54 protein-coding genes and 1 rRNA gene (1 of these 55 running past the window's edge) are annotated in these 57671 nt (G+C 50.8%); 12 read left to right on the forward strand and 43 right to left on the reverse strand.

The window, feature by feature from the left end; all coding sequences use genetic code 11:
* Positions 1-101 (reverse strand): 16S ribosomal RNA (locus tag I8J30_RS28155); the annotation flags it as partial.
* A 425-nt stretch (positions 102-526) separates the two neighbouring features.
* The gene (locus I8J30_RS28160) at positions 527-1123 is read right to left on the reverse strand and encodes a TetR/AcrR family transcriptional regulator (RefSeq protein ID WP_210663824.1); all 597 of its coding nucleotides are present in this window, start codon (positions 1121-1123) and stop codon (positions 527-529) included.
* A 572-nt stretch (positions 1124-1695) separates the two neighbouring features.
* Here I8J30_RS28160 and I8J30_RS28165 point away from each other — a divergent pair.
* Together I8J30_RS28165 and I8J30_RS28170 are read left to right on the forward strand one after the other, a co-directional pair.
* Positions 1696-3276 carry a response regulator transcription factor gene (locus I8J30_RS28165; protein WP_210663825.1) on the forward strand — a complete coding sequence of 527 codons (1581 nt, stop codon included), beginning with the start codon at positions 1696-1698 and terminating at the stop codon, positions 3274-3276.
* Positions 3273-5087, forward strand: a complete 1815-nt coding sequence (locus tag I8J30_RS28170; RefSeq protein ID WP_210663826.1) for a sensor histidine kinase — start codon at positions 3273-3275, stop codon at positions 5085-5087. The genes I8J30_RS28165 and I8J30_RS28170 overlap by 4 nt, the downstream gene beginning before the upstream one ends.
* 62 nt (positions 5088-5149) lie before the next feature.
* On the opposite strand, the gene I8J30_RS34130 is transcribed toward I8J30_RS28170, so the two are convergent.
* The 7 genes from I8J30_RS34130 to I8J30_RS28205 form a co-directional block, all read right to left on the reverse strand.
* Positions 5150-6679, reverse strand: a complete 1530-nt coding sequence (locus I8J30_RS34130) for an ABC transporter substrate-binding protein (protein ID WP_210663827.1) — start codon at positions 6677-6679, stop codon at positions 5150-5152.
* A gap of 52 nt (positions 6680-6731) precedes the next feature.
* Positions 6732-7655 carry a carbohydrate ABC transporter permease gene (locus I8J30_RS28180; RefSeq protein ID WP_091225320.1) on the reverse strand — a complete coding sequence of 308 codons (924 nt, stop codon included), beginning with the start codon at positions 7653-7655 and terminating at the stop codon, positions 6732-6734.
* A gap of 18 nt (positions 7656-7673) precedes the next feature.
* Positions 7674-8594 (reverse strand): ABC transporter permease, encoded by a 921-nt coding sequence (locus tag I8J30_RS28185; RefSeq protein WP_240548444.1) that lies wholly within the window; start codon positions 8592-8594, stop codon positions 7674-7676.
* A 37-nt stretch (positions 8595-8631) separates the two neighbouring features.
* A complete protein-coding gene (locus tag I8J30_RS28190; RefSeq protein WP_210663828.1) occupies positions 8632-9528 on the reverse strand; it encodes a nucleoside hydrolase in 897 nt (298 codons plus the stop codon).
* 192 nt (positions 9529-9720) lie between these two features.
* On the reverse strand, positions 9721-11664 hold the full coding sequence (locus I8J30_RS28195; RefSeq protein WP_210663829.1) for a glucosidase family protein: 1944 nt from the start codon (positions 11662-11664) through the stop codon (positions 9721-9723).
* A gap of 254 nt (positions 11665-11918) precedes the next feature.
* On the reverse strand, positions 11919-12380 hold the full coding sequence (locus I8J30_RS28200) for a carboxymuconolactone decarboxylase family protein (protein ID WP_210663830.1): 462 nt from the start codon (positions 12378-12380) through the stop codon (positions 11919-11921).
* Positions 12371-13321 carry an EamA family transporter gene (locus I8J30_RS28205; RefSeq protein ID WP_210663831.1) on the reverse strand — a complete coding sequence of 317 codons (951 nt, stop codon included), beginning with the start codon at positions 13319-13321 and terminating at the stop codon, positions 12371-12373. Before I8J30_RS28205 ends, I8J30_RS28200 begins: the two co-directional genes overlap by 10 nt.
* 553 nt (positions 13322-13874) lie before the next feature.
* On the opposite strand from I8J30_RS28205, the gene I8J30_RS28210 reads away from it, so the two are divergent.
* Both I8J30_RS28210 and I8J30_RS28215 read left to right on the forward strand, forming a co-directional pair.
* A complete protein-coding gene (locus tag I8J30_RS28210) occupies positions 13875-14489 on the forward strand; it encodes a TetR/AcrR family transcriptional regulator (RefSeq protein WP_210663832.1) in 615 nt (204 codons plus the stop codon).
* 50 nt (positions 14490-14539) lie between these two features.
* Positions 14540-16909, forward strand: a complete 2370-nt coding sequence (locus I8J30_RS28215) for an MMPL family transporter (protein ID WP_210663833.1) — start codon at positions 14540-14542, stop codon at positions 16907-16909.
* A 178-nt stretch (positions 16910-17087) separates the two neighbouring features.
* Here I8J30_RS28215 and I8J30_RS28220 read toward each other — a convergent pair whose 3' ends face one another.
* The 8 genes from I8J30_RS28220 to I8J30_RS28255 form a co-directional block, all read right to left on the reverse strand.
* Positions 17088-18419 (reverse strand): ABC transporter permease, encoded by a 1332-nt coding sequence (locus tag I8J30_RS28220; RefSeq protein WP_210663834.1) that lies wholly within the window; start codon positions 18417-18419, stop codon positions 17088-17090.
* Positions 18412-19314, reverse strand: a complete 903-nt coding sequence (locus tag I8J30_RS28225) for an ABC transporter ATP-binding protein (RefSeq protein WP_210663835.1) — start codon at positions 19312-19314, stop codon at positions 18412-18414. The genes I8J30_RS28220 and I8J30_RS28225 overlap by 8 nt, the downstream gene beginning before the upstream one ends.
* Positions 19315-19317: 3 nt before the next feature.
* Entirely contained in the window at positions 19318-20220 is a 903-nt protein-coding gene (locus tag I8J30_RS28230) for an ABC transporter ATP-binding protein (RefSeq protein WP_210663836.1), read from the reverse strand.
* Entirely contained in the window at positions 20213-20644 is a 432-nt protein-coding gene (locus I8J30_RS28235; protein WP_210663837.1) for a GntR family transcriptional regulator, read from the reverse strand. The genes I8J30_RS28230 and I8J30_RS28235 overlap by 8 nt, the downstream gene beginning before the upstream one ends.
* Before the next feature lie 29 nt (positions 20645-20673).
* Entirely contained in the window at positions 20674-21393 is a 720-nt protein-coding gene (locus I8J30_RS28240) for a hypothetical protein (RefSeq protein WP_210663838.1), read from the reverse strand.
* A 352-nt stretch (positions 21394-21745) separates the two neighbouring features.
* The gene (locus I8J30_RS28245; RefSeq protein WP_276316194.1) at positions 21746-22450 is read right to left on the reverse strand and encodes a M24 family metallopeptidase; all 705 of its coding nucleotides are present in this window, start codon (positions 22448-22450) and stop codon (positions 21746-21748) included.
* 21 nt (positions 22451-22471) lie between these two features.
* A complete protein-coding gene (locus I8J30_RS28250; protein ID WP_210663840.1) occupies positions 22472-22690 on the reverse strand; it encodes a hypothetical protein in 219 nt (72 codons plus the stop codon).
* Between the two features lie 82 nt (positions 22691-22772).
* Positions 22773-23135: a hypothetical protein gene (locus I8J30_RS28255; RefSeq protein WP_210663841.1), complete on the reverse strand. Its 363-nt coding sequence runs from the start codon at positions 23133-23135 to the stop codon at positions 22773-22775.
* A gap of 109 nt (positions 23136-23244) precedes the next feature.
* Between I8J30_RS28255 and I8J30_RS28260 the strand changes: the two genes are divergently transcribed.
* Both I8J30_RS28260 and I8J30_RS28265 read left to right on the forward strand, forming a co-directional pair.
* Positions 23245-24855 (forward strand): alpha-amylase family protein, encoded by a 1611-nt coding sequence (locus tag I8J30_RS28260; protein WP_210663842.1) that lies wholly within the window; start codon positions 23245-23247, stop codon positions 24853-24855.
* 136 nt (positions 24856-24991) lie between these two features.
* Positions 24992-25354 carry a hypothetical protein gene (locus I8J30_RS28265; RefSeq protein WP_210663843.1) on the forward strand — a complete coding sequence of 121 codons (363 nt, stop codon included), beginning with the start codon at positions 24992-24994 and terminating at the stop codon, positions 25352-25354.
* Positions 25355-25409: 55 nt separating this feature from the next.
* On the opposite strand, the gene I8J30_RS28270 is transcribed toward I8J30_RS28265, so the two are convergent.
* Both I8J30_RS28270 and I8J30_RS28275 read right to left on the reverse strand, forming a co-directional pair.
* Complete coding sequence (locus I8J30_RS28270) at positions 25410-26939, reverse strand: (Fe-S)-binding protein (protein ID WP_210663844.1); 1530 nt, start codon at positions 26937-26939, stop codon at positions 25410-25412.
* On the reverse strand, positions 26932-28347 hold the full coding sequence (locus tag I8J30_RS28275; RefSeq protein WP_210663845.1) for an FAD-linked oxidase C-terminal domain-containing protein: 1416 nt from the start codon (positions 28345-28347) through the stop codon (positions 26932-26934). The genes I8J30_RS28270 and I8J30_RS28275 overlap by 8 nt, the downstream gene beginning before the upstream one ends.
* A gap of 147 nt (positions 28348-28494) precedes the next feature.
* Here I8J30_RS28275 and I8J30_RS28280 point away from each other — a divergent pair, with 147 nt between their 5' ends.
* On the forward strand, positions 28495-29211 hold the full coding sequence (locus tag I8J30_RS28280; protein WP_210663846.1) for a FadR/GntR family transcriptional regulator: 717 nt from the start codon (positions 28495-28497) through the stop codon (positions 29209-29211).
* 59 nt (positions 29212-29270) lie between these two features.
* Here I8J30_RS28280 and I8J30_RS28285 read toward each other — a convergent pair whose 3' ends face one another.
* The 12 genes from I8J30_RS28285 to coxB all read right to left on the reverse strand — a co-directional run bounded on the left by I8J30_RS28285 (position 29271) and on the right by coxB (position 40588).
* The gene (locus tag I8J30_RS28285; protein WP_210663847.1) at positions 29271-29825 is read right to left on the reverse strand and encodes a D-lyxose/D-mannose family sugar isomerase; all 555 of its coding nucleotides are present in this window, start codon (positions 29823-29825) and stop codon (positions 29271-29273) included.
* Positions 29826-29833: 8 nt separating this feature from the next.
* On the reverse strand, positions 29834-31102 hold the full coding sequence (locus tag I8J30_RS28290; protein ID WP_240548445.1) for a carbohydrate kinase family protein: 1269 nt from the start codon (positions 31100-31102) through the stop codon (positions 29834-29836).
* A 2-nt stretch (positions 31103-31104) separates the two neighbouring features.
* Positions 31105-32265 (reverse strand): Gfo/Idh/MocA family protein, encoded by a 1161-nt coding sequence (locus I8J30_RS28295; protein WP_210663848.1) that lies wholly within the window; start codon positions 32263-32265, stop codon positions 31105-31107.
* Position 32266: 1 nt separating this feature from the next.
* Positions 32267-33115: a class I fructose-bisphosphate aldolase gene (locus I8J30_RS28300; RefSeq protein WP_240548446.1), complete on the reverse strand. Its 849-nt coding sequence runs from the start codon at positions 33113-33115 to the stop codon at positions 32267-32269.
* Between the two features lie 122 nt (positions 33116-33237).
* A complete protein-coding gene (locus tag I8J30_RS28305) occupies positions 33238-33993 on the reverse strand; it encodes a DeoR/GlpR family DNA-binding transcription regulator (protein ID WP_210663849.1) in 756 nt (251 codons plus the stop codon).
* Between the two features lie 28 nt (positions 33994-34021).
* Complete coding sequence (locus I8J30_RS28310; RefSeq protein ID WP_210663850.1) at positions 34022-35062, reverse strand: aldose 1-epimerase family protein; 1041 nt, start codon at positions 35060-35062, stop codon at positions 34022-34024.
* Positions 35063-35198: 136 nt separating this feature from the next.
* Positions 35199-35663 carry a DUF420 domain-containing protein gene (locus I8J30_RS28315; protein ID WP_210663851.1) on the reverse strand — a complete coding sequence of 155 codons (465 nt, stop codon included), beginning with the start codon at positions 35661-35663 and terminating at the stop codon, positions 35199-35201.
* A gap of 39 nt (positions 35664-35702) precedes the next feature.
* Positions 35703-36602: a cytochrome c oxidase assembly factor CtaG gene (gene ctaG / locus I8J30_RS28320; protein WP_210663852.1), complete on the reverse strand. Its 900-nt coding sequence runs from the start codon at positions 36600-36602 to the stop codon at positions 35703-35705.
* Between the two features lie 85 nt (positions 36603-36687).
* On the reverse strand, positions 36688-37002 hold the full coding sequence (locus I8J30_RS28325; RefSeq protein ID WP_210663853.1) for a cytochrome C oxidase subunit IV family protein: 315 nt from the start codon (positions 37000-37002) through the stop codon (positions 36688-36690).
* Between the two features lie 3 nt (positions 37003-37005).
* Complete coding sequence (locus tag I8J30_RS28330; RefSeq protein WP_091225347.1) at positions 37006-37626, reverse strand: cytochrome (ubi)quinol oxidase subunit III; 621 nt, start codon at positions 37624-37626, stop codon at positions 37006-37008.
* A complete protein-coding gene (gene ctaD, locus I8J30_RS28335) occupies positions 37623-39476 on the reverse strand; it encodes a cytochrome c oxidase subunit I (RefSeq protein ID WP_177246164.1) in 1854 nt (617 codons plus the stop codon). Before ctaD ends, I8J30_RS28330 begins: the two co-directional genes overlap by 4 nt.
* Before the next feature lie 68 nt (positions 39477-39544).
* On the reverse strand, positions 39545-40588 hold the full coding sequence (gene coxB, locus I8J30_RS28340; protein ID WP_210663854.1) for a cytochrome c oxidase subunit II: 1044 nt from the start codon (positions 40586-40588) through the stop codon (positions 39545-39547).
* 350 nt (positions 40589-40938) lie between these two features.
* Between coxB and I8J30_RS28345 the strand changes: the two genes are divergently transcribed.
* From I8J30_RS28345 to I8J30_RS28360, 4 genes are all read left to right on the forward strand, one after another.
* A complete protein-coding gene (locus I8J30_RS28345) occupies positions 40939-41679 on the forward strand; it encodes a hypothetical protein (RefSeq protein WP_240548447.1) in 741 nt (246 codons plus the stop codon).
* A 239-nt stretch (positions 41680-41918) separates the two neighbouring features.
* Positions 41919-42362, forward strand: coding sequence for a MarR family winged helix-turn-helix transcriptional regulator (locus I8J30_RS28350; protein ID WP_210663882.1), 444 nt, complete (start codon positions 41919-41921; stop codon positions 42360-42362).
* Positions 42363-42444: 82 nt separating this feature from the next.
* Entirely contained in the window at positions 42445-42837 is a 393-nt protein-coding gene (locus tag I8J30_RS28355) for a DoxX family protein (protein ID WP_210663855.1), read from the forward strand.
* Positions 42838-42897: 60 nt separating this feature from the next.
* Entirely contained in the window at positions 42898-43674 is a 777-nt protein-coding gene (locus I8J30_RS28360; protein ID WP_210663883.1) for a pirin family protein, read from the forward strand.
* Between the two features lie 58 nt (positions 43675-43732).
* Here I8J30_RS28360 and melA read toward each other — a convergent pair whose 3' ends face one another.
* The 5 genes from melA to I8J30_RS28385 form a co-directional block, all read right to left on the reverse strand.
* Complete coding sequence (gene melA, locus I8J30_RS28365) at positions 43733-45241, reverse strand: alpha-glucosidase/alpha-galactosidase (RefSeq protein ID WP_210663856.1); 1509 nt, start codon at positions 45239-45241, stop codon at positions 43733-43735.
* A 113-nt stretch (positions 45242-45354) separates the two neighbouring features.
* On the reverse strand, positions 45355-46254 hold the full coding sequence (locus I8J30_RS28370) for an AraC family transcriptional regulator (RefSeq protein WP_210663857.1): 900 nt from the start codon (positions 46252-46254) through the stop codon (positions 45355-45357).
* Positions 46255-46320: 66 nt separating this feature from the next.
* Complete coding sequence (locus I8J30_RS28375; protein WP_338044969.1) at positions 46321-47502, reverse strand: SulP family inorganic anion transporter; 1182 nt, start codon at positions 47500-47502, stop codon at positions 46321-46323.
* Between the two features lie 173 nt (positions 47503-47675).
* Complete coding sequence (locus I8J30_RS28380) at positions 47676-48773, reverse strand: mandelate racemase/muconate lactonizing enzyme family protein (protein ID WP_210663858.1); 1098 nt, start codon at positions 48771-48773, stop codon at positions 47676-47678.
* 44 nt (positions 48774-48817) lie between these two features.
* Positions 48818-50377 (reverse strand): HEAT repeat domain-containing protein, encoded by a 1560-nt coding sequence (locus I8J30_RS28385; RefSeq protein WP_338044970.1) that lies wholly within the window; start codon positions 50375-50377, stop codon positions 48818-48820.
* Positions 50378-50533: 156 nt separating this feature from the next.
* Between I8J30_RS28385 and I8J30_RS28390 the strand changes: the two genes are divergently transcribed.
* Positions 50534-51421 carry an AraC family transcriptional regulator gene (locus tag I8J30_RS28390; RefSeq protein WP_210663859.1) on the forward strand — a complete coding sequence of 296 codons (888 nt, stop codon included), beginning with the start codon at positions 50534-50536 and terminating at the stop codon, positions 51419-51421.
* Between the two features lie 54 nt (positions 51422-51475).
* Here the strand turns inward: I8J30_RS28390 and I8J30_RS28395 are convergent, their stop codons facing one another.
* The 7 genes from I8J30_RS28395 to I8J30_RS28425 form a co-directional block, all read right to left on the reverse strand.
* On the reverse strand, positions 51476-52201 hold the full coding sequence (locus I8J30_RS28395) for an ABC transporter permease (protein WP_210663860.1): 726 nt from the start codon (positions 52199-52201) through the stop codon (positions 51476-51478).
* Entirely contained in the window at positions 52194-53120 is a 927-nt protein-coding gene (locus I8J30_RS28400; RefSeq protein ID WP_210663861.1) for an ABC transporter ATP-binding protein, read from the reverse strand. The genes I8J30_RS28395 and I8J30_RS28400 overlap by 8 nt, the downstream gene beginning before the upstream one ends.
* 24 nt (positions 53121-53144) lie before the next feature.
* Positions 53145-53999 (reverse strand): ABC transporter permease, encoded by an 855-nt coding sequence (locus tag I8J30_RS28405; RefSeq protein WP_210663862.1) that lies wholly within the window; start codon positions 53997-53999, stop codon positions 53145-53147.
* The gene (locus I8J30_RS28410; protein ID WP_210663863.1) at positions 53996-54988 is read right to left on the reverse strand and encodes an ABC transporter ATP-binding protein; all 993 of its coding nucleotides are present in this window, start codon (positions 54986-54988) and stop codon (positions 53996-53998) included. The genes I8J30_RS28405 and I8J30_RS28410 overlap by 4 nt, the downstream gene beginning before the upstream one ends.
* Positions 54985-56118 carry a hypothetical protein gene (locus I8J30_RS28415; RefSeq protein WP_210663864.1) on the reverse strand — a complete coding sequence of 378 codons (1134 nt, stop codon included), beginning with the start codon at positions 56116-56118 and terminating at the stop codon, positions 54985-54987. The genes I8J30_RS28410 and I8J30_RS28415 overlap by 4 nt, the downstream gene beginning before the upstream one ends.
* Positions 56115-56639: a sigma-70 family RNA polymerase sigma factor gene (locus I8J30_RS28420; protein WP_091225362.1), complete on the reverse strand. Its 525-nt coding sequence runs from the start codon at positions 56637-56639 to the stop codon at positions 56115-56117. The genes I8J30_RS28415 and I8J30_RS28420 overlap by 4 nt, the downstream gene beginning before the upstream one ends.
* A 157-nt stretch (positions 56640-56796) precedes the next feature.
* A protein-coding gene (locus I8J30_RS28425) for an ABC transporter substrate-binding protein (protein ID WP_210663865.1) crosses the window boundary here: on the reverse strand, positions 56797-57671 show its 3' portion. The gene runs 748 nt beyond the window's last position; the window shows 875 of its 1623 coding nt (coding positions 749-1623); its start codon lies off the right edge, out of view; its stop codon occupies positions 56797-56799.

Here is a 57671-nt window from a genome sequence, read left to right on the forward strand (position 1 = left end):
TCCGCCGCTAAGCTATCCCCGAAGGAATAACTCCGCTCGACTTGCATGTATTAGGCACGCCGCCAGCGTTCGTCCTGAGCCAGGATCAAACTCTCCATAAAAGTGGTCCGAAGACCGTTTATGAATTTGCTTGTTAGCTCATTCAAAATACTAGCTTGCAGAACGTTAATTCTGCGATTTATGACCATTTGACTGGTCGCTCATTGTTCAGTTTTCAAAGAACAAATACTTGGTTTGTTTCTTCCCGGCTCGTGACCGGAATTAGATCATACCATTTTTCGAAACATGATTGCAAGCTTTATTTTTCAACCTGTTTTCGTTTCGATCACCGCATCCAAGTTAATGTCTCGGAGGCAGAAATAGAATATACCATGGCTAATCATCATATGGCAAGTCTTTTTTTGAAATTGTTTTCTAGTTGCTTGAGTACTTATACCCTCTCTACTAATACATCAAACGTCCGGCATCGAATTAATTACAAGGAATGGCTGATTATGTACGATGCCGGAGTAGATAATTGCCAGCACTACGGCTTTGACTGCCGATACTGATGCAGCAAGGACAGTTGCTTCGTAAGAAAAACAGGCGTATACGGCATGTCGTTACACAGCCATGAGATGATCGTACCGATCATGGCCGAGGAACTGTACCAAATCGCAATATCTTTGTGAATCCCCGAGTTGGCGAAATCTCGCTCACATCCCGGACGTTCGACGCTTTCCGTGATCAACTTCGTCAACAGTTTCAGCAGCCGTTCCGTAAAGACCGTCGTTCGTTTCGCGGCAAGAATGACTTTATAGAACTTGAAATTCTCCGCGATGTGCTCCAGTAAATTGACCATCAACGGCCAATCCGCTTCTTCCGCGGAGCTCCGATTCGGCCTTGGCGCATGGATAATTGAAGTAATATCCTCAATCATATCGTCGGCCATCTTATCCAACATATCAGGCATATCGCGGTAATGCAGGTAGAATGTGACGCGATTAAGCGTGGCACGTTCCGCGAGCCGATTGACCGAAATTTTCTCGAGCTCCATCTCTTGCAGCAATTCAATGAACGCATCTCGAAGCAATCGCCTCGTACGTACGATGCGGGGATCGACCTGATCCTTGGCATGCCCCATCTCAGCTTTATCCTTTCCTGCTCCGCTATATACTGTAAACTATACAACACCTTGTAAATCAGGTCCAGAATACAAAATAACCGCACCGACATACGCGCGAGTGCGGTTCATCGTCGTTACTAAGAGCTCCCGTTCAGCTAGCCTTTCACAGCTCCCGCCGTTATCCCAGCCACAATTTTCTTATTGAAGAAGATGAACAGTACAATCATGAACAAAACTTTAACGGTTGTCATCGTGGCTATTTGATGAAAATAAGCCTTTCTAAAAGTCTAACGGTTGTGACAGACCTTATTTACACCAAATTGATCGATTCCTAGAGGAGAACGATCAAATAAACCCTCTGGCAACCGTTAGAATTTAAAAAGGGGAAATTTATGCTATATAGCCACTTTCACAACCGTTAGAGTCGAAATACGACAAAGCATGCTCTCATGCTCTCATGCTCTCGTGCCATCCCGGAATGCCTCTCTCCGCTTGAAACCGTTGATTCTACGCGGTTTAATATCCTTTCCCGACACAGGATTGTAGTGTAACATGGAGGTATGTCATAACTCTATCGGGAGTGAAATCGCATGATTAAGCTTCTAGTCGTTGAAGATGAGACCGTTACCAGAAAAGGTCTGATGAAGCACATCAAGTGGAACGAACTCGGTGTTGACGTTGTTGAAGAAGCCAAGGACGGAGTAGAAGGCCTCGAAGTAGCTCGCCGCATGCATCCCGATATCGTTGTATCTGATATAAGAATGCCTGGGATGAACGGCATAGAATTTACCGCCTCTCTCCGAGAAGAGTTTCCTGCATGCAAAATTATCTATATGAGCGGATATTCCGACAAGGAATACCTGAAAGCTGCCATTCGCATTCATGCTGTCAGCTATGTCGAGAAGCCTATTGTTATAGAAGAGTTGCAAGAGGTGATACGAAAAGCCGTACATCTGTGCATGGAGAATAACAAAGTCAATCATATTAATATGGCCCTTTCGAGCAGCCTTCCGTTCATTAGACAGAATATCGTGAACGATCTGATTAATAACCATACCGATTGCGATGAACTGCGGAGAAACTTAAACCTTGCCGGCATATCCTTCAACCAAGGCGACTCATATACGGTTTCAATTATAGTCCCTTCCTATGACGACGACGAGACAGGTGTCCTCAAACAAAGCTGCTGCAATCGTATTATTGAATTTCTTCATCATACGTCGCACGGCTTTACCCATTTAGCGGTAATGAAGGATTCCACCCATATGATCGTCATCTCCGCACATAAACCGGAAAGTAAGCAAGAGTTTGCCGCGGTCTATCATCTTCTTTCCGAGCATTTGAAAGAGCAAGGAATGGCATGCTCAAGATTATCCTGGGTAGTCGGAGGCACCTCGGCAGAAGTGTCGAGAATACGTGATTCCTATGAGACAGCAGCCGGCTTTCTCAAACATCTTTTTTATTACGACTTTGGCAATATTTTTTACGCCGCCAACAGAGAAGTCTCCGTATTCCCGATCCACGCAGAAATTCTAAAGTCCTATGCCGAGCTCTTACAGGAGCTTCATAAAGATAAAATCATACAGTTTACAGAGCAGTTATATACCGTTATTAGGACAAAGACCGGAACACCCGTAGACGAAGTCAAGAATCTATTCTATCAAATGATGCACATGCTGATTGAACAAGCAGCAAAGAGAGGACTAGATCTAAGCATATCCGATCACCGGAAAGAGGAATATGATTGGGCGATGATGTCGCGAATCGATACGCTCAAGCATCTGAAAGGTTACTTCCTGAAGAAGGCAGCCGATCTCCTGGATCGTATCGAGAATATCGAATCCAGCAGCAGAGCCGTTCTCGATGTGATCAAATACATACGAAGCAACTATAGCGACAAGGAAATATCCGTAAATATGCTTGCCGATCACGTTCACCTGACGCCAACGTATCTCTCCTCGCTGTTTAGGAAAGAAACAGGCAAGACCATAAGTGAGTTTATTACGGAGGTCCGCATTGAGAAATCCGCAAATTTGCTGATGAAGCCGCAAGCCAAGCTGTATGAGATCGCCGATCGATCCGGCTATAATGACGCCAATTATTTCACAAAGGCCTTTAAGAAAATAACGGGAATGACACCTACGCAATTTAGGAGAAAACACAAATCGTGAAAAAATCACTCCTGGCTCCGGTCGGATTTTTTACCCATATGAATATTCGGGGAAAGCTGCTCATCTCCTATTTTATTCTCATCTTCTTCCCACTGGCGCTGCTAACCACGATATCCTACAAAAACGTATCCAGTGATTACGAGAAACAAATTCTCCACTCCGCGGATCAGTCATTCGACCAAGCCTATACGTTCTTAAACTATAAGGTGAACACGCTGATAAAGGCATCGGATGTCATCTATTTCAATGCCGACGTTCAAACGATTCTGGCAAGAAAGAAAGAAGAGTTCGAGAATGATTATGTGCAGCAGAACATCGATCGGCTGAAATTGGAAAATTTTCTGAGCAGCTTCCAGAACTCCGAAGATGTCTATCGGGCGAGCCTGTACGTTCCCGGCTGGTTTATGTATGCAGCGCAAAACTTCAACTTTTACGACAAGGACAGCTTCTCGCACACGCAAAGCTATCAAAGGCTGATGGCTTCCAAAGATAAGGTCAACTGGCTTCCACCCCATACCATTACAAACAACAGCAGCAGCCTCGACCCCGTACAGGTGATTTCCCTGCTAAGAAAAATCAGAAATACGGAGCAGACAACCGAATATATCGGCATGATCGAGCTAAGCATTTTAAAAGAAAATATCGAGGCTATGATTCAAAAAGCAAATATCACGTATGACGGCGTCGTCTATATTCAAAACTCGCATGGCGATATCGTAAGCTGCTCCAACCTGCAAAATTTGAATCGTATCGACCCCAACACGGAGCTTATAAAGGGACTTCAAAACAACGACACCACATGGAATAACGCGGCATTCGGCAACAGCGATTACGTTATTAAAGCAAGAGCCATCGAAAATACGGATTGGACGATGGTTACGGCGATTCCTTATACGGAAATTTACTCGCAAAGCATCCGAATCAGAGACCTCATGCTTGTATTGATGCTGGTATGCGGACTGATCTCGTATGGACTTGCCTATTTCATTACAGGCGCCACCGTCAAAAGAATCCAGCTGCTAAGGAAAAAAATGCGGCTGGTACAGGAAGGTTTTCTGAACGTGGAAGTGAATTCCAAAATCCACGATGAGATCGGGGACTTGACCGACAGCTTCAATCATATGGTCAAACGAATCAAGCTTCTCGTCGATGAACAATATCAGAACGGCAAGGAGATCAAGAATCTGGAGCTCAAAGCGCTCCAGGCGCAAATCAATCCGCATTTTCTGTACAATACGCTTGAAATGATCAACTGGAAAGCCATTGACAATGACGTACCCGAAATTGCCGTCATCTCGCAATCGCTGGCCAAATTTTACAAGCTTAGTCTGAATAAAGGCAAAGATATCGTAAGTCTTGAGGATGAGCTCGATCATATCCGCATCTATGTCAAAATACAGAATCTAAGATTTGACGATAAAATCAAACTGGCTATCGATATTGACCCTGATTTATACAGCTGCGCTATCCTGAAATTAATTCTCCAGCCGATTGTTGAAAATGCCATTATTCACGGTATACGTGAATACAGAGATAAAGAGAAAGGCTCCATTACGATAACCGGATATCCGGACAAGCATGATCTGGTCTTGATCGTCAAGGATGACGGCGTGGGAATGCCGCAGGACAAGGCCGAAGAAATACTTGCAAACGGAAATCCGGCCGATGAGGTCCATGGATACGGCGTTCGAAACATCAACCACCGAATCAAGCTCTGCTATGGCCAGGAATACGGCCTGACCTACCGTTCCTCGCCGGGCAACGGAACAAGGGTCGAAATCAGAATACCGGCGATACATCCCTCCAAATAACAAAGGTCCAGGAAGGGTGACTTGATCCCTCCTGAACCTTTTGTTATTCTTCTTCCCGTTAGCTATTTGTTGGCTGCAAGAAAAGCGTCCAGCTGTTTCTGCATTTCGGCCATGATCTTATCCGAGCCTGCATTCTTGATTTTATCAACCAGCGTCTTGAGACCTTCTTCCGGATCCTTGATATAACCATAGTTGAGCGGAAGAGCGTACTGCTGCACGACGTTATTAACGGCGGCCATTTCGTTTTTGACGGGCTCGAAATCAGGCGTAAAGAGCGCATACGGATTATCAAGTGCCCTGTCTGCCAGCTGCTTTCTCACTTCATCGATATTTGGCGGAGAATCGACCGGCTCTTTATAGAACTCAGGCGACTTAAAGCCCCAGGAGCAATACCCTTCAGGTGCGAAGCCGTCCAAATCAAGCGCTTTCAGCTTGTTGTCCGCGGTAATCTCGTAATGCTTGCCCTCGATACCGTAAGTAAGAAGATTATAATAGCTTTGATCCGTTCTTAGCAATTCCAGGAACATCAGCGCCCGCTCAGGGTTTGCGGCCGATGCGGGAATCGCCATTCCGTCCTGCATGGCTGACGTTTTATACGTGTATTTGCTGTTCGGGAAGAATCTGACATCCCAATCCGGATGCTTCATGTAAGCACCTTTCCAGGAATCCTGGTTATGCAAATTGCTGGCCGCTTTTCCGTTCTCGAACATCTTGTCGTCTTTATTAGACAAGATGGATTTCGACCAGTAGTTCTTATCGCCCCATTCCTTCATTTTCTTGTAGTAATCCGATATGCCGTCGGCTTCATACAAGTTGAAGATTTTAGCGGAAGCATCATCCATGCTGACCATGAATGGGGAGTACTGCGTTGCCAGGATATTGTAGAAGCCATTTGCGTTTGCGTAATAGCTTTCAAGACCGCCCGATGAGCTGATCTGGCCGCTTGGATCCAGCGCGGAATCGTTCTTCACGACGGCATCCAAATATTTTCCGTAATCATCCAAGTTTTCGATCGTTTTCAGGCCGTATTTGTCCATGAGGTCGCCGCGTACGATATACCCCATATCGCCGTACTGGTAGAATTGAGCGGGCATCGCGTAGAGATGGCCGTCAACTTCTGTCTGTTTATACGCATCAGGGGTAATTTGAGCCAAGCTTTTCGGCGCATATTGCTTGGCCAGATCCTCAATCGCCAGGAAAGCGCCTTTTCGAGCATTGGAATAGAAATTCGTCCATGTGGATGCATAAATAAGATCGATCGGTTCGCCTGATGCCAGCAGCAGCGGGTATTGGGTTCCGAAATCGGCCCAGCCTACCCAGTTTACTTTGACCGTAGCATTTAAATCTTTCTCCAGCTTTTTGTTAACTTCGGCCAGCACCATATCGTAATCCTTGGCAGGCGAGCCGATCAGGTACATGTTTAATTCAACCTTTTTGGAAATATCCGCAGCTACGGCATTGCCTGTATTTTCATTCGTGCTGTTCGTATTGCCGGTTGATTCATTGGATTCCGCGCCCCCGCAGCCTGTAAGCACAAGCCCCATAATGAGTGCCATACTTAACAGCAGCGTTAGTACTTTTGCCTTCCTCACATGTACTCCCCCTTATAAATATTGTGTATGTGATAAACCGGCTTGACCGAGATTATCCTTTGATGGCACCGACAGTAAGGCCTTTTACGAAATACTTCTGTACATAGGGATAGACAAGGATAATGGGACCCGTAGCAATGACCGCCATTGCCAGCTTTAGCGATAAGGTGGGGACATCGATCATGGATACGCTTGCGACGCTTGATAGTCTGGCTATGGCTTCGGACGATTGCAGCGTCGAGAATAACAAATATTGAAGCGGATACAGCTTAATATCCGTTATAAAGAGCATCGCGTTATACCAGTCATTCCAGTATTCCAGGGCATAAAACAGTCCGATTGTCGCAAGTCCGGGTTTCGTTAGCGGTAAAATCAGCTTTAAGAAAATGGTGAAGTCTCCCGCTCCGTCGATCTTGGCGGACTCGCTTATGGAATCGGGTATCGAGCTTATAAAGGTTCTCATCACGATCAAATAAAACACATTGATGATCAGCGGGATGATTAAGGAAAGCAGGCTGTTTTTCAAATGCAGGTATTTGACGAAGAAGATATACAACGATAGAATCCCGCCATTGAATAACGTGGTGAAGTAAAAGAAGAACGCAAGCTTGTTTCGATATAAGAAGTCCTTTCTGTTCAGAACGTAAGCCGTCATCGAAGTAACAAACAGTCCTACGGCGGTTCCAACCACCGTTATGAAGATGGATACCCCATATGCCCTCAAAATGTCCTGGGGGTATTTGAACAGAACTCTGTAAGCCTCTAGTGAAAATTCGGCTGGGATGATTCCGTAACCATGCTGCGTAATGGCGCTTTCCGAAGTGAACGACCCGGACACCAGCATTTCAAACGGCAGCAGGCATAGGATGACGGCCACGATAACCACCGAATAACTGATTATGTTGAATATCAGATAGGTTCCTTCAATCTTCTTGTGCGTCTTTTCATTCGTGCCGGAAGCATAAGTTTGCTGCATTGTTCTTCTCTCCTGTTCCTAAAACAGAGCGTTGTCCGGTTTTGTCTTTCTGATGATGCCATTCACCACCATGATCGTGACGAAGCACAGCACGGATTGATAGAAGGTTGCCGCAGCCGGCATCGCGATATCGCCGCTTGTAATCAGCGACCTGAAAACGAACGTGTCGATCACGTCGGTGGCGTCGAAGAGCTGGCCGTTATTCCCGACAATCTGGTAAAACATCTGGAAGTCGCCGCGTAATATCCTGCCCAGATTCAATAGGAAAATGATGAAGATGGTCGGCATGATCGATGGGATGGTGATATAAAATATTTTCTGAAAAATATTGGCCCCATCAATTTCCGCCGCTTCAAAGCACTCGGAGTCGATGCTGACAATAGAAGCAATATAGATAACCGACGTATAGCCAACCCATTTCCACGAGTTGAAGAAGCAAATGATGAATACCCATACATAAGGCATGCTGTACAGATTGACCGGATCCAGGTTGAATGCCTTAAGCACCGTGTTCAACGTTCCGGTCTCATAGTTGAAGATGTTGAAAACAAAGACGCCAACAATCGTCCACGAAATAAAGAAGGGCAAGAAAATAATCGATTGCGATATTTTTTTGAAATATCGGCCTCTCATCTCATTGATAAAAATCGCGATCATAATGGCAAACAATTGCGAGGTTACCAGATTCAGCATGTTGTAAAGGATCGTATTTCTCGTAACCAATAAACCTGTTCCGGAAGTAAAGAAGTATTTGAAGTTCTCGAACCCGTTCCATGGACTGCCAAACACGCCAAGGTTAAACCTGTAATCCTTGAATGCCAGTATGATTCCGGCCATAGGGATATAAGCGATTAATAGAATCAAGGCGATTGCAGGTAAAGCCATTAGAAATAAGGTTCTGTTTTTTCGAAGTTCATATAGAAAGCCGTGCTTGTTCAAACCTTTTCACTTCCTTCGTCTGCAAGTCATAAGGGAACTAGAAGCAAACCCTATCCATATACAGCTTGATAAAAGCTTCCGAATCCACGTTTTTGGCAGCCTGAATGACGGACTGCTCCGCATTGCCGCGCCAGTAGAGCGCGGTTTTGTTATAAGTCGCCCCGCGAGTAAACTCGCCCTGCGTCTCCACAACAATTTCATCCCGTTGGAATTCCAGAATTTCATTGTCGAATACCGCGCAGATCGCCAGAGGATCATGCATCATCGGATAATGATCCGTTACCTGCTGCCACCGTCCGACCAATTCTCGAATATAAGCGGCCGATCGTTTAGGCTTGGTGAACAACCGGTCGACCTCTTCTTTGGTCAGCACGCATTGAACCGTAACATCCAGTCCGACAGCCTTTATCGGTATGCCTGATTCAAACACGATTCTTGCGGCTTCCGGGTCGCATCTGATATTCCATTCACTGAGGTGGCTGTAGAAACAGCCTCCCATCATGACAATCTCTTTCACCTTGTTTCTGAGCTCCGGCTCTTTGAGAATAGCTACAGCTATATTGGTCAAAGGACCGATCGGCACCAAGGTAATATCCCCATCCGATTTCATGACCGTATTGATAATGAAATCGATCGCATCCGTACCGTATCCCTCCGCATGTCCATCCTTTTCTTCAGAGAACTGGTTCGGGATTTCGTTTAAGTCAACCTGATTCAGGATCGGTTTGCCGATTCCGGCGTATACGGGAATATCCGAACGTCCGGCCATTTCGAGCATGTTAACCGCTAATTTGGCCCGGGCCGTCACATTTTTAAACACCGTAGTAATGCCTATAACGTCCAGTTCAGGCGACTCCAGAGCAAAGGCGATCGCCAGTGCATCATCGATGTCATCACCAATATCCGTGTCTATGATGATCTTTGTTCTGTCCATATTCATCCTCCTTGAAAGGGCTTACATTCGCTTGCAAGTAATATTGTAGTCCTAATTCAGAAACGGATATATATACAAAAATATGATTATAAGTAAAAATATACGATGTTCTGAGTTTCCCCTCGTTCGATCCTAAAACGCTCAGACAACAAAAAAACCTTGATAGACGATCGTCTATCAAGGTCTCTGAGCTCAATCTCCCGCCGGGAGAACAAATTCCACTTTGTCTCCTGCCAAACATTCGTACGATAATTGTACCCCATTCACTTCAACTTGAATGCGGAGTCCGTTGTGCACTCTGGTCACGTGAAGATCAAAGCTTCTTCCGAAAGCTTGAATGGAACGTAGAGTCATGTTGTTCCATTCCGCCGGCAGCTGCGGGGCGCATGTGAAGGAATTTAATCCGGTCGGCTTTATGCCAAATACCCCTTCCGTAAAGATACGACAATATAATGCGCTCTCTGCGGATAAATGTCTCTGGTTTCCTTCAGGGAACGCTTCGACCGCATAAGGTACGTGGTCACCAAGAAGCCTTCTTCTGGAGTAGGCTTTCAGATATTGATGCGATTGCTCCGCTTCTCCCGCCATGAATGTCGCTTGAAATCCGTATAACGTCGAGCGATCCCAGAACGTCTTGTCTCCCGACTGCGTGGCAAGACCATCGATCGTCCACAGATTCGGCGAATATAACGCTCTGACTGTGCCCTCTTTGCGATCCATGATCCCCATCGTCAGCGGCAAGCAAATCCAAGAGCGCAACGTAACATTTCCTTCGTAATAACGATAGGTTTCGTATCCATCGACGGTTGCGCCGAAATAACGTTCTATCGCTTCTCTTAATTGCTTTGCTTCCGTACTATATTTAACTTCCATCGCTTCTTCACTCAGAGATCGAGCTAATTTAGAGGCTGCACATAAAGCCCCGTAATAGAGGGAAGAAGTAGAGAGATTAGCATGCCCTGTGGGAAATCTGCCCTCAAGCTCATCCGAGTCCGAGGCAACCACGCCTTCACTCGTAAGCATTCGTTTGCAGTATTCCAAACACCATTGAATCGCCGGCCATAATTCTTTGGCAATGACCAGATCCCCTTGGGCAAGCGTAAATAACGAAGCGCCGTATGCATACATGGCGGCATCTCCCCGGTCCCCGGCACCTTCCCAAATATCAACGCCTTCCGCAATGATAGAGGAAGGAATACGCGAGTAATCAGGACCCATGAAAGTGCGATATAACCGGTAGCAGTTCAAGGACGCCTCAATTCCTGCAGGGTCTCCCAAGTACGGAAAGAACGGACCCACGTACTCCGCTTGATCATTGGCCCAAATAGCTGCATAATAGGAACCTCCTCCGGGTCCATGCATTAAGCCGCCTTTTGTAGCGAATATGCTCTCCGACGCCCGTAACTTCGCAAAATCGAACATTCGGTTTAGAACTGGATCCGGCGTTTCAAGCTGCAATGCGGAACGAATCCGACTAACGAAACCTTCCCGCTTCTCCTCTTCCTCTTGCCCGCTATAGACTTGCACCGCTTCAAGCAGCTTTCTTCCGCTAATCGTCAAATAGAAGGAAAGTGCCTCATTCGGCAGCAATGTCGCTTGGGAAGGCGCATCGTGCACAGCTTCAAGCAAATAGATCCCATAGATTCCTCTCCTGGTTAGCGTATGGGCTAGAGGAGAGATTTCAACCGTCATGGGCTGCTGCGAATCGTTAACAAGCGTGTATTTCTCCATAGCTGCGCCGTATTCCGTGCTTGGGAAGAGCAAATGTTCGATTCGAAGGTTGTTTGCTGTACGGCTCTTTATGGCAAGCATGCCATTAAACGTTACTTCGTATGGTTTCTCCGCCGGAACTCGCTCGCCATTGATGGCGAAAGCCGGCATGATCTCCGCGCCATATTCTTGAATCAAGCTGGCATGCGTATCATTCGGAATCGTCCTGAGCATAGGCCAGATCACGCCGCGCTTCAGTACCAGCTCTCCTTGCCGATCCACGCCATAATGAACGATCATGGATACTCTCTTTCCGCTCATTTCAATATGATCCTCATGCGGAAGGCTTGGATCCTTCTGGATATCCCAACTAATACGATGCTGATTGTTTAGTGTCCAACGGTCGACTGTTTGGATCGCGTTCATACCCCATCACCTCTCTACTATTCGTTCGCTTCCTGCTACCCCTCTCTTATACTAGGAGACTTTAACAAAATTGAGGATGTACATACCTTCGCCGCAATGTCTTTTTCATCACTCAATGACAACGTTTACATCAATATATCAAATGCGGTTAGGCGTTACTACACTCGAACATAAATAAGCCTCCATCCTCTTCATGAGAGAACGGAGGCTTCCGGCCAATCCCCGTATCACGAGGATTAGCCTGCGCAGGCTTATTATTTACGTACGGCCGGCTGATAGTCGCCAGGTACCATAGCCGTAGAGATCGCCATGCGATTCCAGCAATTGATGGCATTAATCGCCATGATCAAATCGACGTATTCGGCTTCGTCGTAATATTCTCGGACTTGCTCGTATAACGCCTGCGAAACGCCGCCCTCCGAAATCTTCGTCACGGCTTCCGTTAATGCAAGCGCAGCCCGTTCCGCTTCCGTGTAGAACGGAGCTTCCCGCCATGCGTTAAGCAAATACAAGCGTTGTTCCGTCTCGCCCATTGCGCGCGCGTCTTTGGTATGCATGTCCAAGCAGTAAGCACATCCATTGAGCTGGGAAGCACGGAGTTTAATCAACTCGAGCAACTTCTCTTCGAGGCCGCTCTTCTTCACATACCCTTCCAATTTCAATAGCGTCTGCAGCGATTCCGGTTGTACCTTCATATAATTTAATCTCATTTCCATCGATAAACACTCCTTTGATATTGTTTCTTAAGTGAAGAAGATTTTTTCACCAAGCTTCGTTTCATCAACTCCGGCAGCGCGATGCCGCATAACGTAATGATCACGCCCAGCCACTGCTGCCAGCCGACCATCTCATTCAGTACGATGTACGACATCATAACAGCCATCGGCAGCTCAGCTGCACTCAGGATGGAGGCTAGTCCGCCGCCTATGCGCGGCACGCCAATCGCATAGAATAACGGCGGAATGACGACACCGAAGAGAGCCAGCAGCAGTCCCCAAGGCAACAGCCCTTCGTGCAATGATCCATCTATGATAAAATGCGGCGGAAACACCAGCATGGCCAGAATAAACGAGCCGGACAGCATGATCGCGCTTCGCGCAATCGGGGCAACCTGTTTGGCTGTTCTCCCGCTAAACCAAATGAAGAGCGTATAAGTAACGGCGGACGATAGGCCAAGCGCGACGCCTAGGAAGGAAATTCCCTTATGACTCCCGCCCAGAAAGCCGCTTGCCATTATTATTCCGACGAATAGAGCGATAAGCGACAGTACTTTATCTTTGCCGGGACGTTTACGATCAACCACGGATTCTAATAATATGCCCATCCAGGTAAATTGAAATAGCAATACGATTGCAAAAGATGCCGGAATATATTGCAGTGCCGTATAGTAAAGCATTCCGGTTAAGCCTGTAGTCGTGCCTACGGTCATAAGCAAGAGCACCTGACGAAAGGTGATGCGAAAGGCTTGCGAATCGTAGGATCGTTTCGCGAATTTCTTGGACATGAGAACCAACAGCCATAACATAGTCACGCCGAACAGATTCTGGCTGCCGACAACGTCGCCAACGCTAAAGCCGATTTCATAAGCTTTCTTGACGAAAGTAGCTAATAAACCGAAGCTGCACGCCCCTGCCAAAATAACAATCACGTATTTCATGATAGACCGGCTTTAAAAGCTGCAAGCAAGTTCATGCGCCTGTCGAATGTCGTGAATAATCTCGTGTCCGACGGACAAGCTATGAGATGCGCTCCTATCAAGCGGGTGTGCGTTTACGTATAAGGCCACGGCCATAGATGATACCTCCCTTGAATTCGCGCATTTCGATTCCGTCCTTATAGCAAGCCAAAACTAGCCTTCATCATCACTTCCTTCAATAACATTGATTATTCATTCAATTATCGATAATATATATCGTCGATTAACCTTGTCTTTAATATAAACATTCCCTTTGACTCTGTCAACCACAAATCTCATTTAGCCGGTTCAGAAATGGAATAAGCGACAAGAACCATCATGGTTCTTGTCGCTTTTATTTGTGTCGCGTATATAACGGCTTTCATTATTGCCACATAACCGTCAAATGCTTCCCATTGTGCATCATTGCCCATTGTGCAATAATAATCCCATGTTCATTATTGATTGCCCATTGGGCAATCAAATTCCAAAGGATAGAAATTCGAAGTGAGGTGAAGGCCTGCGGCCGATACACATGAACAAGCAAAGCTTGCGTGACGTCAAAAGAGAGGCGACCGCAAATCTACTTGCCGAAGCCGCATTTGATCTCGCACTCGAGCACGGGATGGACGGCTTTGTTGTCGAGGATGTTGTACAGCGTGCGGGATATTCGAGGAGAACGTTCGCAAATCACTTTTCCTGTAAAGAAGAAGCTGTAGTCATGGGGGCATCCGCCTTCAATAACGTCGATGAAGTGAACGAGTTGCTCGAGAATCTGGTTGATACTTCTACCCCGCTTGAGGTTTTGGAGCATCTGGTCAGGATGGAGCTTACGGCAGGCTTATTCCAGAAGACACGTGAGCTCGTCAAGCTTTCCAAGACTTATCCGTCGTTAGAGCCTTATATCCTTAGCTCTCTCCACCGTCATCAAGGCGATGCTCAGGAATTGCTGCTGGATTTATTCCAAGCCCAATATGCGATTGGCTACATCCAGCTTCTCGTAGGCGCCGTATACGGCGCTGCATTGCCAATGCTGTACGGGAACAGCAACATCCTGTTTCCCGGTCAGGCAAAGGATGAGTCATCCGAGTCGATCCTGTTAGATCAGTATCTGAACGAAATGTTCGGCTATTTAAAAAAAGGGTTCTAAAAGACTGTACCAACATCGCATTCCCTATATAAAAAGGAGAACCAAACTGAATGTCTACTTTCCTGTACAAAATAGGTAAAACAGCTTACAACAAGCCTTGGCATTTCATAATTGCTTGGATCGCCATTCTTGGTGTCGTTGGCGCCTTCATTGGCATTAACGGCATCCATACCAGCTCCGAGATGAAGATTAAAGGCACGGAAGCGCAACGGGTACTCGATCAGTTGGTCGAAGAATTGCCGCAAGCATCCGGCGGGCAAGCAAGTGTTGTCTTCACCGCCCCCAAGGGCGAACGTCTGGATACGCCGGAGAGAATACAGGCCGTTACCAAAGCAATTCAAGACGTATATGGAATTGAGTATGTCATTAATCCAATTGAAGCGGCCGCAGCAGCAGGCGCAACGGCTGCCGATGCTAACCAAGCAGGGGCAGCGGCTGCGGGCAGCCAGCAGGCAAGCGATACGAACCAAACCGCTTCAGCCGCACAGCCTCAGTATGGCCCGCTGATCGTGGATGGAAATCCCGTACCCGGCGTGATGATTTCCGGAGACGGCAACGTAGCTTTGTTCCAGTTCCAGTTTACCGTTCAGCAAATGTCGCTGCCCCAAGAGGTTATCGATAAGGTCGTGAAGTCGGTTACTGCGGTTGAGCAAGTTAACTTAGGCATTAAAGCCTTGCCAAGCGACACGCTTGTAGGCAAACCGGCTATTGGTGCCACGGAAGGGATCGGGATTGTTGTTGCAGCGGTCGTTCTGTTCATTACGCTTGGCTCTGTTGTTGCAGCCGGGCTTCCGCTCGTAACGGCACTCCTTGGTGTCGGTATTAGTATTGGAGGCGCTTATTCCCTCTCCAAATTTATTCCGATGACGGATATCACGCCCGCACTTGCCATGATGGTTGGTTTGGCCGTTGGCATCGACTATTCCTTATTCATCGTGAATCGCCAGCGCCGCATGATCCTGGATCAAGGTTTAAGTGCACGCGAAGCTGCGAGCAGAGCGGTTGGCACCGCGGGCAGCGCCGTATTTTTCGCAGGATTGACCGTTATTATCGCGTTATGCGGCATGGTTGTCATGAATATTGATTTCCTAACTGCCATGGCGCTTGTGGCGGCAGCCAGCGTCTTCATCAATGTATTGGTAGCCTTGACATTGCTGCCGGCATTGCTTGGTCTCGTCGGCGAACGCATCTGCTCGGACAAAGCTCGGAAGAACAATAAGGAACAGGTGAAAGCAGCCCGTCAAGGAATGGCGCATCGCTGGGCGAACGGGGTTGTGAACCGCCGCTGGCTCCTCATCATCGGTGTCATCGTTATTCTCGGGGTTGCTGCCATTCCGGCTGCCAAAATGAAATTAGGCATGCCTTCCGGCGATACGGCGAACCTGGATACGGCAGCAAGACAAAGCTACGACGCCATCTCTGCCGGCTTTGGCGAAGGCTATAATTCTCCGCTGCTGCTGGTTGCCGAACCTTCGAGCTCTTCCGATAAAATTACGCCTGAAGTGCTGGGCAAGCTTGTTCAAGCCATTCAGAAGCATGATGATGTCTCCATCGTAACTCCGATGGGGATCAACCAGACCGGAGACATCGGCATCATTAGCGTCATTCCTAAATCCGGACCGACAGACGAAGCAACAAGCAATCTGGTTCAAGACCTTCGCGCTAAAGACTCCGGCATCTCGCAAAGTAACAACGTGACCATTGGCGTGACCGGCTTTACGGCCATTAACATCGATATGTCGGCCAAATTAGCTGAGGTGTTCCCGCTCTATATCGGCATCATTCTTATCCTATCGCTTATCATTTTACTTCTCGTATTCCGGTCGATTATCGTACCGGTTAAAGCAACAATCGGGTTCCTGCTGAGTATCGTGGCTACCTTCGGCATTACAACGGCTGTCTTCCAATGGGGCTGGCTGCATGCTTGGTTTGGCTTTGACACCGGCGGCCCGCTTCTCAGCTTTATGCCAATCATGGTATCCGGTATTCTGTATGGCCTGGCGATGGATTATCAAGTTTTCCTCGTCAGCTCTATGCGTGAAGCCTATGTCCATGGCCATAAAGGAACTTCAAGTGTCGTTGAAGGCTACCAGCAGGCAAGCCGTGTCGTTGTGGCGGCAGCCATCATCATGGTGTCCGTCTTCGCCGGTTTCATTCTGACCGAAGACATCATGCTGAAGCAGATCGGTTTCGCCCTCACCATCGGCATTCTGATCGACGCCTTCTTCGTTCGTATGGCGCTTGTTCCGGCGATTATGGCCGTCTTCGGCGATAAAGCATGGTCATTCCCGAAATGGCTTGACCGTATTGTTCCGAACCTGGATGTCGAAGGCGACAAACTGATCGCGGAGCTCAAAGCTGCGGCGAATTTTAAAGATACAAAGGATTTGAAGAAAGCTGCACCAAGCCGTGCGCATTAAGTTGGACCGTTAGACATAGAAAAGGACCGCTGCTTCTGCAGTGGTCCTTTTCTATGTCTATGCTTCAAAACTTTAACGGTTGTGACAGACGTTTTTCGCAGTAAATCAGAAAGAGGACCACTGAACTATCAGCGGTCCTCTCTGTGTGTGTGTGTGTGTGTGAGTTAGTTTAACGAACTTACTTATAAGCACGCATCGCTTTGAACAGCTCTTTCATCGACGGCTTCTTGCCATACATCAGCACGCCTGCGCGATAAATCTTCGCGGACAACCAGCCTGCTACCAGAATGGAAGCCAGCAGCGTCGCGATCGACAGCCATACTTGCCATAGCGGCGGATCGGACAGTCCGAGCCGGGTGACCATGGCATAAGGGGAGACGAACGGAATGAACGAGCACACCTTCATGAGCATCGAGCCCGGACTGTTCATGCCTCCGAAGATGCAGATGTAGAACCCGGCGAGCGACAGCATCGTAATCGGCAGCACGGCCTGGCCCAGATCCTCCGTACGGCTGACTATGGAGCCGACTGCCGCGAAGAGTGTAGCAAACAAGAAGTAACCGGTAAAGAAGAACACCAGCGCGTAGGTAACCAGAACCGGATCGATTTCGCTCAGCGAAATACCGAGATCACCGAGTTTATCGATATTTTGCGGCAGCGTCATGTTGATCACTATGACTGCGATATACAGCGCCAACTGCAGCAGAACGATGAGAAACATCCCGAAAATTTTGCCGAACATCGCTTTCAGCGGCGAGACGCTCGTGATGAGAATCTCCATGACGCGCGAGCTCTTCTCCGCGGTAATCTCGCTTGCAATCATTTGGCCGCTGATCATAATCGCCATGAACAGCATGATAATGATCACGTACACCGTCAAGAAGTCTATTCCCTGCTGTTCCTTCGTTTTCCCCGAACCGATCGAACCGGCGCCTTCCACCGTGGAAATTTGCACCGTATCGAGCTCAATCGGCTTCGTCAGGAGCGCCTTCACTTCGTCGCTCAGCCCGCCTCCGCCAATGACCGCTTCCATCTTAACCACTTGAAGCGCGGCGGTCAGCGAATCCGATACCTTCGATTCCATCAAGCTCTCGGACTTATACGTAATGGCAGGAAAGTCGCTTTCCTTGCCCGGCGAAAATTCGATATAACCATGTATGACATCATCGGCAACCGCCTGCTTCAATGCCTTCTCGTTCGCTTCCGCAGAACCCGCATCAGCAATGGGCACCAGCTTCAGCTCAGGCTTCTCCTGTTTCCCGTAATACGTATTCAGCATATCGGCAATCCGCGTGGAGGTGAACAGCTCCGACTTGGCTTTCTCACTCGAGCTGTCCAAGTAGCCCACCGCAGTCGGCTTCCCTTCGCCGCTGAATTGCGAGATCAAATACGGTAGATTGATGACAATACTGATGATGACTGCAATGATAAGTGTCGTGACGAGAAAGGCTTTCCCTCTCAGCTTATTCTTTGCCGTAAAACCGACAACTGTCCAGAAACCGTTATTCATGGCTCTCACCTACCGTCTTAATAAAGATTTCATTGAGCGTGGGTTCCAAGATTTCAAAACGATGCACGCCGGTTTGCGCCATAGCCAGCTCCAACACCGGGCGACCTGCCGCTTCATCATGGATCAGCAGCTCATACCCATACTCATGACGCTTCACCTTCATGACGCCGCCAACCGCTTCAAGGCCGGAAACGTCGCCGTCCGTTGACAGAATGATGCGCTCCCGCGGAAACTTCTTCTTAATCGCTTTCAAATTGCCTTGCAGAACCGTGTTTGATTTATGCAGGATCGTAATGTTGCGGCACAGCTCCTCGACATGCTCCATCCGATGCGTCGAGAACAAGATACATGAACCGGCATCGCGCAATTCCTTCACCGTCGACTTGAGCAGCTCCACATTGACCGGATCCAATCCGCTGAACGCTTCATCCATAATGACGATGCGCGGCTGATGGATGACAGCAGCGATGAATTGGATCTTCTGCTGATTTCCTTTGGACAGCTCCTCTACCTTCTTGTTGTAGTACTCCGGCACGCAGAACCGATCCAGCCAGCGCTTCAGGTTCTGGTCGGCATCCCGCTTGGACATCCCGCGCAGCTGGGCCAGATAGAGGATCTGATCGCTCACTTTCACTTTCGGATACAAGCCGCGCTCCTCCGGCAGGTAGCCAAGTCCCTTCAGCTGCTCTTTCCCGTAAGCTTTGCCATCATATCGAATGCTGCCGGAATCCGGGTAGATTAGGCCGAGCACCATGCGCATCGTCGTTGTTTTGCCTGCACCGTTGGCGCCAAGCAGTCCGTAAATCTCCCCCGGCGCAACCTCGAGGCTAATGCCATTCACAGCCGTCTTATCTCCATACTGCTTATAAACCTGTTCAATCGACAACGCATTCATCTTCTACAAAACTCCTCTCGCATGTTCGATATGATGCAGCAAAATCTCATCGAGCTCCAGCTTCTGCTTGCTGATTAATGCCAGCTTCTGTTCGGCCAGCCATCGTTCTGCCTGCAGCGCATCCTCAGTTACCACCTTGTAGGTCGTTCCCCCCGAGATGCTCGCCGCATGGCGGTAACCGGGCATCTGCTTCCAATTGATACCGACTCCGGCAGCTTCGATGTACATCACCTGCCATGAATTAAGCAAGGTATCTTTCTCATAAAACCCGAGTACCTTACCCTGCACCACAAATACGATATAGTCGGCAAGCCGCCTGACTTCATCGACGATATGGGATGCCATGACAATGGTCCGATTCCCTTGCTCCATATAACGATGCAGCACGTCGATCATCGTTTTCCAAGCGATCGGATCCAGACCCGAGGAAGGTTCATCGAGCAGCAGCAGGTCCGGATGATGCGCCATCATGAGCGATAGATCGAATTTCCGGCGCATCCCCTTAGACATCTTGCCGAGCTTAATCGCCGGGTCTACCTCGAACCTCCTCAGCAGCTCCTGATACAGATGAACATCCCACTTCGGGTACCACTGCCGAACGAAATCCGTTTTCTGATTCCCGCGCAGCCCATCCTCCAGATCGACCGGTTGCTCCGGCATATAACCGATTCGCGCCTTCAGCTTCGTATCGTTGCTCGATCCGACGGGCTCGCCCAGCAGCTCCATCCCCCCGGAATTCGGCTTGGCCAGATCCAGCAGCAGTCGGAAGAGCGAGCTCTTCCCCGAACCGTTGGGACCCACGATTGCCGTCACGTATCCGCTCGGAATGACCAGATCGATGGGACCAAGCTCGAAATTCGGTCTGCGCTGCGTCATTCCGGTAATCCTAACAGCAGCATCACTCATCCTTGTCCGCCTCCCCGCCCTGAAGTAATGCCGTGCTTCCTTCTCGCTTTCGGCGCAGCACGTCTTGCAGCATGCCAATCAACTCTTCATCGCTGAAATGTACCCGAAGCCCCGCTTCCGCCGCCTGCTCCATCGCTTCCATAACCGCGGTTCGCCGCTGGCGATCCCTTGAATCCGTATCTACCTTCGCGACAAAAGTACCCGTTCCCTGCCGCGTGCGAAGCAGTCCTTCATTCTCTAAATCCTGATACACCCGCCGAACGGTTATAACGCTGCACTTGGTCAGCTGCGCCAACTCTCGTATGGATGGAAGCAGCGTACCTTCCGGCAATTGACCGCTGACAATGAATGCACGAAGCTGCACCTCAATCTGATGGTATAACGGCTCCGCGCTATGTTCATTCAGCTGAATGGGAATCCACACCGTCCACACCTTCTCTCGCATTCATTACGCTATTCCAGCAAATTGCGTTTCGTATTTCGCTTCCGAATCAGCACGCCCATCAATGTGGATACGGCGAATCCCATGAGCACCGACAGAATCGGCCAAAGGATGGCATGATCGCGGGACGCCTCGATGGTTCTGTACATCAGATGCGTATCCGCCAGCCACAGCACAAGGCCGATTGCAGCGTATAACAGCAAGTAACCGCAGCAAATCAGAAAATAAATTTTCCCTCTGAAGGTCTGTTCAAAGAAGATATAAGTTGAACCCGCCGTCATGGCATAGCCATACCAGATGAATGCGAAGAAGACATACTCTCCGGGCGACATCAGCTCGCGAAGCTCATTTAAGGCGACATATTGTAAAGTGAAGAAATACAGCTCAACAATGGTCAATACAATAACAAACTGCAGCAGCCTTGCCATAATGATCGTATTCCAGCTGATCGGCATCGCGCGCAGGTAAGCATTATTTCGCGTAAACGGATCTCTTCCCCAGTAATGCAGCACACTTCGGTTCATCAGAAACCCCATCGTAGGCAGAATGGACAAATAGACGAAATCACTTCCCCACCCAGTGCCCGCGCCTCCATCTTCAAGCAAATCGTTAAACAAAGGCATCATCATAACGACCATATAGCTAGCGATTATTATCGTAAGCAGCAGTCCCAACCAAGAACGGCTTCCTTCAAAACGTAGCAATCTCCATGCGCCTTGCCAGCTCGTCATTCCAGCTCGCCTCCTGCTCTATATACTGTGTATATTCATATATACAGTATACTCAGTCGAGTGCACAGCTGTCAATGACATCCAGCTTTAAGATATTATAAAGTTGTGGCGCCACCGCGGCGTTGGCATGGCTTGGCCCGCTCAAGCTTGCAAAGAATGCAATGATGCCTCCCGGACGTCAATTCTAATCCCCGACACGACACGACACGACACGACCCTACTCCTACTCCCACTCCGGCCCAGAATTCATTCGGGCATACCAAATGTTGCCGTTTCTGCAACATTACCGAGGAATAGTGTTCTAATCTCAGTTCCATATAATAGCAAAGGCGGCTTTAACAGCCGCCTCTTCTCATAGGCAAGCAAGCTTGCCATTGTCAAAATAGTAGATATCCTCCCGCTTGAATCCATATTCGCCATGTTTCCGGCTGATATGAGGTTCGAAGGTAAACAGCCTCGCTTCGCCGAGCTTCATCGTGTTTCCTTGCTCGAAGTATTTTCGATCGTCTCTATGAAACGCAATCGTATGGCCCACATTGCCGGCAAAATCCAGATTCTCGTAGCCATGCCGACGCAGCATCTCATTGCTATATTGATAGGCCTGCTCAAACGTCTTGTCCGGCTTCGCATAGTCGATAAACGCCTCATGCAGTGCGATTCCCATTCGGACCCCGCCGGCAAAATCGCTGTCGCAAACCCGCAGCTCCCGCTCCTCCATCACCCTGCCGTCACGGACTACAAAAGTTCGAGCATGATCGCCCCAATAGGTGCGATATTCCGGGCTGAGGTCGACAGTCACAATGTCATCGCGGCCAACAGCAGAATCGGACGGCTCATAACTTCTCCCGGACTCGGAGATAAGCGTACGCTTACCGACGTGGACGAAGGCGCCGATCCCATAATACCAGATGGTTTCAATGCCTCTGTTCCGCATGAAGTCCTCGGCTCTGCCCGCGATGTCGCGCTCCGTTATGCCTTCACGGATAAAAGTCTGTAAGTCATTCATTGTTGCTCTTGCGATCGATTGAACGTGAAGGTAATCGGACAAGTGCTCCATGCGCAGACTAACCTACTTTCTTTACGATCTCTTCTTCTTGTACCTCCATAAGCCGATAATGCCAACAACCAGTAAGCCCGCGGGATAAATTAACCGAAGAATCAGCACTCTTAGAACGGCGGCATCGTCCGGCCCGTTGCCCACCGGACCAACCCGTGGCCTGTACACATCCCAATACGCGAGTATCGCTAAACAAATCATGATACACGCTGCAGCAATTGCGAACACGTAACGCTTCAACCACCTTCACTCCCTATCGCTAATCAGGTTACTCCATTATAAGAAACCATCCTCTCGCTTGTAAACAATTGGAAGGCGAAGTTTATTTTTGGCCCGGCTTCTCGTTCAACTGATTTACGATTCGAATAATCTCCTCCTGCTCTTTCAACTTCGCGGCAATGTCATAGTAAATATCGCTGAGCTGCGGCGGAGATTCCCCGTCATTATAAACACCCGAGAAGCTTCCCAGCTGCTCTTCCTTTACGCTGCGAATGGGAGGAAGCTTCGCGACTTCTCGTTTCAAAATAAAACGAAGCAGCAATGCCGACACGAGCATTACCGTTCCTGATTTCCATGAATCCGTAAACCCCAGTACCAACATGGCGAACAGAATCGCAGGGTAGATGAAAAGCAGCGTAAAGAGGAGGATCAGAAGTTTGGTCAGGAGAGACTTGAACGCTTCCATACTTTCCACCTCTGCCTCGGTTGTTAGTTATGTGTATGCCTCGAGGGGTTATCCATATTAGAATAGATCTATAAAACGATTCCTATAAGGAGGCATTATTCTGACTACTATGATTTTGTCAGGCGAACCAAGCGCAATCGTCATCCGAACGGAAGAAAAGTGGCACACGCTATCACGCTCTGGAGCGGATCGCTGGGAAACGGCCGGACTGGCACTGACGATGGAGCGCAAAGGGAATGTAATCTCGCTTGAGCTGGAAGCACCCGTACTGCCCGTACGCACAATCAAACTGCGCTGGAACGAAGCACCGGCAGGTAATCTGCTTATTCTCGGCGATCACTGGGAGCGCGGCTATGGAGATTTGGAATGGCGGGGTATTGTTCCGGAGCGCGTCATGCCTTGGTATTTTCTCACTCACGACGGGCTGCGCACGGCCGGATATGGCGTAAAAACAGGCGCTAACTCGCTCTGCTACTGGCAGCTTGATTCGGATGGAATCACGTTCACTGCCGATGTCACGAGCGGCAGCGGGGGCGTATGTTTGGGTGAGCGCACACTTGCCGTGGCTCATATCATTTACGATCCGGGCACGCTGAGCGAGACGCCTTTCGCTGCTGCAAGACGTTTCTGCGCGATGATGTGCGACAATCCGCTAATGCCGAAGCAGCCTGTATATGGCGGGAATAACTGGTACTACGCTTACGGGGAAAGCTCGCATAGGGAGATTTTGGAGGATTCGCGCTTTATTTCTTCCTTGTCTTCGAACAAGCTCAATCGTCCGTATATGGTTATTGACGATGGCTGGCAGTCAGCCAAAGATCATGGGGGCACCTGTAATGGCGGACCTTGGATCGGCAACAGTAAGTTCCCTGATATGGAACGGCTCGCCGGTGAAATGAAAGAGATCGGCGTGAAGCCCGGCCTCTGGTTCCGCCCCCTCCTGACGACGGAGAACGTGCCCGCGCAATGGATTCGCTATAAGGAATCATCAACAGGAAGCAGCGTGCTCGACCCTAGTATGCCGGACGTACTGGCCCATATACGCGAATCGGTAGAACGAATGGTAGGCTATGGTTTTGATATGCTGAAGCATGATTTCACGACATACGATATGCTCGGGCAATGGGGTTTCACGATGAAATCCAAGCCGCATGCATTGCCTTATGCTTTTCATGACCGTTCCAAGACTACCGCCGAGATTACGCTCGCGCTGTATCGGACAATTGCCGAAGCCTCCGGGCAGGCGGACGTTATCGGCTGCAACACCTTCAGCCACCTCTCCGCGGGACTGTTCGAAATTCAGCGAACCGGCGACGATACCAGCGGCCGCTGGTGGGAGAGAACTCGTTACATGGGCGTGAACACGATGGCTTTTCGCATGGCGCAGCATGGCACCTTCTACAGCCACGACGCGGATTGCCTCGGCTTAACGAAGGATGTGCCTTGGGCGTACAATCGGGAATGGCTGCGCCTGCTTGCCGGCAGCGGCACGCCGCTGTTCGTCTCGGCCGATCCGGCCATCGTCACGAAGGAGCAGGAGCTCGCGCTGCGCGCCGCTTTCGAGCTGGCGGCCGAGCCGCTGCCGGTTGGCGAGCCGCTGGATTGGCTGCGCACGACATGCCCGAGCCGTTGGAAGCTCGCCGGTGAAGAAACTTCGTTCCAATGGAACGAGGTTTCCGCGGAGCTGCTGGATGAGAAGGATAACGGTTGGTGGGTATAGCCGCAATTATAAACGCAAGCCCCTGATCCTGATCAGGGGCTTGTTTTCTATTAGTTAGCCAGCTATCTATAACCAAACTTGTCTCACTGCCATATAGTAACTAGTAATAGTCGCATCATATAAAGGAGGACGAGTTATGCCCATCTATGATTCCGGTCCAATCTGGAACGGCCAAGTTCCACAAATCACAAGCCTTGAGATTTGTGTGTTCAGCACCGACCGGCTGCCTGCCGCTGCGGCGATTGAAGTCTATCAAATCGTGCCGTCCGGCACCGGATCCGGTGAGAAAATCCCCTATGTCATGAAGCTGGTATCGCTAAATCCGATCGGAGAGCCTAACTCCAGCTATACGCTGGACAATGTATATGCAGGTGTCAATGTCTTCGGCGTTCGTATTGAGACAAGCGGAATCGGAGGCAGTAACGTTGCTTTTACCGTTGGAGTCACTTGGGACCATGTTCACGTCGAGGATTACTTCCTAATAGGCAGATGTGTGTGAGGTGAAAAACAGTCCGGGAGGTCAAACCCCCGGACTGTTTCTATATCTGGCTATTTCACTTACATATCCGCTCATGCAGAAAATCAACCAGATGCACGGCTTCCATCTTGCCGCCCATGCCATGCTTCTCGATACCGAGCTTCATCTGCAGCAGGCAGCCGGGATTGCTCGTGAGCAAGTAATGGGCATCCGTTCGTTGCACATGCTCCATTTTATGATCGAGAATTTGACCGGCCATGTCCGGCTGGGTCAAGTTATAGATTCCCGCCGAGCCGCAGCAGCGGTCCGCTTCGCGGAGCTCGATGAACTCCGCGTTCGCCACGCTGCGCATCAGCTTGCGCGGCGCTTCGGAGGAGCGCATCGCGTTGCGCAGATGGCAGGAATCCTGGTAGGTGATGCGGACCTTGTCCGCGGAGGCGAAGCTTACGCCGCCTCCTCCACAGGAGCCGCCACACCCGTCGGCTGCGGCTGTTTCGGCCGCCGCCTCGCTGACCGGGCCCGGCTTCGCGCCGCCGCTGCCGCAGCCCGGCTTCGCGCCGCCGCTGCCGCAGCTCGGCGCTGCGGCAGCCTTGCTCGTTGCCATAGCCTGCGTCGCCGCAGCCTGTAAGCGGCCGTGCTCCACGAGCAGCTTGCTCACATCAAGCGTGCGCTTCGCAAACCAAGCTGCGCCTTCCGCCCACTGCGGATCATCGTGCAGCAGGTGATCGTATTCCACCAGCAGCGCGCCGCATCCGCCGGCATTGGAAGCAATCCAATCGACCCCTGCGGATTGGAATGCCTTGATGTTGCGCTTGGCCAGCTCCTTCGCTCCTGCTTGCTCGCCGCTGTGCGCATGCAGAGCACCGCAGCAATTTTGCGTCTCCGGAATGACGACGTCGAAGCCCGCTTCATTCAGCAGTTCGACCGTATGCTTATTCGTTTCCGTGAACAAGACATCCATAATACAGCCGCGGAACAAGCCGACCGTGCCCACTCGCTCCCCTTTCGCCGGATGGCGGGAGCCGATTTGCTCGACTACGCCGCGATACGAGGCCTCCGGCAAGATGCGCTCCATCTGCCCCATATGAGCCGGGAACAGCTTCATGAGGCCGACGCCGCGAACGAGCTTGCGCAAGCCGGACTGCTGATAGATTTGCAGCGCGCCGCCGAGCAGCCGCATCCGTTTCTGATGGGGGAACATCCCCTCGAAGGCGGTTTTGCGTGCCAGCTTCACCCACCAGCGGTGGCTCGTCGTATGCTGCTCGATGGAATCGCGCGCCTGCTCCAGCAGCTGTCCGTATTTCACGTCCGCAGGACAAGCCGGCTCGCAAGCACGGCAGCCCAAACAGTGATTCATCTGCGTCTCGAATGCATAATCCGGATCCATAATGCCGTCCGCCACTGCCTTCATCAACGCAATCCGTCCACGCGGCGATTCCGCTTCAATGCCCGTTTCGCGGAAGGTTGGGCACGCCGGCAAACAGAAGCCGCAGCGCATGCAATTGGTAAGTTGATCATAGTCGAGCGTGCTCTTCAGCGTTGTCGCGAGCTCGCTGCACTTGCCGCCTTCCTTGGATTCAAGCAGGGAGACAAGGGAGTTAGCCATGGCCGAGCACCACCCTTTTGCGCGTTGATTTGGCGAACATTTTGCCCGGATTCAAGATGTTGTTCGGGTCGAAAGCCGTCTTGATCGCCCGCATAACTTCCATGCCGGCCGCGCCTACCTTCCACTCCAAGTAAGGTGCTTTCACAAGGCCAACGCCATGCTCACCCGTTATCGTGCCGCCAAGCGCGATTGCGGCCTCGAAGATTTCCTCGAAAGCCAGCTCCACGCGGTGAATTTCATCCTGATCGCGCGCGTCCGTCGTAGCTGTCGGATGCAGATTGCCGTCCCCGGCATGGCCGAACGTACAGATCGTCACGTTATGCCGCTCCGCAATCTCGTTGATCGCGAGCACCATCTCGGCGATCTTCGAGCGCGGCACCGTCGCATCCTCCAGAATCGTCGTCGGCCGCAGTCTCGCCAGCGCAGTGAACGCGCTTCGCCGCGCGGTCAGCAGCTTCAGCGCCTCCGCCTCGTTCTCCGCAATGGAGACGCGCTCCGCATTTTCGCTGCGGCAAATATCCGCGATCCGCGCGATGTCCCGCTCCACCATCTCCGGATCGCCATCCTGCTCGATGAGCAGGATCGCATCCATATCCAGCGGAAGCCCCAGCTTCGCGAAATCATCCACGACGCGAATCGTCGGATTATCCAGAAACTCCAGCGTCGCCGGAATAATGCGGTTCTCGATAATCTTCGAAACGGTCCGAGCCGCGCCATACAAATCCTTATACATCGCCAGCATCGTCTTCTTCGTCTTCGGCGGAGGAATCAGCTTCAGCGTAGCTTCCGTAATCACGGCAAGCGTTCCTTCCGAGCCGACCAGCAGCTTCGTCAGATCGTAACCGGCAACGTCTTTCATCAGCTTGCCGCCGGTGCGCAGGATCTCTCCGTTTGCCAGCACAGCTTCAAGGCCGATGACGTAATCCTTCGTCGTTCCGTATTTCAGGCCGCGAAGCCCGCCCGAGCACTCGGCAATATTGCCGCCGATCGTCGAAATCGCCATGCTGCTCGGGTCCGGCGGGTAGAACAGGCCAAGCTGCTCCACATGCGTAATAAACTGCTTCGTATTTAAGCCGGGCTGCACGGTAGCTGTGAGATTTTCGAGATCGACCTCCAGAATGCGATTCATCCGGTGCATCACCATGACGATTCCGCCTTGAACCGGCACGGTTCCGCCGCATAGATTCGTACCGGAGCCGCGGCTGACAACCGGGATGCGCTGCTCCTGCAGCAGCTTCAATATAGCCGACACCTGTGCCGTATTCTCGGGATAAATCACGCCATCCGGCAGCGATTGCAGCATCGGCGTCCCATCATAGGAATGAGTAATTAACGATTCCGGATCATCTTTGAACCACTGCTCGCCAACGATGGCGCGCAGCTTGATTGTGACCGTGTCTTGAAGCATGAAAGAGTTCCCCCTCGGCGATAAATAGATCAGGTCGTCTGATGACTTTGCTTTGAAAGAAGTATATCATAAGATGGAGAAATGTGACATCGATAAATAGCCGTCTTCCGTCATCATGAACATCAGCCGCTCAGGAGGTTTCTCCCTATGAATAGAATTGAACGCCCGCTTAAGAGCAATGAATGGGTTTCACGCGAGCTCTACGGCCGCATTACCTCCGGTGCCTTGCTCCCCGGTGACAAGCTTCCATCCGTTGTTGACCTCGCCGCCGAATACGGAGTCGGCCGCTCAACGATCCGCGAAGCGCTGAGCGCGCTCAAAGCAAAAGGCCTCCTTGACATTCGCCAAGGCGGCGGCACCTTTGTCAGAGCGCCCGAACCGGAGGCGCTTGAAGACGCCAACACCGCGCTCAAGGAAGACTGGCTCGATCGCGCAGACTCCTTGCTTCAACTGCTGGAAGTGCGCAAAGTGCTCGAAACCGGCTGCGCCTCGCTCGCCGCTAAGCATCGCAGCGCAGATGACCTTGCCGCCCTGCACGAGACGCTAAGGCAAATGGAGCAGCAGCTCGCGGACGAAGCATTCAGCGAGCAAGCAGACGTCCGCCTGCATGAGCAAATCGCAGCCGCGACCCATAACCCGATGCTCATCGAGCTCATGAAGTCACTTTCGCTGCGGCTCCATGAGAGTATGCGCGACACGCGTTCCCTCTGGTTCTATGCCGAACGCCAGTCAGCGCGCAGGCTGCTCGAAGAGCATATCGCCCTCGTTGAAGCGATCGAACAGCAGGATGGAGTACTTGCCTCCTCCCGCATGGAGATTCATCTAACCAAGGTCGAGCAGGTGCTGCGCGACAAAACCGGATAGCAGCGGCTACAACAAAACCGGTATCCCATCGCGGAGATACCGGCTTCCACTCTGCACGTCTATTGATCTTCTTCAATAACAGGAATACGGAGTACGTTCGGATCGGTGAAAATATCAAATTCATCGCGGCTTGTGCTGGAGAACTCCGACACGATCGCGCCTTCGCTGCCCGCTTGGAACCAATGCTTCGTGCCGGGGGAGATCGTATATTGCTCGCCCGGGTACAGCTCAATCTCGTGGAACACCGTATAATACGGCTCGCTGCCTGCCGGCACCGTCGCTTGGATCGCGGCAGACGGCTCTCCTTCAACATAGAGCCATACTTTGCCGAATCGGCAGCGGAAGGTTTCCAGCTTGCCCGAATCTGTGCCGACAGGCGGATGCAGATGTTCGGGGCAGGTTTGGCCGGCGAACAAGACCAGCTCCTTCGCGCAATAACGATCATTATTAATATAGGTGATGAGTTCGAGCCCTTGCGATTCCAAATTCTCCAGTCCGAACGTGGCGACTTCTATGTTGTCGCGTTCCTCCGCCGTCAATACTATTCCGACTTGACCAAATAACTCCGCCGTCCGCTGCTGCGCGGCCCGCACTTCGCTTCTCTTCACACTCATCCGCCTCCTTAGGATTCAGCCATTCGCGTTGTTGTCGTCGCTGCTTCCAACGGTCCGTACCAAACGCCTTCCTCAGCCCGACCGGCTGCTGACGAGGCGGCGACTACACGGCTCCAACCGGGCAACGTCAGCGTCACTTCTTTCCTTCCCCAGCCTGCCGCCATCCGCTGCTGCACGGCTTCCCATGCCGGAACGCCGCTCGTCGCATCCGCATGCTCCACGTTGCTGGCACCGACCGCAACCGCACCATTCAAGACCGCTTCCGGGCTGAGCCCCTTAAGCAATCCGGCAATAAATCCGGCAATCGTGCAGTCCCCCGCACCGGTTGTCCCCGCTACTTCAACCTCGAAGCAGGGGACAAGCAGCTCACGGTTCAGCCACGCTTCTACATCCGCAGGAGCGCCATTCCCCATCGCCGCCAGCTTCGTACGATTATCCGTTGTCCGCAAGTACAGGCCGTGCTCACCCAGCTTCAGCACCACTACGCTGACGCCAAGGTCAAGCAGCTCTTGCGACAGCTCTCTTAGAAGCGTTCCATCCGCAAAAGGCAGCAAGTCATTCGTATCATGGACAGCCAGCAGCCGGTCATACTCTTCACGCCGAAGCATATAAAGAATCTCCTCGAAGCTCGGCATGAACACGTCCACATGCGGCAGCGCTTTCACAAATACGCTGCGCCAGTCAGCTAATCCCGCAGGCGACTCCGGATCGGGTTTCGCCAAATCCAGCGATACCGTCAGTCCTGCTTCCTTCACGCGCGACAATAGCTCCGCCAGCTCCGTTCCGCCGTCCTCGTACATCTTGCGCATGAGCGGCGGGTAGCCAAAGTGAAACAAGCGCGCATCTCGCAATGCTTCGACAGGCAAATCATCGGCCGAGTACGTATCGTTAGCCCCCGTACAGTGGAGGAAGATCCGGTCGATATTCGGAGGACTGATCACGAGCGAATAGGACGTGTGCTCACCGGCGGCGACGATCATTCCACCTGCAAGCTCCTGGCCATACCCGCGCAGCACGTCCAGAATGGCCCCGCCGAACAGATCATCGCCGATCTTGCCCATCAGCTTGGTTCCTACACCGAGCCGGTGCAGCGCAAGCCCCGTGTTCGACACTGCCCCGCCGGTAGATATCACGGCTGCGCCAATATCCACCAGCTTCCCTGGGACGAGTATCGCCCCCATCCCGTCCTTCTTCGCTTGCATTGAAGGGATTACATCTAAGCAGATATGCCCTGCCACCACGACTTCGACATCTAAGTTTGCGCGTGCTGCGCTCAAGGTTAATCCCTCCAGTCGATCGTTACGGTTTCTCCGGTTCGCTGCGATTCAAGTGCCGCCGTAAATAAGAGGTGGCTGCCGCGCGCCTCTTCCGGGGTTGCACAGTAAAACGGCTGCCTCATCCCATCCTTGCCGCTGACAAGCTCATCGCAGAACGCCGCCCACATTTGCAATATCGAATCGGAAAACCCAAACTCGAAGATCCCGCCCGTAATCGTTCCGTAAGCCGACTTGTACGGCACATCCACCGTATGCCAGGCCTGCTGCTTACCCGGCGAATAAGGGAGCGACGATACTTGCTTCGGATTCTTGGTGCTGAATTCCGCGGACATCTCTGTTCCTTGAATGCGAATAAACCATGTATTCGCATGTCCGGGCGCAATTCGTTTCGTCGAAAGCACCATTGGAAACGTTTGATCATCCGTCTTCACGTCGCAGGCTAAGATTGCATTATCCCATGTTTCGCAAGGAACTTTGTCGCCTTTGCCATCGGGCCGCTCCGAAACAATTTTGCTCAGCAAGGCGCGCACGCTGCTCGGCTGCCAACCGAATCGCATCGGCAGATGAAGCACATGCATCCCCAGATCACCCATGCAACCATATTCGCCGTTGGTAGCGACGCGGCGTTTCCAATTGATCGGTTTCGTCGGATCGAGGTCGCTGGAATGCCAGAAGCCCGCTTCCACTTCGATGATTCGCCCGAATTTGCCTTCGTTTACCCATTGGATGATTTGATGTGCTCCCGGATAGAAGGGGAACTCCGATGAACAGCGAACAATCACCTCGGGATGTGCCACCAGCGCGGCATTGATGCGTGAATTCGCTTCTTTGTCGATGCCGAAAGGTTTCTCCCCAAGCAAATGCTTGCCCGCGGCAATAATGTCCACGTAAATTTGTGCATGTAAATTATGAGGAACCGCGCAATAAACAGCATCCACATCAGGGTCGGATAGCAGCAACTTGTAGTCCGAGTACACGCGCTCCACGCTTGGTACTTGGCGCTGAAACCACTCCGCCGCAGCCGGATTCGCATCACATACCGCCACAATGCGGGGTTCAAAATCAACGCCCTCCAGGTGCAGCCATCTTGCCGCCGCGCTGGCGAACTCCTTGCCCATCAAGCCGCAGCCGATGACGCCGAAACGAACGATAGGTCTGCTCATCCTACTTCGCACCCTCTCCGCCCAGAATGGCCAGCGCCTCGGATGCCGCAGCGCCATGATGCACGATCGACATCAACGCATTCGTCATACCTGCCGGATTCGGATGCTGAATGACATTACGGCCGTATACGATACCCGATGCGCCTTGGTTCATCAGCTCTACCGTACGGTTTACGATCTCTTGGTCGCTTGCCCGGCCGCCGCCGCGTACCAATACCGGAATACCGGAAGCTACCTCAATAACGCGGTGATATTCCGTTACATCATCACAAGGATCGGCTTTAATGACATCCGCCCCAAGCTCCACGCCTTGGCGGACGAGCGGCATGATCTTGTTAATGTCACCGTCTACCATGTAACCGCCTTTCGCCTCATTCGGGAGCATAACCAGCGGCTCTACCATCAGCGGCATGCCGTATTTCTCGCATTCGCTCTTAAGCAGCGAGATGTTCCGAACGCATTGATGATGCAGCTCCGGCTGACCCGGGAGCAGCAGCAGGTTCACGCATACCGCGACGGCATCAAGCGCAACCGCCTTCTCGATCGCGCGATCAATCAGCTCGCTAAACAAGAAACGCGGCAGCTCCGTTCCATAGATATTCGCCGCATCCGTACGCAGGACAAGACCGGGCTTCTTCTTGCCGGGAACCGCCTGCAGCCATTTCGCCTGGCCAATACTAAGCTGAATACAGTCCGGGTTTGCCTGCACGATCGTTTCAATCGCCTGCTTCATATTCTCAATGCCCGATAGGAAGGAAAATTCATTGAAAAAGCCGTGATCTACCGCTACGTCAAAACACTTTCCTTGCTCGCTAAACATCCGATTGAGACGTGGTGCTGCCGATGCCATATCTACCATTCCCCTCTGTTCTGTTGGAACAAATAATGTTCGTTTATAACATTATTCTATATGAGCTCCGGACTACTGTCTACACTAATGTTTAAAACAAACATGACGATGTTGCATGCCCACTAAGCCTCCAGCAATTGCACGCCATGCTCACGGCAGGCCTCAACCAGCGACTGTTCCGGCAGCCGATCGCAAATAACGCGGTGGACAGCGGACAGCGGAGCGAATGAGAACAGCTCCTTCGCCCCATATTTCGTATGGTCAACAACGACATTGACCTCAGTCGCTTGCACAATCGCCATCCGTTTGATTTCAGCCTCGTACATGTTGGAGTTGCTGAACCCATGTTTTGCCGTAATCCCTGTAGTGCCTAGGAATACGCGGTCAAACGCCATTTTCCCGATCGCCTCTACCGTTCCCGGACCTACTAATGTCGACGTCGTCTCCAGTGCCATACCGCCCGTGACAACTGTGGTGATCCCTCGTTCCAGCAGCTCGAGCGCTATATTCAGTGCATTCGTCACAACCGTGATGTTCATCCCCGGCTTCAAATGCCGCGCGACATAGAGCGTCGTAGTCCCCCCATCGATAAATATCGAATCGTTCTCGGTTACCAAAGCAGCTGCCGCTCGGCCGATTCGATTCTTCTCCTCGGTCATCACGACGGACCGATCCTGCAGCGCCACATCCTTCGATGCCAATATGGCACCGCCGAACGTCCGCTTCACGTAACCTGCCAGCTCCAGCTTCTCCAGATCGCGACGAATCGTCATCTCCGTTACACCGAATGTTTCCTTAAGTCCGGCTACCTTCACCTCGCCGCTGCTCTCCAGCATCCCGAGCAGCTGCTGCTGTCTCTCATTCATACTCATCGTCATCTGGCTCACTCGCCCTTCCGCGCTGCTCTTAGCTAATTGTCAATTCCAATTCATAGGCCAGTGATGCTCCAGGCTCCAGCATGACCAAGCTTCCCCGCTGCCGTTCCACCTCCATCCCTTCAACATCGCAGTTCGAAGGCTCTATGCCTAGGGCATGAACGCCGGCACCGGGCATTTTCCACTGCACCAGCTTCGGAAGGGTATCCGTATTCCAGCTCAGTTTAACGTCTATTGGAACAGAATGCGCTGCCGCAATCGGAAACTCCGGCTGATGGATCGTTACAGATGCTTTCCCTCCTGCATGCACGGACAGTTCATGATAATACACGCGCTCCGCATATTCCGGATCAGGCGCATCCCAGCTGTTGTAGCCCTCAACCGGAACTTCAGCTTCGCGCGGCACAACCTTTCCCCTATCCGGAAAATCAATCCGCGACTGCTCCGTCAGCAGCGGATAACCAAAATTCACATGATACAGCATCATATGCGGGCAAGCTTTAAAGCCCGCATTCTCAACGACGTCGCGGATCGTTACCCGATTCTCGCCAAGCCTGCACCTGATTTCGCGTCTCATCCGGAGATGACCGCCGAACATGGACGTTTCCTCCAGCGCACCAGCGATTCGCATTTCGTACTCGTCACCATCCCACCAGCCTTCGGCAACCACTTGCCTTGCGGGTGTATGATGAGCTCTGCCGTGCAAGCCATAAGAGCGGCCATCCACTTGACTCGGCGATCCCGCGCTAATCAAGCCGCAGGTCATCAGCAATCCACCTGATGCGGTGCGAAGCCAGCCTAATCCCTGATCATCATAATGAGAAGGATGTACGTCCCCATTCGCCGATTGCCAGGATAACGAGCCGCCTCCGTAAGATGCGGATGAGATATCCAGTCCTTTATCAGGCATCACATCAAACGATAGACCTGCTCCTGTTCGAACAGACAGCACTGATGAACCTGCTTCATTGCCTTCTGTCAGCGTCAGCCTGCGAATCCCGCCAATTTGCTCGATTCGTCCCACTCTGGCTTCTATTTCCCTGCGTGTATATTGTTGTCCGTGCAGCTGCATCTTTTCGCACACTCCTGTTCGAATCAAACATCATTTGTTCCTTATTCACATATTTTACTGGTTCACTCCCGGTCTGTAAACATAACAAAAAAGCGGTAAATCCCTATTAAGGATTTACCGCTTTGGCTCCGGCTACTTAACTGCCGAACAAAACGTCAAGTACCGGTTTCGTATGACCGCCCGGATACAATAAGTAAAGCAGCACATATACGGCGATGCCCGTAATGGCCGTACATAACCATACGACTGACGTAATGCGTCCCCATTTGCGATGCTTGGCGAACTTTTCCTTGAACGCAAGGGTAAGCGTCGTAAGACCGAACACGGCCCCAACCGTTGCAAGCACGATGTGAAAGAATAGGAAAGTCAGATAGTAGGGCTTAAGCTCATCCGAACCGCCCCAGTCCGTATTGCCAACGAATATGGTACGCGATACATAGATGATAAAGAAGAGCAGCGCTGAGATGGCGCCCGCAATCATCACTTTCTTGTGAGACTCAAGCCTTCTCTTAATTGCCAGGTTCCAGCCGATCGCAACAAGAATCGCGCTTAGTGCGATAAAGGAAGTACTGATAGTAGGTAGTAATGTGTAAAGTGACAAGGAGCATCCCGTCCATTCATGAAATATCAAACTTGCTAACTAGCTGAGCGCGCCACTGTCCGGCAATTCGTCGTCGGAATCGGCATGCTCTTTCCTATACCAATGGAAGAACACGTAGGCCAGGATAGCGCCGTACATGACTTCCTGTACGAGCTTCATGACGATTCCGCCAAGCTGCTGATCCTCGTTTTGACCCATTAAATTGAAGAAGGTTGGACCCTTAAAGTTGGCTAGCAGTGCGCTTGGATCGCCGGATACGCAGTACCCCATCGCTTGCGCCCATACTTCCGGGTCGTTATAAGTGGCATACATCGTATGGCTGGCGAAAATAATAAGAGCGCACGCAGGTGTAAGCAGCATGCCGCTTGCGAAGATGTACGCCATCTTCCGTACATCCGTTAGTCGGTTCCACTCCGGTACCGGACATGTAATTTGCCACCACATCATAAACGAAGTAACAAGTAATACCAAGTAATAGATTCGGTGGATCGTAAAATGCGTCATCACGTAATCATGTACAACCGGAACGTGATAGACGGAGAACAACATATTAAACAAAACCAGCGTAAAGATCGGATTCATCAGCGATCGATACTTCGACCAGAACGGTCTTGCGAATACATAACGCCATATATATCCTGGAATGCCGAGCAGCAGTAGCGGCGGAGCAATTAAATACGATAGTGACATATTCACCATATGGAACGTGAACATGAGATGTCCGAGCAAATTAAGCGGCCCGCCTTGTGCCAAATAATACAGCACCATACCGGTCACGAACCATGTTTTCTGCATTCCCCTGACACGAGGTTCATTGGGCGCATGTTTTTCCTTCCAAGGTCCAGCCAAGTAGAAATAGAGAATAACCAATGCTGTCATAAAGAAGAAAAACCACGGGCTCCATAACTCTTCAAAGCTGAAAAATTGCAATCCGAGCATGATGGTACCCCTTTCCATTCCAACCTACATTTACAACAAAAGAGGGGGCCAACTAGGACCTCCCTCTCTTCAATTTAGAACCGTATTACCACCAAGCCCAATATTCGGCCATGATGACAATCGTGAATACGACGAACACACCCATTAGAATACCGACGATCGGGAAAATATGACCGCGGTCTTTCATATGCATCCAGAAGCCCATTTGGATGAAAACTTGCACTAACGCCATCATAACAAGGCTGATGTAGATAAACGAAGTGTTAATCTCGCCTGCAGCTACCATTGCGAATGCAATGACAGTCAGCAGAATCGAGAAGATAAAAGCAATGATATGCTTCTTAGGACCTTCATGTTTATGGTGTTTCTTCTCTTCGGCAGCAGAATGTTGACCAGCCATTCGTTAGCCCACCTTTCCCATCAAGTACACGACGGTGAAGATGAATACCCACACAACGTCGATAAAGTGCCAGTACATGCCGGCAACATATATCTTAGGAGCAGTTACGACATTTAGACCTTTTTTGAAGATCTGCGCGATCAGAATCGAAATCCAGAGAACCCCGAACAATACGTGAGCACCGTGGAAGCCGACAAGCGTATAGAACGATGTACTGAATGCGCTGGTTGAGAACTTATGTCCTTCGTGAACGTAATGCGTGAACTCATAAATCTCCAGGCCCAAGAAAGCAAGACCGAAGAGAACGGTGATAATCAGCCAGTTAATCATCGACTTTACTTTGTTCGTGTGCATCGATTGAATCGCGAACACGCTAGTCAAGGAGGAAGTTAACAAGATGAACGTTGCGATTGCAACGGTTTTGAGATCGAACAACTCCATCGGAGTTGGGTTGCCGTCGCCGACTTGGTGGCGGAGTGCCAGGTACGCCGAGAACAGCGTACCGAACAATACCGTTTCACCGCCTAGGAACAGCCAGAAACCAAGAACTTTATTACGTCCCTCGAGGGTTGCTTTTTCCGGCTCATGAGGGAGTTGGCCGTCTACGTGTGTATGTCCGCTCATGCTTTAACCCCCTTATTCCCTTGAATCTCATCCACTTCGATATGGAAGCCATGATCGTCATACACCGAACGCAAGAACATGCATGCAAGTGTAATCAGCATTCCGAATATAGCGATAATGTGATGATTTAGAATATACGCCCAAGCGCCTGTACCGTAGTCGCCTTTCGCGTACATGAATCCAAGACCAGCGATGAACAAGCCGATTGACATAAAGAACGGAAGAATGGATGGTGAAGGCATGTGAATCGGACCAAGCGGCTCTGCCGGTACCATTTCTGTTTTGCCTTCCATTTTTTCTTTCCAATAAGCATCGTATCCGCGAACGAGCGGAGTTTGTGCAAAGTTGAATTCCGGTGCCGGAGAAGGAATCGTCCACTCCAGTGTACGGCCGTCTTCCCACGGGTCATTGCTTGCATTACGCGGTTTCATTGAAGTAATAACAATGTTAAGCAGGAAGATGATCGTACCGACACCCATTAGCATAGCGCCGATTGTACTGATCAAATTCAGGTTGTTGAAGCCGAGGCCGTCTAGGTAAGTCCATACACGACGCGGCATACCCATCAAACCAAGGAAATGCTGTACGAAGAATGTAAGGTGGAAGCCGATAAAGAATGTCCAGAACATGATTTTACCGAGTGTCTCGTTAAGCATGCGACCGAACATCTTAGGCCACCAGTAGTACAGACCTGCGAACAGACCCATGATCAAACCACCGACGATTACGTAGTGGAAATGGGCAACTACGAAGTATGAATCGTGATATTGGAAGTCAGCCGGTGCTGCTGCAAGCATAACGCCTGTTACGCCACCCATTACGAATGTCGGAACGAAGCCTACCGCGAACAGATTTGCCGTTGTGAAACGGATCGAACCGCCCCACATCGTGAATAGCCAGTTGAAGATTTTGATACCTGTCGGAACCGCGATCAACATGGTTGCAATGGAGAACAACGCGTTCGCTACCGGGCCAAGACCCGTTGTGAACATGTGATGCGCCCAAACCATGAAGCCCAAGAAACCGATCAAGACCGTTGCAAATACCATGGAGCTGTAACCGAACAACCGTTTACGCGAGAATACGCTGATGACTTCGGAGATAACCCCGAAAGCAGGCAGGATCAAGATGTAAACCTCAGGATGTCCGAAAATCCAGAAGATATGCTCCCATAGGACTGCATTACCGCCGTTAGTCGGTTCGAAGAAGTTACCGCTGAATACACGGTCAAACATCATCGCTACCAAACCAACTGTCAGTGCAGGGAAAGCGAACAAGATAAGCGCCGAAGTAATGAACGCAGACCATGTAAACATTGGCATACGCATGAAGCTCATTCCCGGTGCACGCATGTTAATAATTGTTGCCAAGAAGTTAATACCGCCAACCAACGTTCCGATACCGGCGATTTGAAGACCGATAACATAATAATCGAGACCGTGCGTAGTACTATAAGTCGATGTCGAAAGTGGTGCGTATGCTGTCCACCCTGCATCCGGCGCGCCGCCGGCAAACCAGCTGACGTTTAGCAGAACGCCACCTGCAAAGAATGTCCAGAAACCAATTGCGTTAACGAATGGGAACGCAACGTCCCGTGCTCCGATTTGCAATGGTACGATCGCATTCATTAAGGCGAATATGATCGGCATCGCCGCAAGGAAGATCATTGTTGTACCGTGCATCGTCAGCAATTCGTTGAACGTATGCGCCGCTACGAAATCATTTAACGGCTTCCATAGCTGAATCCGAATCAGGAGTGCTTCCAATCCGCCAACCAGGAAGAAGAATCCGCCCGATATCAGATACAGAATGCCGATTTTTTTATGGTCAACGGTCGTCAGCCAATCCATCAGGCCACTATACCGTTTAACCGCATGTCCGTGAGCCAAAGTAGGTACCTCCTTCATTCCGTAAGTAATTAATATTCTAGCTTCAAGCCTGCCAGGTATTTCGAGATGGCATCGACTTGCTCTTTGGTGAGATCAACCTTAGGCATCAATGTGCCTGGTTTTACTTCTTGTGGATTAGTCAGCCATCTCTTCAGGTTCTCTTCAACCGTACCTTCGTTCGCGTATTGCGCTTGGTCCGTGTTAACCAGAATACCCGCTACCGATTGACGGCTTCCGATGCCTGTCAGGTTCGGATAGATTTGACCGCCGTTACCACCAATAGCGTGGCAAGACAAGCATTGTTTATTGAGCAGTTCCGCAATTTCCTGATTCTCAGGAAGCGCAACCGGATTCTTCATAGCCGCTACCCAGCGTTCAAATGAAGCGCGGTCTACAACCTTCACTTTGAAATCCATCAAGGAGTGAGAAGGTCCGCAGAGCTCGGCACATTTACCTAGGTAAACACCTGTCTTCGGTGCTTTAAAGTACATGATGTTCACGTTGCCGCCCGGATTGGTATCTGTTTTACCAGCTAGCGATGGAATCCAGAAGGAGTGAAGCACGTCCGCTGTTTTCGCTTCGATCGAGATAACCGCATCGTTTGGAATGAGCAGCTCTTGTGCAGTCTTCACACCAAGGTTCGGATATTCGAACTCCCACCAATATTGGTGAGCTGTAACTTTAACTTGAATTGCAGCAGGATCCTTCGTGTAGTCCTTTGCAAGTCCGAATACGGACTTAACCGTTGGAACACCGAGGATGATCAGCAGGATAATCGGAATGACTGTCCAAATAATCTCCAGCTTGTGGTTCCCTTCCACTTGTACAGGGATCGTTTTGTCGCCTGGACGGCGGCGATAGCGAATAATTACATAAACTGCAATAGCGAAAACGACTAGAACGACCCCGATCATGATCCAGATCGTTAATTTCATTAGTCCGTACTGTTCTTCGGCAACCGGCCCTTGCGGTCTAAGCGTCGACAAGTCAGCTCGTCCGCAAGCTGACAGCAGCAACACCATTCCGGCAAGAAGCGGCATTAGCCGTTTTAGAACGTGCCACCGATTCATCATCAATCAACCCCACTTTTTACGTTTTCGCAGCTGCCGTAGATGGCGCAAAAAGCGGCTGTGCTGCGTGAAATCCTAGATGTTTAGACAACTTCTGCAATCTAATCACTTTATTAAATATAAAGTTGAAGGTGCTATTTGTCAATGTTCCCAGGCGTGTTCACAAATTGTTCTCATACCAGTAAAATCGCCGATTTTTAGCGTTTTGACGCTTGCCATTTTACCGTTTCGAACCACCATGTCTATCCTACATTGTGTGCAAAAACCATGGTTCTTTATGTATCGAAATAGCATGCATATTTGTTTCCCGCTAGCCCATCCTAAAGCTAGGTTAATGAAAGGAGCTACCCTTAATGAAAAAGCGAGCAGCTTATCGTTTATTTCTCATTTTGATTGCAGCCAGTGCAATGGTAACCGTCATGGCCTTAAGCGGCTGTAACTATGAGCGCCACGTCCAGAACAGTACGTTCGACTACGGCTCCAAGAAGAAGGGCGATCCGAAGATGCTCGGCAGCCGCATGTACGGCACGATGAGCGGATTGCCGGGACAGCACGACAATGACTGGTTTGAATACAGCTCCCTCATTTCGAATGATGTATCCAATATTAACGGTGTTGCCGGTGCGATCGTCATGCTTACCGATAAGAATGCCTATGTAGCGATCACAACAGACTGGACTGCAACAGGTACACGCAAAACGGGCGGTCCCAAAGAGCAAAATAACGGCGGTACAACGGAAGGCGTCTATAATGTAGACAACGGCAGCCCCTATTGGAACAACCAACGGGTCGCAACGCCTTATAACTCTGCTCTCACCATCAATGACCATAATGAAATCTCCAGCGAATTGAAGCAGACGATTGCCATTCATGTCCGCAAGCTGGCACCGGCTGTACAGGAAGTTCATATCTCGGCGAACAAAGAGTTCAACAATCATATGGTGCAATATGCGCAGGAAGCTTGGGCAGGACATTCCCTTACGCCATGGCTCTCTTCATTTAATAAGCTGGTCAAGCATCAATTCGTAGGCGGGGACGAAGTTCCGCCACCGATCGAAAGCCAGCTCAGGGCTCGCGCTCACATGAACCACTAATATAGATCGAAGGAATACGGATAGCCGGACTGAAGCGCGGCACGCGTTTCAGTCCTCTTTTGCGAGTTGAAAATTAAATTAATATAATGAAGGGAAAAATTCGCGACTGTATTTATCGGCTTATATAAGTGTGCTCAAATCACGGATGCGGCAGTCTTGACAAACAGCCGGGAATCTATTATCTTTAAATTAAGATATTAAGTATTAAGACAAAAACTTCGGCATTCGAGGTGATAATGATGGCCAATGAAACCGATCAGGAATTGCATCTCTTCATTATATTGTCCCGCGCCCATCAGTGGGTCAGCGCTCATGTTCATCAAGATATTCGCAAGCACGGTCTGAACCCGACGGAGTTTGGCGTTCTCGAGCTCCTTTATCATAAGGGCGAACAGCCGCTGCAGCAGATTGGCGAGAAGATTCTCATGACGAGCGGCAACATCACTTATGTGATCGATAAACTTGTTGCCAAAGGATTGGCGCATCGTAAAGCATGCCCAACTGATCGTCGCGTTATCTATGCTGAAATTACGGAGCAAGGCATACAATTTCTTGATGATGTGTTTCCGAGTCACCGCGAGGTTATCTCCAATGCCGTCAGCGGTTTATCGTCCGAAGAACAGAAACAAGCGATCCAATTATTGAAGAAACTCGGTATCGCGGCGCAAACCAGCTTCAAGTAGAGCTTCTTAACTTCAATTTTGCGGACCTGATATCTTAATGTTAAGAAACTTAATATTTTTATTTTATGGAGGAAAATCATTCATGAGTATTGCACTGGGCTTGTTGCTTATCCGGCTGGTTGTAGGGTTGACGTTTATGGGGCATGGCGTGCAGAAGCTGTTCGGCTGGTTTGGCGGATATGGCCTTAAAGCGACCGGAGGCTGGATGGATTCGATTGGTTTAAAACCCGGCGTTCTGATTGCGCTGGCCGCCGGTCTTGCTGAACTGGCCGGCGGTTTGCTCTTTGCCCTTGGCTTATGGCTGCCGGTATCCGCTGTACTTATTGTCCTTACAATGCTCGGCGCTATCATTGCCGTTCATCGCAGAAACGGCTTCTGGATTACGGGCAATGGCATGGAATACAACATTGTCCTCATCGCGGTTGCAATCGGCGTTACCCTTATCGGCGCAGGCGAGTACGCAATCGGCGGTTGATCCATTTTGATCTCTTTCACAATACATTCATTCATTCATTCATTGGAGGTTATTAGTATGATACAAACACTCGTATATGGACCGTCACTTCAAGCTACAGGCGCATTTGACGGCGGCAAAATTACGGAACAGAAGCCAATCGGCTTCTCCGGCGAAGGATCAGTCGTGAAACGTGTAAGCCCGTTGTTCTACTGGGCATGGGCTCATTCGAAACAAGGAGGCTATATCCCGCTCCATCCTCACCAAGCGTTCGAGATCTTGACCTATGTTGTAGCCGGCCAAGCGGAACACGGCGATACGCTCGGCACCAAGAGCACGATCGGTCCCGGCGGCATGCAGCTGATGCAAACCGGCTCAGGCGTCAGCCATGAAGAACGTTTTGTCGGTCCGGACATGGAGGGCTTCCAAATCTGGTTCGAGCCATCCATCCAAGAAGCCATTAAACGACCGCCTACGTACAACCAATACGAGCATGAGGCTTTCCCTATTTCCCAAGGCGATGGATATACCAAGAAAACGGTCATCGGTGAAGGATCGCCAATCTCCATCGCAGCAGATGCGCACATGTGGGATGTCGAGCTTGCACCTGGCGCACGGTATACCCATCCGATCGCAGGCGGACGAACATTGACCGCTCTGGCCATTCGCGGTGACGGCTCATGGACGTATATTTCCAAAGAAGCGAAGGATACGGCATTTAAACATAAGGATTTTATCTTAGCCAGAGCTGACGAAGCACAAGATGCGGTCATTACGGCGACCGGCGACACGCCGCTGCGGCTCATTCTGATTGATGTCCCTAGCCATGTAGACTACCCGCTCTATCCCAAACGTTAAGAATCTTAAATCGAAAGGGGATCAAAGCGCATTCGGCGCCCTGATCCCCTTCATCTAATTAATGTGCTGCCGCCGGACGTTCCTTCGCTTTGTCCGCTTCACCCGCATTACGAGTTGCCGCTTCGCGATCCTCCAGCATTTCTTCAATGGATTTGGTTTTGAGACGGGCCGCGCCTTTATAATCTTGGCGAGTCGGAATGAGATTGCCTGCAGCGAGGCGCTCCTTCGCTTGCTCGATAGAAGCGCTATATTGCGGCAGCCATTTCTCCTGCGCGACAAGCATTTCATCGACCATTTGCCAGATTTCCTTCGGATTACATACAGCACCTACAAGCGGATCCATCATCATCGCTTGGCGAAGCAGCTTATCATCCCCATGGACAGCCGCTTCCACTGCGAGTCGTTGAACGGAAATGCTCACGTTGCACACGGCCGCGCAGCCAAGAGGCAGGTCTCCGACGACCGGCATATTGATGCCATTCGCATCGACATAACCCGGCGCTTCAATAATGGCATCATTCGGCAGGTTCGCGATTACGCCATTGTTCACGACATTGAAGTGTCCGCGGTATAACCGGCCCGTCTCCAAGCCTTCAATAATGTAGGAACCGTGCTCCTCCGAGCGTTTCTCCGGGCTGTATACGTAAGGATCGCCTTTCATCCAGTTCGGGAAGTCCGTCTCGAACCAGTTCCGTCCTTCCGTACATACTCGCAAGTAGCCGCCTGTTTCCCCATTGATCCACACGCCCATATCGATCCAATCCTGAATCTCATCCGCGCGCTTGCGATACCAAGGTACGTACTCGCTGAGATGTCCATTCGATTCCGTCGAGTAGTAGCCGAATCTGCGCAGCATATCGATGCGCACTTTCTCCGTCTTCTGATACTCCGGATGGTTCTCGAATGCCTCAAGCACATCGCCTGTCTTATCTACACCGTTATGCTTAACGGATATATACCAAGTCTGATGATTAATGCCTGCGCAAATAATATCGACTTCTTGCTTCTTCAGCCCAAACGCAGTCGCAATTTGATGATGGCCGCCTTGAACGCCGTGGCAAAGTCCGATTGTGTTCACGCCGCCGTATTTGTTGCATGCCCATGTCAGCATCGCCATCGGATTCGCATAGTTAAGCAGCAGCACATCCGGTCTGGCTACCTCGCGAATGTCTTTGCAGATGTCCAGCATCGCGGCAATCCCGCGCTGGCCATACATAATTCCGCCTGCGCAGAGCGTATCGCCAACGCATTGGTCTACGCCATATTTTAACGGAATGTCGACATCATGCTGGAAGGCTTCCAAGCCGCCGATCCGGACGACGGTAAGTACGTATTTGGCGTCCTTTAACGCTTCGCGCCGGTCGGTCGTCGAATGGATTTGGATATGAAGCCCGTTCTCGATAATGTCTCGTTGGCATAGTTGAGTCACCATGTCCAAATTGTGCGCATTAATGTCCGTAAACGCAAGCTCGATGTCTCGAAATTCAGGTACTGCAAGCAAGTCACGCAGCAATCCCCTCGTAAATCCGATACTGCCCGCTCCGATAAAAGCAACTTTGAAAGACATGCTTAACCCTCCTGAGGTTGATGGAATAGGATACACATTCCTTACCCTCATTCTAGCAGGAGCCCGAAGAATGCGTTTCCACAAATCCAACCGGATTGCGCCAAGCATGTCAACTATTGCAACTGCTTATCGAAGCCTTGCATCGTTTCGATGGATTTGCGATAAGCGGCGGGAGACATTCCGGTCACTTTCTTAAACAGCATGCTGAAATATTGCCGGCTGTTCAAGCCGATATAATCGGCGATATCGATGATCGGTACATCGGAGCGTGCGAGCAGCATCTTGGCTTTCTCCACGCGCAGCTCGGCCAGATACTCCGTGATCGTCACATGCATATTCGCTTTGAAAATCCGCTGCAAATACACCGGATGCAAGCTTACCGCAGCAGCAACATCCTTCGCCTGAATATCGCAATCATAATGCTGATGGATGTATTCGGTCGCCTTCCGCACATAGCGGTGATGCTGACCTTGGGCCATATCCTTCGCTTCTTCCGCCGCGAGCCGCGCGACACGGACGAGCAGCTGCGCAAGCAGCAAATGCGTCATGCTGCGGCGCTGCGCACCGCCGGTATCCATTTCCATGACGATACTCTTGAGCGTATGATGAACCTCATTGGGATCGCGAAGCACGATAGTGCTAACCTTTCGGTCCAGCAATTGGACAAGGGCTTCATGTCCTTGAGCCAGCTGCTTCATAGAGGGGTAAATTCCGTCGCAATCCGTAAATATAAACTCCACATTGAGCATCCGGCACGGACTTTCTTTCGGTACGATAAGCTTATGCGATACGCGTGCATCCAATAAAATCAGATCCCCTTTGCGCATCTGAAACACGTCATTCATCGTCTCCACCGTACAGGTACCGGAGATGACATACATAAACTCAATAGCGTCGTGGGCATGAAAGTCCATATGGTAATCGAGCCACTGCTTATAATAGTAAGCGACGATATTCGGGCGGAAATCTCCGCCTTCTCTCAAGTAGGGATCGTATAAGCTGTAAGATCGCATGCAAGCATCCGCCTCCATTTTCACCGTATAGCGCTAGACTTACAGGCTACGGACAGATTGATTCAGCTATCCTTCAAGCGAGCCGCTCTTAAATGACTTCTGCAGCAGGACGATCAAGAAGCTGAGTATGACGCCGACGATAACTCCGATCGCAAGGTCATGGGTCAGGACAACCGAAGCCACGGTAACCACCATGACGATCGTTTCGCTGGCAGGAACCGAGCGCATTTTGAATACCGATTTCCAGTCGAAAATCGCAATACACACCATCAGCATAATGCCAATTAGAGCGGCCATCGGAATAAGAGCGAGCAGATCGCCAAGTACGACAACGAGCAGCAAGAGGAATACTGCCGCTACGAGCATCGAAAGTCGATTTCGACCGCCCATTTTCACATTAAGCACAGACTCCGCCACAAGCGCGCAGCCTGCCATTCCGCCGAAGAATCCCGCGATGAAATTCGCGATTCCCTGCCCGCGCATTTCTCGGTCCTTGTCCGTCTTCTCGCCCGTCATCTCGTCCAACAGGTTTTGCGTCAGCATCGTTTCGGTGAAACCGACGACGGCCAGAGACAGCGAGTACGGCAAGATAATGAAGAACGTTTCCCACGTAAACGGAATATCCGGCAGCAGGAAGGATGGGAGGGAAGCATCGATCGCGGCAATATCCCCGATCCGGGTGACGTCGCTGATGCCAAGCGCCCATACCAGAACCGTCAGCAAAGCCACTGCCACGAGCGGCGAAGGTACGGCTTTGAAGTATCGCGGAAGCATATAAATGATGAGCAGCGCTGCCGCGATCAACACGTACATCATGAACGACGCGTCCGCCAAATAGCGCAGCTGCGACAGGAAAATCAGTATCGCGAGCGCGTTAACGAAACCCGTCAACACGGGCTGCGGCACGAAGCGCATCACTTTGCCCAGTTTGAAAACGCCCATTAAATATTGGATAACCCCGGTTAACACGGTCGCTGCGAACAAATATGCAATCCCGTGCTCCTTCACCAGCGTCAGCATCAGGACGGACATGGAGCCGGCAGCCGCCGAAATCATGCCGGGCCGGCCGCCCAATAACGTTATGACAAGCAAAATACATATGGTCGCGTAAATCCCAACTTGAGGCGGCACTCCGGCCATAAACGAAAATGCCAAAGAGTCCGGTATTAAAGCAAGTGTCGCCGTCATGCCGGCAAGCACATTCAGTCTGACATCCGATGTCCATTGGTCACGCCAAGATCCTTTCACGAACCGTTCACCTCTAACTATGAAATAGATGCCGAAATTCCGGTATTCTATCGGTTAGCATAACCCCCTATTCCTCAGACGGTCAACGTTCTTTTTTGGCAAGCTGCCAAATTAAAAAAGTCCGTAAGCCGACACCTTTCGAAGAAAGGCACAGCTTACGGACGAAGTCGGAACTAACGAATCCGATATTCGTCAAAATAACGCGGGAGAATCGTCGTCGAAGCGCCGGGCTGCTGCGGAAGCGTATAGAAACCATCCACTACAGTAGCAGGCTCTTCGAATATATGACGAATCCACGGGATGTACTCCAGCATAATCGCATTTGAAGTGGATGCGACCAAATGCTGATGGATTTGGCCCATATCGCCGACATGCGGGCATATAGGCAAATCGTACGCTGCCGCAAGGCCGGCAACCTGCAGCCATTCCGTAACGCCGGCTACACGTGTCACGTCTACCTGCACGTATTCAACCGCGCCTTGGTGAATGTAGTCACGGAATGCATATTTATTGTAGACATGTTCGCCGAGCGCAATCGGCACATTCAATTCATCCGCCAATTTGCGGTGGCCGGCCACATCATCCGGATTGAGCGGCTCTTCCAGCCACATGAGGTCAAACTGTTCCAGCTTCTTGCCCCAGGTCATAGCCGTCGTTATATTCCACTGCTGATTCACATCGATCATCAAGCCGATATCGTCGCCAATGGCTTTGCGTACCGCTTGCACACGATCAAAGTCCTCGCGCGGATCCGGTTTGCCGACCTTCATTTTCACAGCCGTGAATCCCTGATCCACAATGCCGGCAATATCCGAAAGCAGACGTTCCTTGCTCCAGTTCAGCCAGCCGCCGTTCGTATTGTAGGCTTTGATTTTCTCCGGCTTATGCCCGCCGAGATACTTCCAGAGCGGCAAATTCGCCGCCTTGGATACGATATCCCAGAGCGCGATATCAACGGCTGCGAGCGCCATATGGGTAATGCCGGCCCGACCGATCCAGTGCATCGGTCCAAACCGCAGCTCGTCCCAGATTTGTTTGATCATCGTCGGATCCTTGCCAATCAGCACAGGTGCATAATAACGATCGATCGCAGCCGCAATCATCTCGTCGCCCTTCGCGGTCGTACCGGTGTAACCATACCCCGTAATGCCTTCATCCGTTTGAATCTTGATTCCCGTTACGCCCCAATGAGTCGCTACGTTGATCGCATCGGTAATCGGCGGCGTGATCGGTACATGAAGGATAAAGCTTTGCGCGCTAACAATTTTCATCGGGTTTCCCTCCGGTTGTATGGGGTTATTGGTTTATCGTTCGCTTAAAACGTGCTCGCTTTGTGCGTATCCGGACACCAGCGTGCCGTGCGATATTGGGAAATCAGTACGTCAACTGCCTTGTCCGTTCGAATGGCGGTCAACGCTTCGAAAGCATAGGCACGTGTATAGCGGTCCGAGCTGAGCAAACCGGACTGCAAACCGGATACTACGAGTTCCGGATCACCGAACTTCCCGATGCGAAGCAAGGACAGTGCTGCCGTATAGCCGATTTTATTCTTGATATAATCCTGGTTGCGTACATAAAGGTCGGCGTTGCCTGCATTTTCATTCTCCGAATGCTCCTGCTCGACCGCATCCTCCATACTACGAACGAGCGCAGGTATTGTAAGTTCAATCGCACCGCCAATCATACCTAGCGATTCGACAGCGTTGCGGCGCACCCATTCACTGGAATCGGCGAGTGCGGCTATTAAAGTCGGCACCGCGGAAGCAGCCCCGTCTCCAATCATACCGAGTACGAAAGCGGCAAGCGCTCTGCTATTCTCCTCTGCATGCTGAAGAACATCGATGAGACCCGGCACCGCCGCAGCGCCTGCTGCTTGAAGTCCATAGGCTGCACGCTGTGCAGTTAATTTGGATCCTTCCTTAAGCGTGCTGAGCAGCGCTTGCATCCCGGCCGATCCGATATGACCCAGCGCATATACGGCGTTCAAAGCCACATCTTCGACTGGATCGGAAATCAGCGCTGCAAGCTTCGGTGCTGCAGCTGCCGCCGCTTCGCCCATTAGGCCTAGCTCGTCGGCAACGCGTCTGCGACTAATGGCGTCTTCGCATGCCAGCTCTCCAATCAGAGCCTGTACCTCATCGTCGCTGCCGGTAATGACAGGCTTAAAGGTCTTCTCCCCTCTGAGCCAGTTCCATGCGTCATGCCATAAATTCAGATGCGCTGACGGTGCTTCAACCGGAAACGCCGGCGTCCCATTCGTATGATTCCAGCTTGGCGACTCCGGTGCCTGCAAGCGTACAAATTGGAATTTCAACATGTAACGGTCGAGATTCGAGGTATTGAGCGATGCTTTATGCCAGATATCAAAATGGACCAATGCGATCGTCCCCGCTTTGCCGGTAGGCAATATGACGGCTTCATTCGGGAATTTCTCATTGTATTGGGAGCCGGGCATAATAGCGGTCGGTCCCATTTCTTCGGTAATGTCCTGCGTGTAGTAGAACATCATGACCCACCAAGGACGATGGCTGCGCATCGAGGACCAGTAGCCGTCCTTGTGCCACTGCCCTCCGCCTGGCGCCTGATTTCCCGGCTGATTGTAATGCATATGGCGGTGAGGATGCATATAATAGTCAGGTCCAAGTACGCTTGTCAGCGCACCTTTTACAGTCGGAGTATCAAAGAAACGCTGGATATCAGGCACGCGCGGCAAAATATTATTGCCCGGATTGCCTTCATTTTGCAGCACGTAGTCGATTTGTTTCATCACATTCTGATGCAGCGCCGACGGTAATTCATTGTGTAAAACCACGAATCCATTGGTTATAAATGAGATTATCTGCTCGTCGCTTAGCAAATTCATTTCATTATGCACGGTGATGCAGCTCCTTCATTCGTAAGTTATTGTGTTATATTTAATGTAAACGAGAAGAAGCGTTTTGTATTTAGCATACAGTCATCCAGTTGCACAATAGTCAGGTTGATTTGAACCCAATCACCCCACTTACAATGAAGGAGGTCCCTACCAGCCATGGATTTCAGCAAGTTCCATCCCTATGTCTATTACGCGACCAAATATGCCTTCTATCGCGGACAGACCAGCTATAACCGATACGTCTATTCGAGCTCCATCTATATCGTGACGGAAGGAAAAGGCATCTTCGGTTTGCGCGGCAAGCAATACGAAGCACTGCCGGGCATGCTGGTTTACATGGAAGCCGGACAGCCTCACGATTGGATTGCGGACGCCACGGACCCGCTCGTTCATGTGTGCTGCTATTTCGATTGGTATTACGTAGACAGAACCGAAGTGTTTAAGAATCACGCCGCGCCGCTTTGCTATGACCATGCTCAGCTGCGAACCGAGCTGGTAGGCGAAGCATTCCCATACCCGCTTCCGGAAATCTCCTCCATTGGCGCATCCCTGCTCAATTGGACCGACCTGCTGCAAAGGAGCTTTATTTCGAGCGACCATACGACTGAGCGAACCTTCCTGCGGAGCATGGCAGCTCAGAGCCATTTTGCCATATTTATCAATCATTTCTTAACCTACTCGCTGCAAGAGCGGCATATCCCGGACCCGCGGATCGGCAGACTGCTCGAACGCATTGAGGTGGATTTGATCAATGGCCATGCTATCGATTTAGAGAACTATTCGGAGTCGCTTGGCGTAAGCCGGGGTTACTTCTTCGAGCTGTTCAAGAAAACAACCGGTTTATCGCCGATTCAGTACATCAATCAATTCCGCATTAACAGAGCGCGGGAAGATCTGAGCTCTTCCAATTTGAGCGTTATGCAGATCGCCGACAAATACCATTTCAATTCCGTTCACTACTTCTCCAGAATGTTCAGCAAATATGTCGGCATGTCGCCTCAGACCTACCGAGAATCCGAAGCCTCGAGCAAAACTCTGCTCTAAACAAATAGCCTGGCAGTGTATGCACTGCCAGGCTTCAGAGTGTAGAGAAAGAACCTATCCGCTGTGTACATCCGATCTGCGGAAATACCAGGCAATAAAGAGAAGCGGAACGAAGAAGGCAATCAGCATCGTCGTCACACCGATGGAAACATTGTTATAATCAGGCGCTGCATGGGTAACCAGATTCAGCGGCACACTCCACGGATAATACATAATGAATCTGGACTGCATAATGGTGAGCTCCGAAACGACGGCAAACACGCCAAGGCCCATCGCCGGAATATAACTGCGCCACAATAAGGCTACTGCGGCAGCAATCGGCAGTAACGCATACTCCAAGACGAAGAGCAGACCATATTTCCCGACTGCTTCGCCAATGACAGCTAAGGTCGGCATTTCGCTTGTAAACAAGAAGCCGGTACCAAAGGTAAGCAGGAACGATAGCAAGATAACTGAAAACAGTACCGGAATGGCGATGATAAACTTGGCAGTCAACACTTGGTTACGCGAATGCGGCCCCGTCAATAGGTTGTTTACGGTACGCTCTTGGAACTCCCTTGCGAATAAGTAGCCACCCAATAAGGCAAATAAGGCCGGACACATCAGCATCGTTAATATAAACAAGTTATTCTCGAACAAATTCCCCCACTCAAAAGCCCCCGAATTGTTCAGTTGTATGAAGAATCCGAGTGCCCCCGGAAGCAGAGCGCCAAGCAGAACCAGCCAAAGCATGCGGGAATTACGCCACTTGAGCCATTCACAGGCAATGAGATTAAGCACGGGCCGCACCTCCTTCCACAAGTCGCACAAAGTAGTCTTCGAGCGAATCCTTCATTGCGGAAAGACTGTTTACAAGAATGCCTTCCTTAACGAGCAGACGGTTCATCTCGCCCGGCACCAGCCCGTCATCGTAGACTCGGAGCCAGCCGTTCTCATCCAGTCGGCAATCGCGAATGCCCATCTCCGACACTAGCAGCTCCCTTGATTTCTCCTGTTGGTCGACTTGCAGACTAATATAGTGGCGATTACGCTCCTTAAGAGCATCCATAGTCGACTCCTCCAACATGACGCCGCGATGGATGATGCCGACTTTCGTCGCCAGCTGCTCCACTTCACTTAGAATATGGCTGGAAACGAGAATCGTAATTTTCCGTTTCTGTGCGAGCTCTTGGATCAGCAGCCGAATTTCTTTAATCCCCATAGGATCAAGGCCATTGGTCGGTTCATCCAGAATAAGCATCTCCGGACTGTGAAGAATCGCTCGGGCAATGCCCAGACGCTGCTTCATACCGAGGGAGAAGTCAGCCGCCCTGCGGTTTCTGGCCTCCCATAAACCTGTCGTATGGAGCGCATCCTCCACCGCCTCTTGACCGCGAACACCCATCATTTTGCGATGAATATCCAGGTTCTGGATTGCCGTTAAATTCGGATAAAAGCCGGGATATTCAATAACGGAGCCCACTTTGCGCAGCACGGCATTACGGCCTTTCCCGATACGTTCGCCAAGCAGCTCAACGGTTCCCGCCGTCGGCTGAATGAGTCCCATCATCATGCGGATAGCCGTCGTTTTGCCAGCCCCGTTCTGTCCGAGGAAGCCGTAGATATCGCCGGGCATTAACGTCATATCGATGCCGTTCACGGCTTTAACCCCTTTATAATGTTTGCAGAGTCCGCGGACCTGCAGGATTGGCTGATTCATTTCCTTGTACACTCCTTTTGTCTGTTAAGCGATGTCCTTGCGCCGGAAAGCCGCACAGCCTAAACCGAGCAAGATGATGAAATATAGGACGGTATAACCGATAAAAGCGGCACTTGGCACATTAATGGCAGAGAAAGGACCAAGCGACTGAATCATATCCGTGGTTACCGGTAGATTCAGCCCGTTGAATAGCTCATAAGTGATCCGCCGCAGCATGGCATTGGAAGGCATCAGCATGGAGATAAACAACGACAGCTGGCTGGCCGTTTGATTATCTCCGGTACCTTGGATGGCATACAAATTCTCGGCGAAGCCGCTGAACAAGCTTAATCCATACAACATCGCGCAGGCTACGCCATTACCAAGCATCGGTAAATAAATCGAGCCGAGCAACGTAACGGCAAGCAGCAGCTGCGGCGCCCATACGAAGTACAGCAGTGCTTTCAAGGCAGACGGCACATCGAGCGGATAGTCCAGCCAATAATGAACGGGAAGCAATATCGCCAGAAACAAGAGGATGCTGTAAATAATGAGCCAGCTGGAAATGCCCGCATATCTGCCGAGATACACTTTCCATCTCGGTATGGGACGCGCTAAGACAGCCAGCATTAATCCGCTTTCCACTTCCCCCGATATAACCCCCATCGTGGAAAACAAGACGAGGAACGCCATAATCATCTGGGAGAAGATCAGTCCAAGCGTAAGAAACGACAAGCCATTCATTAACGCTTGTGCCGGAACGAGCTCCCCTTGCGTATGCGATGCAATCTGGGATAATCCGTAGCAGAACAACCCGACAAACAACACGGTAAGCACCATGCTAACGATCCATATTTTCTTGCGAAACAGTTCCTTACCCGCATAAGAGATCCACATCATGCAGGAGCACCTCCTTCACCGGTGCCGCTGCTACTGCTGCTGCTGCGATTCTCTCCGGACATCGCGAGGAACCAATCCTCCAGCTTCTCTTGAACAGGCCGCACTTCATAGACGGTTATGCCTTCTTCCATCAACAGTCGGTTCATGTAACCAATCTGTTCATGGCTCCTTGCAGTCACTTGAAGAACAGCACCGCCATCACTCTCTTGCTTCACAATGATGAGGGACATCCCGGGCAGCAGCTGACCCTCAAGCGCCTGCTGCAGCTCAGGCAGCCAGCCGGAAACGGTGATTCTCCAGCTTAGGCCACTGCGCAGAAGCTCCCGCATTGGCCCGACCGCTCGCAACTTGCCATGATGGAGAAAAGCAACCTCATCACATACGGCTTCGACATCCTCAAGCAAATGCGTATTCAGGAACACGGTCTTTCCTTCCGAACGAAGCCGTTCCAGCAGCACGCGGACCTCGTAACGTCCAATCGGATCGAGAGCTGACGAAGGTTCATCCAAAATAATGAACTCCGGATCCATCAGCAGCGCGCATGCAATTCCGAGCCGCTGCTGCATCCCCTTCGAATAGTGACGAACGCGGTTCAAGCCGCGTTCATTTAGCCCGCTTATGCGAAGCACTTCCTTAATGCGTGCCGTAAAATCGACTGACTTCGAATCCGAGCGAGCTATGCCGTATAATCCGGCATGGTAACGCAGCACTTCCTCTCCCGTTAACCACTCTTGGAAGCGAAACAGCTCAGGCAAATACCCAACCTTGCGCCGCGACTCCGGATGGCCGATCGGCATGCCGAAGAGGGTTCCGCTGCCGGAATCCGGACGCAGCAAGCCGACAACCATCTTAACAAAAGTGCTCTTGCCCGCTCCGTTTGGTCCGAGCAGACCGAATATTTGTCCCCGCTCTATTTCCAGGGAAATATCGGTACAGCCCGCACCGGATGCATAAGTCTTAGTCAGCCCATTCGTTTGCAATATGGTCATTTCATAATTCCTCTTGCTTCATTTAGAATGGCTTCTTCCGTTGGATAGGACTGCATCGATCCGCTCAATTGATACACCCAATCATTCTGCAGCCAGATGATCGAACGTCCGTTGACCGATACCGTAACAATTGCCTCATTGCCATCGACTTTTGTCGTATGGATGTTGTCTGTGGAGGTAGAGGGAATCGGAAGCGTCGTGCGCCAATCTCCGATACCGGCGAGTTTAGCGCGCATGTCTTCCGGAATGACGGGCAAATCAAGCACGGCCTGGCGAATTTGCTCCACATCGATGTCATCAGACACTTCAAGGGATGGTGCCGGCATTTGAATCAGCTGCTTTGCCGTCTGCCCCTCCTGAGTTACTCGCTTCGTCATAAATGTACCCGGCATCTTGAGCACGATTGGCGAATTCTCGACGGAGTCCGGGAATTTGGTTTTCCCGCCAAACATGGCAAGCAATTTGTTGATTTCCTTCGGATGCAGATTGAAGGTGACCTGCTGCTCCGGCATATATTTCATCACCTTATCTCCCTCACCGGGGAGCTGTTTCAGCGCATGACTGCCTGCCAATTGGGCTGCTTCTGCCTCATCAACCTGGCGCTGCTGACCGCCGCCTTGCTGCTGGATGTCACCGTACCGGTTCAGATCCAGTTCGCGCGAGCCGACCGTTCCATCCTGCAGCGCGCTCTGGAAAGCATTCAAATCGGATTGGCTGATCTCAATGGTTTCGAAGTGCTGGACGCGGAATGTGCCGAGCATAGCCGCCATCACGCCCTGCCCCCAAGAAGTGAACAGCAGCATGCTCGCGAGCACCGCGGCCGTTGCACCGGAGAGCCATCTTTTCTTCCGCCAAAACGGCTTCTTCTTACGTATTCCTTCATTAATAGCAGCAATTCGCAGCGGTGCCTGCGGCTGTTGCTGTTCCGACAAGGCAAGCTCTTCATCCGGCTGCTGCCCGCTTGGCTGTTGCTCCGATTGCGATTGCCGCGGCTTCGCATCTTGCATCCAAACCGCAGGTACCTCTTCCTCCTTCACCGCATCAAATAATCGATCAAGCGCATTCTCGATGTCAGCGTCGCTAATGCTATGCTCTTGCGCATCTGCATGATTCAATGGTTTATGTTTCATTGCTCCATAACCTCCTCGGCACTCATATTCTTCTTAAACCGACTGGCCGCCCGCATGAGCAGCGTCCCGACAATCTTGGGGTTCACCTGCAAAGCCTCCGCAATTTCAGCATGCGTGTAGCCTTTTTCTTTGAGCAGCAGTGCCTGGCGGTCCCGCTCGGATAACTTATTCAGCACATTTCGAACGACATCCCGTTCCCAATTCTGAATCACTGCCGCATCATTGGAAGGATGGACCTGTTCTTCCGTTAACGCTTCGTTCATCTGTTTCTCCGTCAGATTCTGTTGTCTGCCGGACTTGCGGTAATGATCATATACGATACGGGTTAACACCCGGTGCAGCCATGCTCCTGTACGATCAAGATCTTCGGGTGGATTACGGTAAAGCCGCAGGAACACTTCCTGGGTTAAATCCTCCGCTGCCGCGCGATCTCCGATGAGAGAAATAATTTTGCGCAGCACGGCGGGATAATGTTCCCGGAACAACGCTTGAAACCGTTCCGGCCTATTCTGATTTACCATGTATTCGCCTCCTTCATCCGTTAAGACGACGCATTTAGCCCAAATATAGCACACCGATGAAAAAAAGCTATCAACCATGCTTCCATGCAGTCTGTTTCGCGAATCCGAACAAAAAAAATCAGCCGAGCAGAGCGAACTCTGCCGGCCGATTCTTACATTAACCTTCAATTAATGTTTTGTAGGCATCCAATTGTTTTTGGATTTCGTCTTTAACCTTGTCATAGCCGGCAGCTTTCAGTTTGTCGCGAAGTGCGTTAACCGCAGCAGCAGGGTCGCCTGCTTTACCGAACAGAATCGCCGGAAGCTGCTCGCCGATTACTTGGGAGATTGCAGTCATTTCAGGATCTACGCTTGCTTTGTCGAATACGAATTTGCCGTAAGGGAATGGTTTCTTGATGGCATCGTATTTAGCATACACATCGCCAATACCGCTCCAGTCTGTGTCGGAAGGAATTTCGAATTTGTCGACGCGGCCGCCCCAGAAGTCTGTGTAGAAGCCGTCTTTTGCTTCATCGTAAGCAGCAGGACGGAATCGCTTGCCGTCTTTGATTTCATACTGTACGCCTTCAAGACCGTAGTTGATCAGTTGGTACACTTCTTTGTCTTGACGGATCAGCTCATAAGCCATCAGAGCGCGTTCCGGATGTTTGCTGTGCGCGCCGACCGACGTACCACCATGCGTAATCGGCATGGAAATCAGATTGCCGCGAGTATCGGAGTAGGAGAACATTTGCAGCTCGGAGCCCGGTTGTTGTTTATCCATTTCAACGCGAAGTCCTTTGTACGTTTGCGTATGGTGGGAATCTGCGCCGGAGAGACCTGCTTTAAGTGCAGCACGAGTATCTCCTTTATAGTTCAGCACGTCTTCACGCCAGAAGCCTTTGTCTGCCCATTCCTTCATCAAGCCGGCAAATTTAATGAAATCGTCGTTGAAGATCGGGCTGTCTACCGTATAACGGTCATCGTATGATTTCGCATAGTATACGTTCGCATAACCAGTGGAAATCGGCAATTCAATGTTATCTGTGTACG

Origin of the sequence: Paenibacillus lignilyticus (assembly GCF_017942085.1) — a bacterium.
Taxonomy (GTDB): Bacteria; Bacillota; Bacilli; order Paenibacillales; family Paenibacillaceae; genus Paenibacillus_Z; species Paenibacillus_Z lignilyticus.

What these genes read in the sequence shown, in the direction of transcription:
- I8J30_RS28160 (WP_210663824.1), bottom strand. Translation starts at nt 1,123, where the DNA reads ATGGGGCATGCCAAGGATCAGGTCGATCCCCGCATCGTACGTACGAGG.
- I8J30_RS28165 (WP_210663825.1), top strand. Translation starts at nt 1,696, where the DNA reads ATGATTAAGCTTCTAGTCGTTGAAGATGAGACCGTTACCAGAAAAGGT.
- I8J30_RS28180 (WP_091225320.1), bottom strand. Translation starts at nt 7,655, where the DNA reads ATGCAGCAAACTTATGCTTCCGGCACGAATGAAAAGACGCACAAGAAG.
- I8J30_RS28190 (WP_210663828.1), bottom strand. Translation starts at nt 9,528, where the DNA reads ATGGACAGAACAAAGATCATCATAGACACGGATATTGGTGATGACATC.
- I8J30_RS28195 (WP_210663829.1), bottom strand. Translation starts at nt 11,664, where the DNA reads ATGAACGCGATCCAAACAGTCGACCGTTGGACACTAAACAATCAGCAT.
- I8J30_RS28200 (WP_210663830.1), bottom strand. Translation starts at nt 12,380, where the DNA reads ATGGAAATGAGATTAAATTATATGAAGGTACAACCGGAATCGCTGCAG.
- I8J30_RS28205 (WP_210663831.1), bottom strand. Translation starts at nt 13,321, where the DNA reads ATGAAATACGTGATTGTTATTTTGGCAGGGGCGTGCAGCTTCGGTTTA.
- I8J30_RS28210 (WP_210663832.1), top strand. Translation starts at nt 13,875, where the DNA reads ATGAACAAGCAAAGCTTGCGTGACGTCAAAAGAGAGGCGACCGCAAAT.
- I8J30_RS28215 (WP_210663833.1), top strand. Translation starts at nt 14,540, where the DNA reads ATGTCTACTTTCCTGTACAAAATAGGTAAAACAGCTTACAACAAGCCT.
- I8J30_RS28220 (WP_210663834.1), bottom strand. Translation starts at nt 18,419, where the DNA reads ATGAATAACGGTTTCTGGACAGTTGTCGGTTTTACGGCAAAGAATAAG.
- I8J30_RS28225 (WP_210663835.1), bottom strand. Translation starts at nt 19,314, where the DNA reads ATGAATGCGTTGTCGATTGAACAGGTTTATAAGCAGTATGGAGATAAG.
- I8J30_RS28230 (WP_210663836.1), bottom strand. Translation starts at nt 20,220, where the DNA reads ATGAGTGATGCTGCTGTTAGGATTACCGGAATGACGCAGCGCAGACCG.
- I8J30_RS28240 (WP_210663838.1), bottom strand. Translation starts at nt 21,393, where the DNA reads ATGACGAGCTGGCAAGGCGCATGGAGATTGCTACGTTTTGAAGGAAGC.
- I8J30_RS28245 (WP_276316194.1), bottom strand. Translation starts at nt 22,450, where the DNA reads ATGGAGCACTTGTCCGATTACCTTCACGTTCAATCGATCGCAAGAGCA.
- I8J30_RS28255 (WP_210663841.1), bottom strand. Translation starts at nt 23,135, where the DNA reads ATGGAAGCGTTCAAGTCTCTCCTGACCAAACTTCTGATCCTCCTCTTT.
- I8J30_RS28260 (WP_210663842.1), top strand. Translation starts at nt 23,245, where the DNA reads ATGATTTTGTCAGGCGAACCAAGCGCAATCGTCATCCGAACGGAAGAA.
- I8J30_RS28265 (WP_210663843.1), top strand. Translation starts at nt 24,992, where the DNA reads ATGCCCATCTATGATTCCGGTCCAATCTGGAACGGCCAAGTTCCACAA.
- I8J30_RS28270 (WP_210663844.1), bottom strand. Translation starts at nt 26,939, where the DNA reads ATGGCTAACTCCCTTGTCTCCCTGCTTGAATCCAAGGAAGGCGGCAAG.
- I8J30_RS28275 (WP_210663845.1), bottom strand. Translation starts at nt 28,347, where the DNA reads ATGCTTCAAGACACGGTCACAATCAAGCTGCGCGCCATCGTTGGCGAG.
- I8J30_RS28280 (WP_210663846.1), top strand. Translation starts at nt 28,495, where the DNA reads ATGAATAGAATTGAACGCCCGCTTAAGAGCAATGAATGGGTTTCACGC.
- I8J30_RS28285 (WP_210663847.1), bottom strand. Translation starts at nt 29,825, where the DNA reads ATGAGTGTGAAGAGAAGCGAAGTGCGGGCCGCGCAGCAGCGGACGGCG.
- I8J30_RS28295 (WP_210663848.1), bottom strand. Translation starts at nt 32,265, where the DNA reads ATGAGCAGACCTATCGTTCGTTTCGGCGTCATCGGCTGCGGCTTGATG.
- I8J30_RS28300 (WP_240548446.1), bottom strand. Translation starts at nt 33,115, where the DNA reads ATGGCATCGGCAGCACCACGTCTCAATCGGATGTTTAGCGAGCAAGGA.
- I8J30_RS28305 (WP_210663849.1), bottom strand. Translation starts at nt 33,993, where the DNA reads ATGACGATGAGTATGAATGAGAGACAGCAGCAGCTGCTCGGGATGCTG.
- I8J30_RS28310 (WP_210663850.1), bottom strand. Translation starts at nt 35,062, where the DNA reads ATGCAGCTGCACGGACAACAATATACACGCAGGGAAATAGAAGCCAGA.
- ctaG (WP_210663852.1), bottom strand. Translation starts at nt 36,602, where the DNA reads ATGCTCGGATTGCAATTTTTCAGCTTTGAAGAGTTATGGAGCCCGTGG.
- I8J30_RS28325 (WP_210663853.1), bottom strand. Translation starts at nt 37,002, where the DNA reads ATGGCTGGTCAACATTCTGCTGCCGAAGAGAAGAAACACCATAAACAT.
- I8J30_RS28330 (WP_091225347.1), bottom strand. Translation starts at nt 37,626, where the DNA reads ATGAGCGGACATACACACGTAGACGGCCAACTCCCTCATGAGCCGGAA.
- ctaD (WP_177246164.1), bottom strand. Translation starts at nt 39,476, where the DNA reads ATGGATTGGCTGACGACCGTTGACCATAAAAAAATCGGCATTCTGTAT.
- coxB (WP_210663854.1), bottom strand. Translation starts at nt 40,588, where the DNA reads ATGATGAATCGGTGGCACGTTCTAAAACGGCTAATGCCGCTTCTTGCC.
- I8J30_RS28345 (WP_240548447.1), top strand. Translation starts at nt 40,939, where the DNA reads ATGAAAAAGCGAGCAGCTTATCGTTTATTTCTCATTTTGATTGCAGCC.
- I8J30_RS28350 (WP_210663882.1), top strand. Translation starts at nt 41,919, where the DNA reads ATGGCCAATGAAACCGATCAGGAATTGCATCTCTTCATTATATTGTCC.
- I8J30_RS28355 (WP_210663855.1), top strand. Translation starts at nt 42,445, where the DNA reads ATGAGTATTGCACTGGGCTTGTTGCTTATCCGGCTGGTTGTAGGGTTG.
- melA (WP_210663856.1), bottom strand. Translation starts at nt 45,241, where the DNA reads ATGTCTTTCAAAGTTGCTTTTATCGGAGCGGGCAGTATCGGATTTACG.
- I8J30_RS28370 (WP_210663857.1), bottom strand. Translation starts at nt 46,254, where the DNA reads ATGCGATCTTACAGCTTATACGATCCCTACTTGAGAGAAGGCGGAGAT.
- I8J30_RS28380 (WP_210663858.1), bottom strand. Translation starts at nt 48,773, where the DNA reads ATGAAAATTGTTAGCGCGCAAAGCTTTATCCTTCATGTACCGATCACG.
- I8J30_RS28390 (WP_210663859.1), top strand. Translation starts at nt 50,534, where the DNA reads ATGGATTTCAGCAAGTTCCATCCCTATGTCTATTACGCGACCAAATAT.
- I8J30_RS28400 (WP_210663861.1), bottom strand. Translation starts at nt 53,120, where the DNA reads ATGAATCAGCCAATCCTGCAGGTCCGCGGACTCTGCAAACATTATAAA.
- I8J30_RS28405 (WP_210663862.1), bottom strand. Translation starts at nt 53,999, where the DNA reads ATGATGTGGATCTCTTATGCGGGTAAGGAACTGTTTCGCAAGAAAATA.
- I8J30_RS28410 (WP_210663863.1), bottom strand. Translation starts at nt 54,988, where the DNA reads ATGACCATATTGCAAACGAATGGGCTGACTAAGACTTATGCATCCGGT.
- I8J30_RS28415 (WP_210663864.1), bottom strand. Translation starts at nt 56,118, where the DNA reads ATGAAACATAAACCATTGAATCATGCAGATGCGCAAGAGCATAGCATT.
- I8J30_RS28420 (WP_091225362.1), bottom strand. Translation starts at nt 56,639, where the DNA reads ATGGTAAATCAGAATAGGCCGGAACGGTTTCAAGCGTTGTTCCGGGAA.